General features: G+C 48.6%; 41 protein-coding genes and 4 tRNA genes. 27 read left to right on the top strand and 18 right to left on the bottom strand.

The annotated features are described in order from the left end of the window. Positions 1-146 precede the first annotated feature (146 nt). Genes EDC45_RS09655 through EDC45_RS09665 form a run of 3 tightly spaced genes read right to left on the bottom strand, consistent with a single transcriptional unit; the run spans position 147 to position 1424 of the window. Positions 147-476 (bottom strand): MaoP family protein, encoded by a 330-nt coding sequence (locus EDC45_RS09655; protein WP_133545853.1) that lies wholly within the window; start codon positions 474-476, stop codon positions 147-149. Between the two features lie 52 nt (positions 477-528). Further along, positions 529-1140, bottom strand: a complete 612-nt coding sequence (gene dsbA / locus EDC45_RS09660) for a thiol:disulfide interchange protein DsbA (protein WP_133545855.1) — start codon at positions 1138-1140, stop codon at positions 529-531. Positions 1141-1157: 17 nt separating this feature from the next. Next, complete coding sequence (locus EDC45_RS09665; RefSeq protein WP_133545857.1) at positions 1158-1424, bottom strand: YihD family protein; 267 nt, start codon at positions 1422-1424, stop codon at positions 1158-1160. A gap of 63 nt (positions 1425-1487) precedes the next feature. Between EDC45_RS09665 and mobA the strand changes: the two genes are divergently transcribed. From mobA to EDC45_RS09685, 4 genes are all read left to right on the top strand, one after another. Then, positions 1488-2057 (top strand): molybdenum cofactor guanylyltransferase MobA, encoded by a 570-nt coding sequence (gene mobA / locus EDC45_RS09670; RefSeq protein ID WP_133545859.1) that lies wholly within the window; start codon positions 1488-1490, stop codon positions 2055-2057. Positions 2058-2131: 74 nt separating this feature from the next. Continuing rightward, entirely contained in the window at positions 2132-2632 is a 501-nt protein-coding gene (gene mobB, locus EDC45_RS09675; protein ID WP_133545861.1) for a molybdopterin-guanine dinucleotide biosynthesis protein B, read from the top strand. A gap of 79 nt (positions 2633-2711) precedes the next feature. Then, the gene (locus EDC45_RS09680) at positions 2712-4118 is read left to right on the top strand and encodes a DHA2 family efflux MFS transporter permease subunit (RefSeq protein ID WP_133545863.1); all 1407 of its coding nucleotides are present in this window, start codon (positions 2712-2714) and stop codon (positions 4116-4118) included. A 343-nt stretch (positions 4119-4461) separates the two neighbouring features. Continuing rightward, complete coding sequence (locus EDC45_RS09685; protein WP_243728785.1) at positions 4462-4743, top strand: ricin-type beta-trefoil lectin domain protein; 282 nt, start codon at positions 4462-4464, stop codon at positions 4741-4743. 99 nt (positions 4744-4842) lie between these two features. Here EDC45_RS09685 and EDC45_RS09690 read toward each other — a convergent pair whose 3' ends face one another. Beyond that, positions 4843-5514 (bottom strand): MOSC domain-containing protein, encoded by a 672-nt coding sequence (locus EDC45_RS09690; protein WP_133545867.1) that lies wholly within the window; start codon positions 5512-5514, stop codon positions 4843-4845. Positions 5515-5568: 54 nt separating this feature from the next. After that, positions 5569-7275 (bottom strand): proline--tRNA ligase, encoded by a 1707-nt coding sequence (gene proS, locus EDC45_RS09695; RefSeq protein ID WP_133545869.1) that lies wholly within the window; start codon positions 7273-7275, stop codon positions 5569-5571. A 351-nt stretch (positions 7276-7626) separates the two neighbouring features. Here proS and EDC45_RS09700 point away from each other — a divergent pair, with 351 nt between their 5' ends. Next, positions 7627-8037, top strand: a complete 411-nt coding sequence (locus EDC45_RS09700) for a DoxX family protein (protein ID WP_133545871.1) — start codon at positions 7627-7629, stop codon at positions 8035-8037. Positions 8038-8100: 63 nt separating this feature from the next. Here EDC45_RS09700 and EDC45_RS09705 read toward each other — a convergent pair whose 3' ends face one another. Genes EDC45_RS09705 through lptM form a run of 3 tightly spaced genes read right to left on the bottom strand, consistent with a single transcriptional unit; the run spans position 8101 to position 10128 of the window. Next, complete coding sequence (locus EDC45_RS09705; protein WP_133545873.1) at positions 8101-8718, bottom strand: glutathione S-transferase family protein; 618 nt, start codon at positions 8716-8718, stop codon at positions 8101-8103. A gap of 12 nt (positions 8719-8730) precedes the next feature. Further along, complete coding sequence (gene lysA / locus EDC45_RS09710) at positions 8731-9990, bottom strand: diaminopimelate decarboxylase (protein ID WP_133545875.1); 1260 nt, start codon at positions 9988-9990, stop codon at positions 8731-8733. Positions 9991-9999: 9 nt separating this feature from the next. Next, on the bottom strand, positions 10000-10128 hold the full coding sequence (gene lptM / locus EDC45_RS09715) for an LPS translocon maturation chaperone LptM (RefSeq protein WP_133545877.1): 129 nt from the start codon (positions 10126-10128) through the stop codon (positions 10000-10002). A gap of 117 nt (positions 10129-10245) precedes the next feature. Here lptM and cyaY point away from each other — a divergent pair, with 117 nt between their 5' ends. The 5 genes from cyaY to mioC all read left to right on the top strand — a co-directional run bounded on the left by cyaY (position 10246) and on the right by mioC (position 16510). Further along, positions 10246-10554 carry an iron donor protein CyaY gene (gene cyaY / locus EDC45_RS09720; protein WP_133545879.1) on the top strand — a complete coding sequence of 103 codons (309 nt, stop codon included), beginning with the start codon at positions 10246-10248 and terminating at the stop codon, positions 10552-10554. A gap of 5 nt (positions 10555-10559) precedes the next feature. Next, positions 10560-12455: a DNA helicase RecQ gene (gene recQ / locus EDC45_RS09725; RefSeq protein WP_243728784.1), complete on the top strand. Its 1896-nt coding sequence runs from the start codon at positions 10560-10562 to the stop codon at positions 12453-12455. Between the two features lie 47 nt (positions 12456-12502). Continuing rightward, positions 12503-13405, top strand: coding sequence for an aldo/keto reductase (locus EDC45_RS09730; protein ID WP_133545883.1), 903 nt, complete (start codon positions 12503-12505; stop codon positions 13403-13405). 209 nt (positions 13406-13614) lie between these two features. Beyond that, positions 13615-16035 (top strand): DNA topoisomerase (ATP-hydrolyzing) subunit B, encoded by a 2421-nt coding sequence (gene gyrB / locus EDC45_RS09735; RefSeq protein ID WP_133545885.1) that lies wholly within the window; start codon positions 13615-13617, stop codon positions 16033-16035. 34 nt (positions 16036-16069) lie between these two features. Further along, complete coding sequence (gene mioC, locus EDC45_RS09740) at positions 16070-16510, top strand: FMN-binding protein MioC (protein WP_133545887.1); 441 nt, start codon at positions 16070-16072, stop codon at positions 16508-16510. A gap of 123 nt (positions 16511-16633) precedes the next feature. Here mioC and EDC45_RS09745 read toward each other — a convergent pair whose 3' ends face one another. Beyond that, positions 16634-18100, bottom strand: coding sequence for an aminoacyl-histidine dipeptidase (locus tag EDC45_RS09745; protein ID WP_133545889.1), 1467 nt, complete (start codon positions 18098-18100; stop codon positions 16634-16636). Between the two features lie 173 nt (positions 18101-18273). Between EDC45_RS09745 and gpt the strand changes: the two genes are divergently transcribed. Continuing rightward, positions 18274-18732 (top strand): xanthine phosphoribosyltransferase, encoded by a 459-nt coding sequence (gene gpt / locus EDC45_RS09750; RefSeq protein ID WP_133545891.1) that lies wholly within the window; start codon positions 18274-18276, stop codon positions 18730-18732. A 357-nt stretch (positions 18733-19089) separates the two neighbouring features. Then, complete coding sequence (gene adhE, locus EDC45_RS09755; RefSeq protein ID WP_133545893.1) at positions 19090-21714, top strand: bifunctional acetaldehyde-CoA/alcohol dehydrogenase; 2625 nt, start codon at positions 19090-19092, stop codon at positions 21712-21714. Between the two features lie 155 nt (positions 21715-21869). Here the strand turns inward: adhE and hslO are convergent, their stop codons facing one another. Both hslO and hslR read right to left on the bottom strand, forming a co-directional pair. Further along, complete coding sequence (gene hslO / locus EDC45_RS09760) at positions 21870-22739, bottom strand: Hsp33 family molecular chaperone HslO (RefSeq protein WP_133545895.1); 870 nt, start codon at positions 22737-22739, stop codon at positions 21870-21872. A 109-nt stretch (positions 22740-22848) separates the two neighbouring features. Continuing rightward, on the bottom strand, positions 22849-23262 hold the full coding sequence (hslR, locus tag EDC45_RS09765) for a ribosome-associated heat shock protein Hsp15 (RefSeq protein ID WP_133545898.1): 414 nt from the start codon (positions 23260-23262) through the stop codon (positions 22849-22851). Between the two features lie 71 nt (positions 23263-23333). On the opposite strand from hslR, the gene nudE reads away from it, so the two are divergent. The 8 genes from nudE (at position 23334) to gnd (ending at position 32218) form a co-directional block, all read left to right on the top strand. Beyond that, a complete protein-coding gene (nudE, locus tag EDC45_RS09770) occupies positions 23334-23882 on the top strand; it encodes an ADP compounds hydrolase NudE (protein WP_133545900.1) in 549 nt (182 codons plus the stop codon). 84 nt (positions 23883-23966) lie between these two features. Then, positions 23967-25979: an OPT family oligopeptide transporter gene (locus EDC45_RS09775; RefSeq protein WP_133545902.1), complete on the top strand. Its 2013-nt coding sequence runs from the start codon at positions 23967-23969 to the stop codon at positions 25977-25979. 253 nt (positions 25980-26232) lie between these two features. Further along, complete coding sequence (gene cysQ / locus EDC45_RS09780; protein ID WP_133545904.1) at positions 26233-27039, top strand: 3'(2'),5'-bisphosphate nucleotidase CysQ; 807 nt, start codon at positions 26233-26235, stop codon at positions 27037-27039. A 102-nt stretch (positions 27040-27141) separates the two neighbouring features. Continuing rightward, on the top strand, positions 27142-28626 hold the full coding sequence (gene zwf / locus EDC45_RS09785) for a glucose-6-phosphate dehydrogenase (protein ID WP_133545906.1): 1485 nt from the start codon (positions 27142-27144) through the stop codon (positions 28624-28626). Positions 28627-28724: 98 nt separating this feature from the next. Next, a complete protein-coding gene (gene pgl, locus EDC45_RS09790; protein ID WP_133545908.1) occupies positions 28725-29426 on the top strand; it encodes a 6-phosphogluconolactonase in 702 nt (233 codons plus the stop codon). 91 nt (positions 29427-29517) lie between these two features. After that, positions 29518-30210 (top strand): aspartate/glutamate racemase family protein, encoded by a 693-nt coding sequence (locus EDC45_RS09795; protein ID WP_133545910.1) that lies wholly within the window; start codon positions 29518-29520, stop codon positions 30208-30210. A 19-nt stretch (positions 30211-30229) separates the two neighbouring features. Continuing rightward, on the top strand, positions 30230-30490 hold the full coding sequence (locus EDC45_RS09800; protein ID WP_133545912.1) for a hypothetical protein: 261 nt from the start codon (positions 30230-30232) through the stop codon (positions 30488-30490). A 273-nt stretch (positions 30491-30763) separates the two neighbouring features. Further along, positions 30764-32218: a decarboxylating NADP(+)-dependent phosphogluconate dehydrogenase gene (gene gnd, locus EDC45_RS09805; protein ID WP_133545914.1), complete on the top strand. Its 1455-nt coding sequence runs from the start codon at positions 30764-30766 to the stop codon at positions 32216-32218. Between the two features lie 113 nt (positions 32219-32331). On the opposite strand, the gene EDC45_RS09810 is transcribed toward gnd, so the two are convergent. From EDC45_RS09810 to EDC45_RS09820, 3 genes are all read right to left on the bottom strand, one after another. Beyond that, positions 32332-33375 carry an ABC transporter ATP-binding protein gene (locus EDC45_RS09810; RefSeq protein WP_133545916.1) on the bottom strand — a complete coding sequence of 348 codons (1044 nt, stop codon included), beginning with the start codon at positions 33373-33375 and terminating at the stop codon, positions 32332-32334. A gap of 1 nt (position 33376) precedes the next feature. Then, positions 33377-35032: an ABC transporter permease gene (locus EDC45_RS09815; protein ID WP_133545918.1), complete on the bottom strand. Its 1656-nt coding sequence runs from the start codon at positions 35030-35032 to the stop codon at positions 33377-33379. 92 nt (positions 35033-35124) lie between these two features. Beyond that, positions 35125-36141 carry a Fe(3+) ABC transporter substrate-binding protein gene (locus tag EDC45_RS09820; protein ID WP_133545920.1) on the bottom strand — a complete coding sequence of 339 codons (1017 nt, stop codon included), beginning with the start codon at positions 36139-36141 and terminating at the stop codon, positions 35125-35127. 318 nt (positions 36142-36459) lie between these two features. On the opposite strand from EDC45_RS09820, the gene nagB reads away from it, so the two are divergent. Both nagB and nagA read left to right on the top strand, forming a co-directional pair. Beyond that, the gene (nagB, locus tag EDC45_RS09825; RefSeq protein WP_133545922.1) at positions 36460-37263 is read left to right on the top strand and encodes a glucosamine-6-phosphate deaminase; all 804 of its coding nucleotides are present in this window, start codon (positions 36460-36462) and stop codon (positions 37261-37263) included. Positions 37264-37282: 19 nt separating this feature from the next. Then, a complete protein-coding gene (nagA, locus tag EDC45_RS09830; RefSeq protein ID WP_133545924.1) occupies positions 37283-38431 on the top strand; it encodes an N-acetylglucosamine-6-phosphate deacetylase in 1149 nt (382 codons plus the stop codon). Between the two features lie 92 nt (positions 38432-38523). On the opposite strand, the gene rsmB is transcribed toward nagA, so the two are convergent. From rsmB to coaA, 4 genes are all read right to left on the bottom strand, one after another. Further along, positions 38524-39870: a 16S rRNA (cytosine(967)-C(5))-methyltransferase RsmB gene (rsmB, locus tag EDC45_RS09835; protein ID WP_133545926.1), complete on the bottom strand. Its 1347-nt coding sequence runs from the start codon at positions 39868-39870 to the stop codon at positions 38524-38526. Further along, positions 39870-40826 (bottom strand): methionyl-tRNA formyltransferase, encoded by a 957-nt coding sequence (fmt, locus tag EDC45_RS09840; protein ID WP_133545928.1) that lies wholly within the window; start codon positions 40824-40826, stop codon positions 39870-39872. Before fmt ends, rsmB begins: the two co-directional genes overlap by 1 nt. Before the next feature lie 77 nt (positions 40827-40903). Further along, positions 40904-41416 carry a peptide deformylase gene (def, locus tag EDC45_RS09845; protein WP_133545930.1) on the bottom strand — a complete coding sequence of 171 codons (513 nt, stop codon included), beginning with the start codon at positions 41414-41416 and terminating at the stop codon, positions 40904-40906. An 88-nt stretch (positions 41417-41504) separates the two neighbouring features. After that, complete coding sequence (coaA, locus tag EDC45_RS09850; protein WP_133545932.1) at positions 41505-42455, bottom strand: type I pantothenate kinase; 951 nt, start codon at positions 42453-42455, stop codon at positions 41505-41507. A gap of 211 nt (positions 42456-42666) precedes the next feature. On the opposite strand from coaA, the gene EDC45_RS09855 reads away from it, so the two are divergent. The 5 genes from EDC45_RS09855 to EDC45_RS09875 form a co-directional block, all read left to right on the top strand. After that, positions 42667-42742: transfer RNA gene (locus EDC45_RS09855), tRNA-Thr, on the top strand. A gap of 30 nt (positions 42743-42772) precedes the next feature. Continuing rightward, positions 42773-42857, top strand: a tRNA-Tyr gene (locus tag EDC45_RS09860). A 36-nt stretch (positions 42858-42893) separates the two neighbouring features. Further along, positions 42894-42968 (top strand) — tRNA-Gly (locus EDC45_RS09865). Positions 42969-42971: 3 nt separating this feature from the next. After that, positions 42972-43047: transfer RNA gene (locus EDC45_RS09870), tRNA-Thr, on the top strand. 115 nt (positions 43048-43162) lie between these two features. Beyond that, positions 43163-43258, top strand: a 96-nt coding sequence (locus EDC45_RS09875) for a GTP-binding protein (RefSeq protein WP_001967706.1), incomplete at its 3' end; no start/stop codon positions are given.

A 43258-nucleotide genomic window follows, 5' to 3' on the forward strand; every position in this document is an offset into this window, starting at 1 on the left:
GACAGAAAATACATTTTTTACGTTCATAAGTCAAAAAAGAGGGTTAAAGCCTTTTACTATATGGCTTTAACCCTCTTTTTACCAACACTTTTGTCTATTATGCCAAAAAAAACGGCTTGAAGATTCAAGCCGTTTTTTGTATCGAATTAATCGTTGGAACTGAATTCGTCCAGATTATCGCTGACTACGCCGGAAAGAGTATAGACGCGTTTTGCATTTGAAATGCGGGAGCGGTATTTATCCCAAGTTTTTTCAAAAAAAGTACTGGCAGGATGTTCGCCGCGACAAAAAGCAACGAATTGCTTTTCTTCCTGAGTTACCGGTTTACGCTCGCCCGAATCCAAGGCTTTAAAGGCCTGACCGTATTGCTCAAGCGCCTGGGATTCCTTAATGGTGTAATCGCCATGACGAGAGAAACCGCGCGGATAATTTTTATCATCGAAAAAACGACGTTCTACACTAAAACTTTCAGCCATAATATCCTCTTGCTTTATCAATTCTGAAGCCGGCAGGCATTAAACCAATTTTTTACGGTTTTTGCAATAAACCTTTTACCGTATCTGCGTAGTCCTGAACAAAATTATCGCGGGATAAGCCTCCGGCATTCACATGGTATTTACCGTTCACATAAAAATCCGGTACCGAAACCACATTAAACTTTTGCGCCATATTATTTTGTTTATTGACCAAGGCGGTAACGGCGAAGCTGTTAATACCGCCGTCGAACTCTTCGGCGCTGATACCGTTGTCGATAAAGATACGACGGATATCTTCCATCGATTTGATACTATCCTTATGAGCGGCTTCAAATAACGGCCCCTTCACTTTCTGTTCCGCGCCTATGGCCATGGCCAATGCCCAGGCTCGGGTCAGGCTTTCCGAGGCTCTGCCGAGGAAATTAACATGATATTGATGAAATTCGGTACCTTCCGGCAGTTCGGCACGGATTTTATGCGGGATTTTGTATTCCATTTCAAAAGAATAGCAATGAGGGCAGTAGAATGAGAAAAACTCGACCACTTCCGGCCGGGCCGAAGCTTCCTGACCGCTCAGAGTATATTGTTTGCCTTCGCTCAAATCCTGAGCCTGAACGCTGAATGCGGCCAGTGCCGCCAAGCAGGTAAAGAGTAATTTTTTCATAAGTTCCGAAACTCCTGTTATTTAAGAATACCGCGCGCTTTTAACAGTGCGGTTTTAAAATCTTCTTCATAATCTTTTTTAATGCCGGGAATCGGCTCGAATTTATCTTTTCCCGCCATTTTCAGATGGTAAATGATCACTTCGTCGGACAATTCGGCAAGGGGTTTATCAAAGCCGGCTTCATCGGCGATTTTCTGTAAAATCTGGAGCAGGTGCAGATCAGGATCTTTAGACCAGTAAGGCTGTAAAAGTTCCAACACTTCATTCAGACGATGACATTTCATAATGTTTTCCTTATGATTGCTGCAAAATGTTGGCATCATACTTTAATTAAAGGCGGTTGACAAATGGCGATAAGGGTGAGTGCGGTAATTTTAGCGGGCGGTCAAGCACGCCGTATGGGGGGAGCGGATAAGGGGCTGCAACTATGGCGGGGACAGCCGCTGTTTATGCAGGTTTATCGGCGCTTGCAGCCGCAGTTGCAGGATATTGCGATTAACGCCAATCGTAACCCGGCGCAGTATGCCGCAAGCGGCTTGAGAGTTTTTGCCGATCGACTGGCGGGATTCCAGGGGCCGCTGAGCGGTATGCTGACCGCACTGGAACAGGCGGACAGCGATTTTGTCCTCTTTGTTCCCTGTGATTCCCCATGCCTGCCGCTGAATTTGCTGGATAAACTGAAAAGTGCGGTGGAAAAACAAAAAGTTTTGGCCGCCTATGCTTGGGATGGCGAACGGGAGCATCCGGTTTTCTGTTTGCTCTCGGTGCAATTGAAGAAGGCTCTGGCCGATTATCTGGCTCGCGGCGAACGCCGAATATTACATTTTATGCGGGAACAGAATGCCCTGGCGGTGGATTTTTCCCAAGAAAAAGAAGGCTTTGTCAATATAAATAGCTTGCAGGATTTGCTCGAATAGGTGCCGTTGCTTACCTAAACCCCTACAGAGGTGTATAATTCCCAGTATTTTATGGCGCAATATAGGAGCAAAAGATGATTGCAATGCTCGGTATTACCGGCTATAGCGGAAGCGGTAAAACCACCCTATTGGAAAAACTGTTGCCCGCCCTGAAAGAATACGGATTACGGGTCGCCGTGATTAAACACAGCCACCATAACGCCCAGGTGGACAAAGCCGGTAAGGACAGCTGGCGTATGAAAGAAGCCGGCGCCAGTCAAGTGATAATGGCCTGCGATCAGCGCTGGGCGCTGATGACGGAAACAGAGCGTCCGGCGGATTTAGCCTACCTGAGCCAACAGTTCGATCCGGCGCTGACCGATCTTATCTTAGTGGAAGGTTTTAAGCAGGAAAGCCTGCCCAAGATTTTGCTGCATCGCCGAGCGATGAGTAAGCCGCTACCGGAGATAGACGATTATGTGGTAGCGGTGGCGGCGGATTATCTGCCTGAAACGGATAAACCCGTATTGGATATTAATCGTAGCGATCAAATCGCCGCTTTTATTTACCGCTGGCAGTCGCAAAAGAGCGGTTGAAAAAACAAAAGCTTTTAATCCTGATTTCCACTCACCGCCGCAAGCTAAAAGCAGTTGTGGCGATGCTTAGTATGATGTTATGACTCAGCCTAAAAATACAGTCGCGTTGGCATGGATGGCGTCTATGGCGTTTTTTATGCAGGCGCTGGACGCCACCATTTTGAATACGGCCTTACCGGTTATCGCCGGGGATTTGCGTCAATCTGCGCTGGAAATGCAGATGGCGGTTATTAGCTACGCTTTGACCTTGGCTCTGTTTATTCCGCTTAGCGGTTGGCTGGCGGATAGGTACGGCACCCTGCGCGTATTCCGTTTTTCTTTGGCATTATTTGTAATGGGCTCGGTTGCCTGCGCCTTTTCTCAGTCTTTAACCCAGTTGGTCGCGGCTCGGGTATTACAAGGGCTAGGCGGCTCGCTGATGATGCCGGTGTCGCGTTTGGCGATTATTCGTACCGTACCCAAGCAACAGCTGCTGCCGGTTTGGAATCTAATGGCAATGGCGGGGTTGACCGGGCCGGTACTCGGACCGGTGTTGGGCGGTTGGCTGGTAACCTATGCTTCCTGGCACTGGATATTTCTGATTAATATTCCCATCGGTTTAGCCGGTATTCTGCTGGCGAGGCGCCATATGCCCGATGTGTTCGGTCAGTGTCGCAAACTGGATATTCCCGGTTTTATCCTGTTCGGTTGCGGTCTGGTGGGGCTGACTTTGGGGTTGGATTTACTTGCCGAAGGTTTTGTGGCTAAAGCTATGGCCATGCTGATCTTGAGCTGTGGCCTGTTGTTTTTATATTTATATTATCGCCATGCTAAAGGTTCGGATAACGCCCTGGTGCCGCTTTCCTTATTTCATATCCGCACCTTTCGTCTGGGTACCGCGGCAAATTTGATTTTCCGTATCAGTGCCTCCGGTATTCCGTTTTTATTACCGCTTATGTTGCAGGTGGGATTCGGTTACAGTGCCGCGGCGGCCGGTTGGATGATTGCGCCTATTGCGGTGAGTTCGCTGCTGACCAAACCTTTAATCGCCAGAGTATTGGATCGCTTCGGTTACAAAGGTACCTTAATTGCCGCTTCCATAATTATGATTGCCAGCGTTTCCTCGATGGCGCTGTTGCGTGCGGATACGCCCCTATGGCTGAATATTCTGGTGGTAGCCTGTTACGGCGCCTGTATTTCGGTAATGTTTACCGCAGTAAATACGCTGACGGTTTCCGATTTGGACGAACAGCACGCCAGCGCCGGTTCCACTATGCTGAGCGTTGCGCAACAGGTGGGCATCGGGTTGGGCATTGCCGTGGCGGCGGTGATTTTGAATCTTTACCGCACATTGTTGGCCGATGGCGCAGAGGGATTAACCCGGGCCTTCAGCTATACCTTTATCACTGCCGCAGGCTTAGGCTTATTGCTGATTTTCGTATTGGCTAAGTTGCGCCGCACCGACGGGCGCAGTTTACAAAATCGACAACCTAAATTAAAAAGCTGAGTAAAAAGTTAACGGCCGGGCGCACTTTCCGGCCTTGTAAGGGTCTTAACCGATGCGGGCGTAACGTCCGTATTTTATTGATCAATAAAGGAGCTATTGATGCGCTATTCGGTATATTTCCCCTTTCTCCGTTTATATTTTCTCTTCTCCGCTTTGTTTCTCTCAGGCTGTGCCTACCCGGATACTTTCCTCGAACCTCCTTCTTTAAGGCAGCCAAGAGGTAGCAAAACAGCGGAACATTCCTATTTATCCCCCCAGTGAAGCTGAAGCCCCAATTGAACGGCTGATCCGTAGTGCGGACGGTCGTTGCCTGGATAATAGCAAATCAAATTATCGCGGAATTATCGCCTATCCTTGTCATGCACGAGCCAATCAACGCTTTCGCTTGCAAGGGCAACGGATTTTAGTCGAAGGTTTATGCCTGGATGCGGCGGGAGAGGGACGAACGGAGGGAACCAAAGTTATCGCTTATCCCTGTCATCAGGGGGCTAATCAGCGTTGGTTTGCCGACGGAACGAGCTTACGCAGCGAGCTGAACGGGAAATGCCTGGATATAGGTAAAAATGGGAACAAACTGGAATTGCATAGTTGCGACGGCAGTTTGGGGCAGCGGTTTTATTATTAGCCGGTTTATTAACGCCGAGAAGATTGGGGCGGAGTAAAGAGCGGTGGTTTTTCGGCGACTTTTTAGGTCGCCGCTATTTATTGCTTAATTATTGCTTAATCAGACTTTACCGCTGTGCCCTTCGAGTTTTTTGTGCAACGCCCGTTTAAAGGCGGCGGCGAGTTTATCGCATTGTAGCGCCTGTTCGATTAAGGTTCGGTCGAGGGGTCCGGAAAGCAAGAGATTCAGGCGTTGTATCGTCCACTGCGGGTAAGGGCGGCGACAAAGTTCCAACAGCTGGTTGCGACGGATTTCTCCGCCTTCTAATACGCGTACATACCAACCGGTTAGCCCGGAATCAAAGATAATATCCTGCATATCAGGATTGGCGCTGCTCAGGGATAAACGCTCACAGGGCCGGCGCGGCTGTGATATTTCGATTAAAGCTTCGCCGATGCGGTAAATATCCCCGATACAAACATTGCTTTCATTACAGCCGGACAGGATAAAGTTTTCACCATAGACAGCGCTGTCCTTATAATCAAAATCGCAACCGCTAAGCTGGTTCAGGCGCTCAAAACTATCGGCAGCCATAAAAAACAATGCCTTATCAACGCCGCCATGATGCGCGCTTAAGCCCACTTCATTGCCTTCCGCACCCTGTGCATTAACGAATACCCCTTCCACCGGTATTTTACGGATGGCGCTCCAGAGGCTGCTGCCGTCGGCAAACTGCTGTTGGCAGGCCTTACCTATTTTGATTTGCAGAATTTTTATCTGTAATTTCGACATCGTTTTTCCTTATCCGGGCGGCAATTTTCTGCCGCCCTAGGACTTTTACGGCGTTTAAAGGGAGGCGATAAATGCCGCCAACTGATCTTTGGCGATCATCTGTTTTTCCCCGTTCCGGCGGTTTTTATATTCTATTTCGCCGTTGGCCAGATTTTTCTCGCCGATGATCAACATATGAGGCACGCCGATAAGCTCCATATCCGCAAACATAACCCCCGGACGTTCTTTACGATCGTCCAGAATAACTTCTATTCCCCGGGCCTGTAAATCCACGTACAGTTGCTCGGCAAATTCGCGTACGCTTTCGGATTTATGCATATTCATCGGTACGATGGCAAGTTTAAACGGCGCAATTTCATCGCATGGCCAGATAATACCGCGTTCGTCGTGATGCTGTTCGATAGCCGCGGCGACTACGCGGGTAACGCCGATACCGTAGCAGCCCATAATCATGGTTTGCGGACGGCTGTCTTCACCCTGTACGGTGGCATTCATCGCCTGTGAATATTTGGTACCGAGCTGAAAAATATGCCCCACTTCGATACCGCGTTTAATCATCAGGCTGCCTTTGCCGTCCGGACTAGGATCGCCGGCAACCACATTGCGCAGATCAGCTATTTTCGGCAGCGCTAGGTCGCGTTCCCAGTTAATATTGAAATAATGTTTACCGTCGATATTGGCGCCGGCGCAGAAATCGCTCATTAGTGCCACGGAGCGATCGATAATCGCCGGAATATTTAAATTCACCGGTCCTAAGGAACCGACCCCCGCCCCGATTTTAGCTTTGATTTCTGCTTCCTCGGCAAATTCCAGAGGAGAGGCCACTTCGGCTAATTTTTCCGCTTTCAGTTCGTTCAGTTCATGATCGCCGCGAATAATCAACGCAATCAGCGGATATTCCGGGTTGGCTCCTTTTACAATCAGGGTTTTTACACTGTTTTCAATCGGCAGAGAGAACTGTTCCACTAATGAAGCGATGGTTTTTGCATTCGGCGTGTCTACCAGTTCCAATGCTTTTTGCGGTGCTGCCCGTTGGCCGACGGCCACCGCTTCCGCCAGTTCGATATTGGCGGCGAAATCCGATTCGGTGGAGAACACCACGTCATCCTCACCGCTTTGCGCCAGTACCTGGAATTCGTGGGAGGCACTACCGCCGATAGCGCCGGTATCCGCCTGCACCGCACGGAAATCCAGCCCCAGGCGGGTAAAAATATTGCTGTAGGTCTGATACATCAGATCATAGGTTTCCTGCAGGCTTGCATGATCCGTATGGAAAGAATAACTGTCTTTCATAATAAATTCGCGCGAACGCATCATTCCGAAACGGGGACGGACTTCATCGCGGAACTTAATCTGAATCTGATACAGATTTAACGGCAGCTGCTTATAGGAACTGATTTCCCGTCGTACTAAATCCGTAATGACTTCTTCGTTGGTGGGGCCGAGCACAAAATCGCGCTCGCCGCGATCCTTAAAGCGCAGCAGTTCCGGCCCGTACTGCTCCCAACGCCCCGATTCCTGCCATAATTCCGCCGGTTGAGTAACGGGCATTCTGACTTCAATGGCACCGCTTTTATTCATTTCTTCACGGATAATTTTTTCCACTTTATTCAAGACGCGGATACCGGTAGGCATCCAGTCGTATAATCCCGATGCCAGCGGGCGAATCATGCCGGCGCGCAACATCAGTTGATGGCTGACTACCTGAGCGTCGTTCGGCGTTTCTTTAAGGGTTGAGAAAAGATATTTACTTGTACGCATTATTTGTTTATTCCTGCTTGGTTTTGAACTGAAAAAATTGCCGATAGTGTATCATTGAGTGAGATTGAGGCAAAGTTTTATCATCGTTACAGACCGGTTGAATATGGGCCTTTGAATAGGTGCGGAAATAGGTGTGTAAAAGGGGTAAATTTCCCTTTTGAGGGGCAAGAGAATTTTTATTTGTGCGCTTGTTAATCTGTGCCTGAGCCGTTAGGATAGAAGAGCCTTGTCTTGATTCTCCGGCGACGGGCGCTTTTCCCGCCGCCTAATCCGGAGTTTTTTAAGACGGCGTTTTGCCCCTAACATGAGGGTAAAATTTAAAATGGATTTTAAACAACAAGGAAGTCAAATATGAATAGATTAAATGGATTTCGTCCCTATATGCTGGATATCCTGCGTATCCTCGCCGCTTATATGTTTATGCTGCACGGTACTGCGAAAATATGGGAATTTCCCCTTTCCATGACGCAGGGCAAGGGAGCGGTGGAGTTTCTTTCGTTGTACTGGGTCGGCGGTGTGATTGAAATTATCGGCGGCTCCTTACTGATTCTGGGCCTGTTTGTCAGAGCCGCGGCCTTTATTTTGTCCGGTCAGATGGCCTATGCTTATTTCTTTATATTTATTAGTGCCGACAATGTGCTTTTCCCGCTTAAGAACGGCGGAGAACTGGCAGCGCTGTACTCTCTGCTGTTTCTCTATTTCGTATTTGCCGGCGCGGGCAAATTTTCATTGGATTATAAACTGTTTAAGCATAGGAGATAGGTGCGTTCGGCCGATATAGCACAATCCTACTAAGGCAGGGATAAACCCTGCCTTTTTAATCCCTTATGCACTTAATCCTTGCTGGCCCAGTACCGCTTTAACGCCTTCATTTTCGGCTACGCGCTGATAGAAGGATTCCAGATGGCGCAGCGCCGAATAATCCAGACCGAGCAGCTTACACCAACGCAGTTCCGTATAGAGGTAAATATCGGCGACGCAAAGGGTTTCACCGAAATAAATATGTCGGCTGAGGTGATCGTCGGCAATGGCCAAATAACGCAGAATCTGTTCGGCGGCACTGCGGCGGATGTTGTCCGCCAGGGGCTGATTGTCTTCCGCATAGGCGGGCAGACGGAACAGCGGGCCGAATGCCTTGTGCAGATCGGAATTGAAGAAGGCCAGCCACTTCATCGCTTTGGCCTTATCCTGCACGGTTATACTGCCGAACAGTTTGGCTTGGGGGGCCAGTGCGTCCAGATAGGTTAAAATAGCGATATTCTGCGACAGCACCAAATCTCCGTCAATTAACAGCGGTACCGCACCGAGCGGGTTCATTGCCAGATAGCCCGGTTTTTTTATTTCTTCCCGGCCGGCGGCAACCGCTTCATAGGGATTACCGATCCATTCCAGTGCTACATGAGGCACCAGCGAGCATGCGCCCGGTAAATAGTAAAGTTTCATTTTGCCTTCTCCTTAATCTGATTCGGGTAATAAGGATTCCAGTTGCCATAGCTGGCTGAGTGGTGCGCGGCGACGAATAAGATTGGCCGTTTCACCGCTAACCATCACCTCCGCCGTTAACGGGCGGGAGTTATAGGTGGAGGACATACTGGCACCATAAGCGCCGGCGGAACGCTGAGCAAGATAATCGCCCGCTGCGATGGCAAGCTTACGCCCTTTACCGAGAAAGTCGGAGGTTTCGCAAATAGGGCCGACCACATCGTATATTCGGGTTTCGCGGTCTAAATCACGCGCTACTTCGATAATCTCCATATGGGCTTGATAAAGGGCCGGGCGAATCATATCGTTCATTCCCGCATCGACAATGGCGAAGTGGCGGTTTTCGTTACTTTTCAGATATTCGACTTTGGTTACCAGGATACCGGCATTGGCACTGATCGCCCTGCCCGGTTCGAGGATAATTTCCAGTTCGCGGTAGCCTTTTAGTTTATCTAATAAGGCGGCGGCATATTCCGCAGGATGGGGCGGCGTTTCCCGGTCATAGGTTACGCCCAGACCACCGCCCAGATCCAGATGCTCAAGTTCGATTCCGTCTGCTTTCAGCTGTTCCAGCAGTAGAATCAGGCGATCGGCGGTATCCAGAAACGGTTGTAATTCCGTGAGCTGAGAACCTATATGACAATCCATTCCGGTAATTTTTATATGTTTTAATCCCGCGGCATAGCGGTATACCCGCCGGGCTTCCTGTACCGCAATACCGAATTTATTTTCCTTCAGTCCGGTGGAAATATAAGGGTGGGTATGGGCGTCCACATCGGGATTAACCCGTAGGGAGACAGGCGCACGCAGATTCATTGTAGCAGCGACCTGATTGATGCGTTCCAGTTCGGCGCTGCTTTCTACGTTAAAGCAACGGATACCGACGCTCAACGCTCGCTCGATTTCCGCGGCCGTTTTGGCGACGCCGGAAAATACGATTTTACCGGCATCGCCTCCGGCGGCCAGAACCCGTTCCAGTTCGCCTTGCGAAACAATATCGAAGCCCGCTCCCAGTTTGGCCATAGTCTGCAATACGGCGATATTCGGATTGGATTTTACTGCATAGCAAATTAAATGCGGATGTGTACCGAGTGCCGTGTCGAAAGCCCGCCAGTGGCGTTCCAGGGTGGCGCGCGAATAAATATACAGGGGGGTGCCGAAGCGGCGGACGAGCTCGGAAACCGCTATATCTTCCGCATATAACCTATTGTTTTTGTACTGGAAAAAATCCATGCTTTTATCCTATTCCGAGGCCGTGGTCTGTTGCTGTGTTGTGTCCTGCTGCGGGAAATAAAGGGGGCCTTTTACACCGCATGCACTGAGCAGAAAACAAAAGCCAGCGCATAAAAAGAGGGAAAATATTTTTTTCATTTGCCTGTTCCTTGTGATGGTTGCAGTTATTTTTACCATTTATTCCCCCTTTGTGCTATCACAAAATAGCTAAAAACTCTATAATTTTAGCTTTAACTTGATAGGCGGGAGATTTTTATGAATATCAGCGAATTCCATCAGAATATAGAACAGATTTGGGATCATATCGAAGCCAGCCTGGAAGAGCAGGATTGCGATGTGGACTGCGAACGCCAGGGGTCGGTATTCAGCATTACTTTTTCCGATCGCAGCCAGATTGTGATCAATAAGCAGGAACCCTTGTTGGAACTTTGGCTTGCCAGTCGTTTGGGCGGTTTCCATTTTGCTTGTAAAGAGCGGGATTGGGTCAATGCCGAGGGTAAGAGATTTTGGGATTGTCTGATCGAGGCCTGTGCCGCCCACGGCGAAAAGGTGGTATTTGCCTGATGCCGATGGCGGACAGCATAAGCTCGGAAGAACGCTGCGGCGCAGAGGAGCAAAAAATTCCGGTGATTTCGACCGCACTTAGCCGCTTGCAGCAGGTGTTCGGTTACCAGAACTTTCGTCAGGGACAGGAAGAGGTGATCCGTTCCGCATTGGAAGGGCGGGACAGTCTGGTGGTGATGGCCACCGGCAGCGGTAAATCCCTCTGCTATCAGATTCCCGCTCTTTGTTTCCCCGGTCTGACGCTGGTGATCTCACCGCTGATTTCGCTGATGAAGGATCAGGTGGATCAACTTTGTGCCAACGGGGTCGCGGCCGATTACCTAAACTCCGCGCAAAGCTTCGAACAACAGCAACAGGTGCAAAATAAAGCGATTTCGGGACAGCTGAAATTACTTTATCTTTCACCTGAAAAAGTGATGACGAATGGTTTCTTCCATTTTATTTCTCAGTGTCGGGTGGATTTTATCGCCATTGACGAGGCTCATTGCATTTCCCAGTGGGGGCATGATTTTCGCCCGGAATATACCCGGCTGGGCGGTTTAAAAGCCTGTTTCGCCAATGCGCCGGTTATGGCGTTGACCGCCACGGCGGACAGTTCCACCCGTCAGGATATTCTCCGCCACCTGAACCTGCAGCGGCCTTATATTTATGTGGGCAGTTTTGACCGACCGAATATTCGCTATACGTTAGTGGAAAAATTTAAGCCGATGGAACAGCTGTGCCGTTTTGTGGCCGCTCAGAAAGGAAAAAGCGGAATCGTTTATTGCAACAGCCGTAGTAAGGCGGAACGTATTGCAGAAACCCTACGTAAACAGGGGATTGCGGCGGCAGCCTATCATGCCGGATTGGAAAACGGGCTGCGCGAACGGGTACAGCAGGATTTTCAGCGCGATAACCTGCAGGTGGTGGTAGCGACCATTGCCTTCGGTATGGGGATTAATAAATCCAATGTGCGTTTTGTCGCTCATTTCGATTTATCGCGCAGCATCGAAGCCTATTATCAGGAAAGCGGCAGGGCCGGGCGCGATGATTTAGCGGCAGAGGCGGTTCTGTTCTACGATCCGGCGGACTATGCCTGGTTGCAGCGAATGATTGCGGAAAAAGAGGAAAGTCCGCAACGGCGTATCGAACAATATAAATTGGAAGCGATTGGCGAATTTGCCGAAAGCCAGACCTGTCGACGCTTGGTATTATTGAATTATTTCGGTGAAAATCGCCAAACGCCCTGCAATAATTGCGATATTTGTTTGGATCCGCCGAAAAAATACGACGGTCTGTTGGATGCGCAGAAAATCCTGTCCGCCATTTATCGTTTAGGCCAGCGCTATGGGATCCAGTATGTGATTGCCGTGCTGCGCGGGTTGCAGAATCAGAAAATTCGGGAAAACCGACATGATAGTTTGAGTGTGTATGGCATAGGGCGGGATAAAAGCAAGGAATATTGGCAGTCGGTCATTCGCCAGCTGATCCATTTGGGCTTTATTCGTCAGGTTTTCGGCGATGTGGGGGCGGTGTTACAGCTGACCGAAAGCGCCCGTCCGGTACTGCGCGGAGAAGTGGCGCTTTCCTTGGCGACGCCGCGTTTATCCTCTTTACCTGTGCTGCATAGAGCGCAGAAATATGATTACGATAAGGATTTATTTGCCCGCCTGCGTTTCCTGCGTAAACAGATTGCGGATAAAGAAAATATTCCGCCTTATATCGTATTCAGCGACGCCACTTTACAGGAAATGTCCCTGCATCAACCTACCAGCAAAAGTGAAATGTTACAAATTAACGGGGTGGGGGCGATTAAATGGGAACGTTTCGCCCAGCCTTTTATGTCTCTTATCCGCCAACATAAATCGGCGCGTACGGAAGCAAAGCAGCCTTTACGCTTGGAGGCGCCCGAAGGTTCGTAGAATCCGAACCTTAATATTATTCCATGCCACTAACGGGGGAAGCCAAAATGCAATATATAGATTTAGCACCGACCTTAAGTTTCAGCCGTTTTATTCAGGGTTATTGGCGCTTGAAAGCCTGGGGTAAAAGCACTCAGGAATTATTAACCCTGGTTAAGCAGGGACTGGACGCGGGTATTAACACATTGGATCATGCGGCTTGTTACGGCGCCTTTACCTCGGAGGGTGAATTCGGCAAAGTGCTAGCGGCAGATAAAGGCTTGCGGCAACAACTGAATATCGTAACCAAGTGCGGTATTTTATATCCGAACGCCGAATTGCCCGAGGTTAAAAGTCATCATTATGATAATAGCTACCGGCATATTATCTGGTCGGCGGAACGTTCCATCAGGCAGCTAAGATGTGAATATCTGGATTTATTGTTGATCCACCGTTTATCCCCTTGTGCCGATCCGGCTCAGATTGCACGGGCTTTCGAACAATTGCGGCTTGAAGGTAAGGTTCGCCATTTCGGGGTATCCAATTGTACGCCGGCAAAATTTTCCATGTTGCAATCCTATGTAGCGCAACCTCTGGTTACCAATCAGATTGAAATTTCGCCTTTGCATTTGGCTCCTTTTGAGGACGGCTCGCTGGATTTTCTGTTGGAAAAACGGATAAAACCTATGGCATGGTCGGCCTTGGGCGGCGGGCGTTTGTTTTCAGCGCAGGATCAATGCAGCCGGCGCGTAGTGCAAACCTTAGCTCAAATCGGGGAGGAAAAGGGCGAGTCGCGGCTGGATACCCTGGCCTATGCTTGGTTGTTGGCGCATCCGGCGCAGATTATGCCGATTATCGGCTCGGGTAAGACGGAGAGAATAAAAAATGCCGTGGACGCCCTGAATATATCCTTTAGCGAGGAAGAATGGATCAAGGTGTATGTTGCCGCGCGCGGACAGGATATTCCTTAGTCGGAATCCTATATCCCAATCCTACCGGCTTTTTTTATTACCGCTGAAATTTATTTAAAGGCTCTGTTCGGCCAATCTCGAAAAACTTGTGAAATTCCGACCGCACTTTATCGTTACCGCCCGCCGCCGGCAACGGAATAAGGTGCGGTTCGGCTAAAAATCTGCTATAATCCGCCAATCATTTATTAAGGAAAATGCAGAGAAAAACTATGTCAGAAAATACCCAAGAGAATTACGGTGCGAGCAGCATTAAAGTCCTGAAAGGTTTAGATGCGGTACGTAAACGTCCCGGTATGTATATCGGCGATACGGACGACGGCACGGGCTTGCATCATATGGTGTTCGAAGTTGTGGATAACGCGATTGATGAAGCGCTGGCAGGTTATTGTAAGGATATTATCGTTACCATTCATGAAGACAACTCCGTTTCCGTGCGCGATGACGGACGCGGCATACCGGTAGATATTCACCCGGAGGAGGGGGTTTCCGCCGCCGAAGTGATTATGACCGTACTGCATGCCGGCGGTAAATTCGACGATAATTCCTATAAGGTATCCGGCGGTCTGCACGGGGTAGGGGTATCCGTAGTTAATGCACTTTCCGATAAATTACAATTACTGATCCGACGCCAAGGTCATGTACATGAACAGTTCTACCATCTGGGCGAACCTCAGGCCCCTTTGGCGGTAATCGGAGAAACCGATAAAACCGGTACTACCGTGCGTTTCTGGCCGAGTCCGAATATTTTCAGTCAAACGGTTTTTGAGTACGAAATTCTGAAAAAACGTTTGCGTGAGCTGTCTTTCCTGAACTCCGGCGTATCTATCAAGCTGGTGGACGAGCGCGACGGCAAGCAGGATCACTTCCATTATGAAGGCGGGATCCAGGCTTTCGTCGAATATTTAAATCAGAATAAAACGCCGATTCATCAGAAGCCTTTTTATTTTTCCGCCGAAAAAGACGGCATCGGGGTGGAAGTAGCATTGCAGTGGAACGACGGTTTCCAGGAAAATCTATACTGCTTTACCAATAATATTCCGCAGCGGGACGGCGGGACCCATTTGGCCGGTTTCCGTGCCGCGCTGACCCGCAGCCTGAATAACTATATGGAAAAGGAAGGCTTCTTTAAGAAAACCAAAGTGGAAACTTCCGGTGATGATGCCCGTGAAGGCTTGGTGGCCGTTGTTTCGGTGAAGGTGCCGGATCCTAAGTTTTCCTCGCAGACCAAAGACAAACTGGTTTCTTCCGAAGTGAAGGGGGCGGTGGAATCCGCCATGAACGAATACCTGCAGGAATATCTGCTGGAAAATCCGAACGACGCTAAAATTATTGTCAGCAAGATTATCGATGCCGCCCGCGCCCGTGAAGCGGCACGCAAAGCGCGGGAAATGACTCGGCGTAAAGGCGCGCTGGATATTGCCGGCCTACCGGGTAAATTGGCGGACTGTCAGGAACGGGATCCCGCCTTGTCCGAACTCTATTTAGTGGAGGGGGATTCCGCCGGCGGTTCGGCCAAGCAGGGGCGTAACCGTAAAAATCAGGCGATTTTGCCCTTAAAGGGAAAAATTCTGAACGTGGAAAAAGCACGTTTCGATAAAATGCTTTCCTCCCAAGAAGTGGGTACCCTGATTACCGCCCTCGGTTGTGGTATAGGTCGTGATGAATATAATCCGGACAAATTGCGTTATCACAGTATCATTATTATGACCGATGCGGATGTGGACGGCTCCCATATTCGTACCCTGCTGCTGACCTTCTTCTATCGTCAAATGCCGGAATTAATCGAGCGCGGCTATGTGTATATCGCCCAGCCGCCGCTGTATAAAGTGAAAAAAGGTAAACAGGAACAATATATTAAAGATGACGAGGCGATGACCCAGTATGAGTTGGCTATCGCCTTGGAAGATGCTGCTCTGTATGTGAATGAAAATGCGCCGGCTATGAACGGCCTACCTTTGGAAAATCTGGTATCCGAATATAATAACGTGCATAAGATGATCGCACGCCTGAGCCGTCGCTATCCGGAAGCATTGCTGAAGGAATTGATTTATTTCGCCGATCTGAATACGGAACTGATGAAGGACGAAGGGGCCCTGAACGAATGGGCGCAATCCCTGACCGAGTTGCTGAACGCCAAAGACGGCCATGCCAATCAGTATGCGTACGATATTCTGTATAATAAAGAGCGTCATTTGTACGAGGTAACTTTACAGGTGCGCACCCATGGGATAGATACGGATTATGCCTTGGATTTCCATTTTGTCAGCGGTAATGAATATGCCCGTCTACGTAAACTGGGCGCTCAATTAAAAGATTTGCTGGAGGAAGGCGCCTATGTTACCCGTGGCGAGCGCAAACTGGCAGTGAGTTCTTTTGAACAGGCGATTGAATGGTTGGTGAAAGAATCCCGTCGCGGCCTAACCGTGCAGCGTTATAAAGGGCTGGGGGAAATGAATCCGGAGCAGTTGTGGGAAACCACCATGGATCCGAATGCGCGTCATATGTTAAAAGTAACCATTAAGGACGCCGTGGCCGCCGATCAGTTGTTTACCACCCTAATGGGTGATGAAGTCGAGCCGCGCCGGGACTTTATCGAAAGTAATGCGCTGCGGGCGAATTTAGATATTTAATCACACCGGCTCTAGGGCCGGAACGGGAAAAACAATGACGAAAATTTGCATAATTACCGGCAGTACCCTTGGTGCGGCGGAATATGTGGCGGATCATGTGGCCGAGGTTTTACAGCAGCAAGGTTTCGATAATCATATTCGACGGGCAGTGGTGCTGGATGAAGTAATTGAAGATAAACTCTGGTTAGTGGTTACCTCTACCCATGGTGCCGGCGAAGTGCCGGATAATTTAAAGCCCTTAATCAATCAGATTAAACAAGATAAACCGGATTTATCCCATTTGCGCTTTGCGGTGATCGGTTTGGGGAATTCCGATTATGATACTTTCTGCTATGCGGTGAACGAAGTGGAATCGGTGCTTGGCGGGTGCGGGGCGCAGCAGCTTTGTCCCTCATTAAAAATAGACGTACTGAGCGTGGAGGATCATGATCAATGCGCGCAGGATTGGTTGCCGAATTTTACCGCTTGTTTGTAATGTTTTCCGCTACAGTCGAAAGAGAATAACGGCGGAAGCGAAGCGGTAAAAGGGCGAGTCAAATTAAACAAAATAAAGGCGGGCATAAAGCCCGCCTTTCGTATTGTAAGGACTCATCCGTGCTTATGCCGTTTTTGCCGGCATACGCGCCAGAATACCGGTTAACAGCCGCCAATAGGTTTGAACCGCCGGAATATGTACTTTTTCATCCGGCGAATGGGCGTTTACAATGGTCGGCCCGATGGAAACAATATCCATCTGCGGATAGATTTTTTTCAGCAATCCGCATTCCAGGCCGGCATGAATCACTTTAATTTTCGGTTCTTGGCCCAAAATTTCCGCATATACTTCACGGGTCAGATTCAGAATCCGGGTATCCTGATGGGGTTCCCAGCCCGGATATTTGCCGGAGAAACTAACCTTGGCACCGGCGAGGGTCGCAATAGAAGATAACAGGGTTTCCGTATATTCGGTACCGCTGGACAGCAGCGAACGCAGCAGAATTGTGGCACGCACTTGTTCCGCTTCGGTTTTTAGTACACCCACGCTTAGGGAGGTTTCCACTACGCCCGGTACCGTATCGCTGTTGCGGATCACACCGTTGGGCAGCGCATTAAACAAATGAATAATGCCCATTGCCTTTTCCCCTGTAAAAACTTTTTCCGGTTTGCTTACGGGCTGTAAACTAATGGATAAATTCGGTTCGGCATGGGCCAGTTCATGGGCCACGGAATGTCGGAAGTTTTCCACCGCAGTTTGCAGAATAAGGGGATCGGCGTTAAAGCAAAATGTCGCAAAGGCTTCACGCGGGATAGCATTGCGTACCGAGCCGCCGCGGATTTCCGCCAGACTGAATTCGAACTGCGGATGCTTTTGCTGAAAATCCGCCGCAAAACGTGCCAGCAGTTTAATCGCATTGGCGCGTCCGGTATGGATATCCACCCCGGAATGACCGCCGCGCAATCCTTTCAGAATCAGCTGAAAGCTATGTTGAAATGAATTCGGTTGCCATTGCAATGCAATACTCAAATCGGCGTTTTCGCCGCCGGCACAGCCGATATAAATCTCGCCGTTCTCTTCCGTGTCGGTATTGATCATAATTTCCGACTGTAACCAGTTCGGACGTAGGCCTATAGCACCTTCCATACCCGCTTCTTCGGTCATGGTAAGCAATACCTCCAAAGGCGGATGAGCAAGATCTTCGCTATCCAGCACCGCCAGTGCCGAAGCCAAGCCGATACCGTTATCCGCACCTAGCGTCGTACCTTCGGCACTGACCCATTCGCCGTCGATATAAGGACGGATAGGATCGGTTTTGAAATCGTGGCGGGTATCTTCATTGGCTTGAGGTACCATATCCAGATGAGCCTGCAAAGCGACACCGGGACGGTTTTCCATGCCTTTGCTCGCCGCTTTGCGGATTAGCAGGTTGCCCGCTTCGTCGCGTTCGGCATAAAAGCCTTTCGTTTTTGCCCAATGGGCAATAAAATCGGCCAGTTTATCTTCATAGTAAGAGGGGTGAGGAATGGAACAGACCTGATCGAACCATTTCCACAATAAGCGGGGCGCTAAGGATTGAATTTCAGACATGATTTTTCCTTTGTTAAAAAATCTTGAGAAAAATAGACCGCTCTTTGGCGGTTTTTTTCTAAAATGGTGCGCCAAATAATAGCATAAAACCGATTTTCAGGTTATCCTTACGCAATTTTATTTATCGGGCAACCCTGTTGCCGATAGGAATGCTTTAACAAAGGGTGAAGATTATGAGCGAAAAATATGTTGTTACCTGGGATATGTTCCATATGCATGCCCGTAAATTATCAGAGCGCTTACTGCCGGCCTCGCAATGGAAAGGTATTATTGCGGTCAGCCGCGGCGGTTTGTTTCCGGCGGCGGTAATGGCGCGCGAATTGGGGCTGCGCCATATCGAAACCGTTTGTATCGCCAGTTATGATCATGATAAGCAGGGAGAACTGAACGTATTGCACAGAGCGCAGGGCGACGGGGAAGGATTTATTGTGGTGGACGATTTGGTGGATACCGGCAATACGGCGCGCGCTATCCGTGAAATGTATCCGAAAGCCCGTTTTGTTACGGTTTTTGCGAAACCGGCAGGTGCATCGTTGGTGGATGATTATGTGGTGGATATTCCGCAGAATACCTGGATTGAACAGCCTTGGGATATGGGCATCTGTTTTGTACCGCCGCTGGCCAGAAAATAGTCCTCATTGGTTGAATAAGAGAAACCGGTTTTGTTTAAAAAACCGGTTTTTTGTTTTTCCAGCCGGTCTGTTTTTGCCACAGAGATTCAGGTTTCGTTTCATCCTTTTTTTCCTGTTTTTAGATCCATATAAAAGCATTTTGCTTTCGCTTTGCCATAAGTGAAAACTTACCCTTTTCATTCAATAAAAATAACCACTTAGCCAATAAAATCACGAACAAAAACGTACAAAAAATGAACGCTTAAAAGTTTGATCCAGATCACACATTGTTCGTATTCTTATGGTTGCCTACCTCCTACAGGGTATAATCTGCGCCAGCTATATTTTAATTTTTTAACAACTTTAGGAGAAACTATTATGAGTAATGCCATTGACAATGCGCTCAGCCCGGCTCAGACCGAAGTTAATGCACTTGTTGAAAAAGGCTTGGCCGCCCTGGAGGAGTTCAGAAAACTGAATCAGGAGCAGGTTGACTATATCGTGGCGAAAGCCTCGGTGGCCGCTCTGGATCAGCACGGCGTACTGGCGATGCACGCTTACGAAGAAACCGGGCGCGGGGTATTCGAAGATAAGGCGACCAAAAATTTGTTTGCCTGCGAATATGTGGTGAACAATATGCGTAACCTGAAAACCGTCGGGATCATTAGTGAGGACGATGTAACCGGAATAACCGAGATTGCCGATCCGGTGGGCGTTATCTGCGGTATCACGCCCACCACCAATCCCACTTCCACCGCCATTTTCAAATCGCTTATTTCCTTAAAAACCCGTAATCCAATAATCTTTGCTTTCCACCCTTCCGCCCAGCAGTCTTCGGCCCATGCCGCACGCATCGTGTATGAAGCCGCTGTTGCCGCTGGTGCCCCGAAAGACTGCATTCAGTGGATCGAGCATCCTTCCATGGAAGGCACTTCCGCATTAATGAAACACCCGGGCATTGCGACTATTTTGGCGACCGGCGGTAATGCTATGGTCGAAGCCGCCTATTCCTGCGGTAAACCGGCGCTGGGCGTGGGGGCGGGTAATGTACCGGCCTATGTGGAGAAAAGCGCCGATATTAAACAGGCGACCCATGATATAGTTATGTCCAAATCCTTTGATAACGGCATGATTTGCGCCTCCGAGCAGGCGGCTATCGTAGATAAGGAAGTGTATAACGACTTTGTGGCGGAAATGAAATCCTACGGGGTTTATCTTGTGAATAAAAAAGAGAAAACCCTGCTGGAAGAATTTTTATTCGGGGTTAAGGCCAACAGCGCCAACTGCGGCGGTGCAAAACTGAATGCCGATGTGGTGGGGAAACCGGCGGCCTGGATTGCCGAACGGGCGGGATTTAAAGTTCCTGCCAATACCAATATTTTGCTGGCGGAGTGCAAAGAAGTGGGGCCTCAAGAGCCTTTGACCCGGGAAAAATTATCACCGGTACTGGCACTGTTAAAATCCAATTCCCGCGAGGAGGGGATTGCCCTGTCCGAGGCTATGGTTAATTTTAACGGCCTGGGCCACTCCGCTGCAATTCATACCAAGGATGCGGCACTGGCCAAAGCTTTCGGCGAGCGAGTAAAAGCCATTCGCGTTATTTGGAATTCGCCTTCCACCTTTGGCGGTATCGGTGATGTTTATAACGCCTTCCTGCCTTCATTAACCTTAGGTTGCGGCTCCTACGGTAAAAACTCCGTGGGCAATAATGTCAGCGCCATGAACTTAGTGAACATCAAACGGGTGGGAAGACGGAGAAATAATATGCAATGGTTCAAAGTACCTTCAAAAATTTATTTTGAACGGGATTCTATTCAGTACTTACAATCGATGAAAGGAATGGAGCGTGTGGTTATCGTAACCGACCGCACCATGGTGGATTTGGGCTTTGTGGAAAAAATCGCCAAACAGATTATGGCGCGCGGTAATCATGTTACCTACCAGCTATTCGCCGATGTGGAACCGGATCCGTCCATTGAAACCGTACGCCGCGGTACGCAATTGCTACGGAATTACCAACCGGATACTATTATCGCCTTGGGCGGCGGTTCGGCGATGGATGCCGCCAAAGTGATGTGGCTGTTTTACGAACAGCCGGAAGTGGATTTCCGCGATTTGGTGCAGAAATTTATGGATATCCGCAAACGGGCGTTTAAATTCCCGCAACTGGGACGTAAAGCCAGATTTATCGGCATTCCGACCACTTCCGGTACCGGTTCCGAGGTTACGCCTTTTGCGGTTATCAGCGAAGGGGATAAGAAATACCCTATTGCAGATTATTCTTTAACCCCGACCGTGGCGATTGTGGATCCGGCTTTGGTGATGACTGTTCCGGCCCATGTGGCGGCGGATACCGGTCTGGACGTATTGACGCACGCCACCGAAGCCTATGTTTCGGTATTGGCCAATGATTTTACCGACGGCCTGGCGCTGCAGGCGATTAAACTGGTGTTCGAAAATCTCGAACGTTCCGTGCAAGAAAAAGATCCGCAGGCGCGTGAAAAAATGCACAATGCCTCCACTATGGCGGGTATGGCCTTTGCCAATGCTTTCCTCGGCATGAATCATTCCCTGGCACATAAAATCGGCGGTCGTTTCCATACCCCGCACGGTCGTACCAATGCGATTTTAATGCCGCACGTCATTCGTTATAACGGTACTCGTCCGCAGAAAACTGCAACCTGGCCGAAATATAACTATTATAAAGCCGATGTGAAATATCAGGATATCGCCCGTATTTTAGGCCTGCCGTGCGCAACGCCGGAAGAGGGCGTGAAGTCCTATGCCAAGGCTTGTTATGAACTGGCGCTTAAATGCGGAGTGAAAATGTCCTTTAAAGAACAGGGGGTGGATGAAAAAAACTGGATGGACGCTCGTCGCGAAGTCGCTCTGCTGGCTTATGAAGATCAATGTTCCCCGGCCAATCCGCGTCTGCCGCTGGTAGCGGATATGGAAGAAATCCTGACCCGCGCTTATTTCGGTTATAACGAAAGCGATTATTAAAGACCGCGAGGAGGCATAATATTAATTCCCATGGAGGAAACCGGACATAGCCCGGTTTCCTCCATGTTTAAACGGGAATGAAATTATGTGTAGACGCTGAGAATAGACAGATAACCGCACCGTATAAAAAGTGCGGTTATTTTTTATGCGTTTTTTTAAGAGGCCTGTTTCAGTTTGGCAATGGCTTCTTTATTGAAGAAATAATGGGTACCGCAGCATTCGCATTGCATATCTATGCTGCCGTTATGTTCCGCCAAAATTTCATCGATTTCATTATCCTCAAGCAGTAATAGCGCTGCACCGGAACGTTGCGGCGAACAGCCGCAGTGAAATGCTACCTGTTGAGGAGAAAACAATTCCACGCTTTCTTCATGATAAAGACGATAGAGTAATTCTTCTGCGCTCAGACCGAAGATTTCCTCGTCTTTTACCGTTGCGGTGAGGGTGGCGAGATGTTCGAAATCCTGCGGAGAACCCGAACCGTCCGGCATAATTTGCAGCAGCATACCTGCGGCCACCGGTTTCCCTTCGAACTTACCGCAGCGGATCAGCAACTGGGTCTGTAGTTGTTCGGAGCGCTGGAAATACTGTTCCAGACATTCGCCCAGCGTCGGTTTATCCAGTGCGATAATGCCTTGATAGCGTTCGCCCTGTTGCGGTGTAATAGTGATTACCAACACGCCGTTACCGATCATCTGATGCAATGTCATCTCATCGTTGATGTCGCCCTGTAATCTGGCTAAAGCGCGGATTTGCTGGCTGTCCGTCCCATTGACCAAAGCCAGTTTTAACGGGCCGTCGCCCTGTAGCTGCACGGTAATATGTCCCTCGAATTTTAAGGTGGCGGTGAGCAGACTGGTGGCGACCATCATTTCGCCGAGCAGGTTGCGTACCGCCGCCGGGTATTCATGGGTATTCAGCGTATCATTAAAAGCTTGATTTAAACGGACCCATTCACCGCGTACGGCGCGATCCTGAAACAGATAACGATACAGTTTATCGTTATCTCGGCTGTAATCTGTCATAATGATTCCTATTGTAATGGGGGATAATGGGTTATTCCCCCGGAGCTCAAAGTAGGGTTATAACCCTAGTGTTTTACGAATGGTTGTAATGTGGGGTTGATTGCTGAAATTACAAGCCGTTATCCTGTTGTTTGAATTTGATCAAGTCGCGTCGCTCTTTTTTATTCGGCCGCCGATCCGGATGAGGCATCATATTGTTTTTACGCGCCAGCGCCATTTGCGCTCGTTTTTCCGCGCTTTGTTCGGTTTCACGGTATAACAGCTGCGCTTCGGGCGCGCCGCGGCGCTGGCCGGAAAGTGCGGTAACCACAACTTCTTTTTCTTCATTGCCTTGGCGCAATTTCAGGACCGCACCGACTTCCACACTCTTATTCGGCTTGGTTCGCTGCCCGTTATAATGGACTTTACCGCCGTCGATCATCTCTTTGGCGATGGAACGGGTTTTATAAAAACGAGCGGCCCACAGCCATTTGTCCAAGCGGACGGCCTCATTGTCATCAGTGCGGGAAGAAGCTTTGTGCATGATTTTTCCTTAGAATAAATGATTGGTTAATGGTATCGTTATTCGTAGGGTTTGTAAAATAAGAGGCGAATATGAATACATTGGTAAAACCGCAAATTTTAGATATTTCCGTCGCCGCGAAATCTCGGATTTTCGAGATTCAGGCGGTAGAATTAAAATTTTCCAACGGCGAGCGACGTACCTATGAGCGGCTAAAACCCGGCAGTCGTGCGGCGGTGATGGTGTTGCCGATAGAAAACGGGGATTTATTCATGGTGCGCGAATATGCAGTAGGTACGGAGCGCTATGAACTTGGGTTTTGTAAGGGGTTGATGGAAGCGGGCGAAACCCCGGAACAGAGCGCTAACCGTGAAATGCAGGAAGAAATCGGTTTTGGAGCGAAAGAATTTACTCGGCTGAGAACGGTAAATTCATCACCGAGTTTTATGAATAATCCCATGCATATACTTATTGCCCGAGATCTGTATGCCGCCCGCTTGCAGGGCGATGAACCGGAGCCATTACAACTGGTGCGCTTTCCTTTGAATAAAATTGATGATTTATTAAAGGACGAAGATTTTTATGAAGCCCGTAATTTGACCGCACTTTATTGTTTACGGGATTTTTTAAATAAAATTTAATTTTTTTGAATTTATTTCTTATATGGTTTGGATTCATGTAAGATAAGTCAATTTTGATTATAACTGATTAAAAGGGCTTTTTTTATGATTAATCCTCACCAACAATTGCGCGAGCTGACCTTTCGGGGAATGTTTCTCGGCGCTTTAATCACAGTGGTGTTTACCGCATCAAATGTTTATTTGGGGCTGAAAGTCGGGCTTACCTTTGCATCTTCTATTCCCGCCGCAGTTATTTCCATGGCGGTGCTTAAATTATTCAAGGGATCGAATATTCTGGAGAATAATATGGTGCAAACCCAGGCTTCTTCCGCGGGTACGCTGTCTTCGGTTATTTTTGTGCTGCCGGCCATGCTGATGATGGGATATTGGCAGGGCTTTCCGTTCTGGCAGACCATGCTGGTATGTACCGCCGGCGGTATTTTAGGGGTAATCTTTACCATTCCGTTACGTAATGTGATGGTGGTAAAAAGCGAGTTACCTTATCCCGAAGGCGTAGCCGCGGCGGAAATTCTAAAAGCCGGTAACGCCGATGAAAAGAGCGAAAGCGGAATTAAAGAAATTGCCATGGGCGGAATGGTTGCCGCCTGCGCCGGTTTTCTGACCAACGGATTACGACTGATTGCTGACGGCGCCAGTTTGTGGTTTAAGGGCGGGAATGCGGTATTCCAGCTGCCAATGGGCTTTTCTCTTGCCCTGGTCGGTGCCGGTTATCTGGTGGGACTGATTGGCGGTTTGGCAATTTTATTGGGTATTGCGCTGACCTGGTTTGTATTGGTTCCTTATTTTACCGCCCATAATCCAATGCCGGCGGACGCCGATATGATCGGCTATGCAATGACGATTTGGAAAGAAAAAGTGCGTTTTATCGGGGTGGGAACCATAGGTATCGCCGCTATCTGGACCTTATTGGTATTGTTGAAGCCTATGTTGGAAGGTATGCGTCAGTCATTCCGTACCCTACGAGGTGTCGGTGCGAATGAGGAAGAGCATCGGACGAGCCAGGATCTATCGGCTAAGGCAATGATTTATATTACATTAGCCAGCGTCGGATTGATTGCCATCGTATTCTACAGCTTTATCCAACCGGTTTCCATTTCGGCGGAAATTTCCTTACTGCTGATTGTGGTCTGTACCGCCTTGGCTGCGGTTATCGGCTTCTTTGTGGCGGCCGCCTGCGGTTATATGGCGGGGTTGGTGGGTTCTTCTTCCAGCCCGATTTCCGGTATCGGAATTATTTCCGTAGTTATTACCGCCCTGGTGTTAATGGCTCTCGGACATTCCTTCGGTCTGCTGGAAACTGCGGAAGGACAACGTTTTCTTACCGCACTGACTATTTTTACCGGTGCTATTGTTATCACCATCGCCGCTATTTCCAATGATAACCTGCAGGATTTAAAAACCGGCTTATTGGTACAGGCGACGCCTTGGCGCCAGCAATTCGCTCTTATTATCGGTTGTATTGTGGGGGCGCTGGTAATTGCGCCGGTTCTGGAAATTTTATATAACGCCTACGGTTTTTCCGGCGCCATGCCGCGAGAGGGAATGGATACAAGTCAGGCACTGTCTGCACCGCAGGCAACCCTGATGATGGCCATTGCCAAGGGTATTTTCTCCAGTAATCTGGAATGGACTTATATTTTCGCCGGTATAGGTTTGGGTGTGGTATTGATTATTCTGGATTTAGTCTTTAAGCGGGCGAGCGGTAATCGTTTTGCCTTGCCGGCGTTGGCCGTAGGTATGGGGATCTATCTGCCGCCGGTGGTTAACGCACCTATTGTTGTGGGGGCGTTTCTGGCTTGGTTGATTAACCGCCATTTAGATCGCTATGCGAGTGCAAAGGGTAAGGATAAGAACGCATTGCAGAAACAGGCAGAGCGCAACGGTACCTTGTTCGCCGCCGGTCTGATTGTGGGCGAAAGTTTAATCGGCGTATTGCTTGCCTTTATTATCGCCGCTTCCGTTAGCTCGGGCGGTTCCGATGCGCCTTTGGCGATCGGGCTGCAAAATTGGGAAACCGCAGCGCAGTTCCTTGGTCTGGCGGTATTTATTTTCGGTATCCTGATTTTCAGCTTACGCATACTACGCGCCAAGAAATAGGAAACAGGCATTTTAGTTTTATTTTTTCCGGCATTAACAGGCAACTGTTAATGCCGGATTGTTTGGAATGCCCTTATATAGTCAATCGGCGAATCTTTTGTTAAAATCAGACCCGGTTCAAAATTAAAACGAAGGGCCGGCATGGGCGGATAGATTTTAGCGCTGTAAAGGCGATGATCTCGTCCTCCGCAGATTTAATTCCGTATGTAGTTTGCGGTCGGATTTCGTTTTCCCTTTAAGTTTAGACGATAACATGGAAATAGCCTCACAACTTCTGCCGTCGGTGCTTGAGATTGCCGCTCGGGCCGGCGAACATTTGAAAGAGTTTTACAGGTGCGAGGTTAAGGTTCGGACCAAAGCGGATAATACGCCGGTAACCGAGGCGGATTTATTTTTAAGCCGGTTTCTGATTGAACAACTAAGCACACTTAGCCCGCATTTACCGGTATTATCCGAAGAAAACTGTGATATTCCCCTCGAACGGCGCAGACATTGGCCGTCTTACTGGCTAATAGATCCTATTGACGGTACCCGGCAGTTTATTAATCGTACCGATCAGTTCTCCGTTATGATTTCTCTGGTTTGCGCCCATCAGCCGCTACTGGGGGTTATTCATGCGCCGATACTGGGTAAAACCTATTATGCGGTGCAGGGTAAAGGCGCTTTCTTGCAGACGGACAGCGGGTTGCGCAGCTTAACGCCCGCCCGTTCCGCCCCCGGTCATCTTATTCGTATTGCCGTTGGCAGCTCCGACGAGAATAAAATTCAACAATCCCTGCGTTCGCCTTATAACCCAGATTTTATCCGCTACGGTTCAAGCGGTCTGAAAGCCGGTTTGGTGGCGGAAGGCTGCGCGGATTGCTATGTCCGCTTGGGAAATACCGGCGAATGGGATACGGCGGCGGCCGAAGTGATTCTGAAGGAAACGGGCGGCGACATTTTTGACCTGCACTTTCAGCCGCTGAGTTATAACCTGCGCGAAAGCTTGGTTAATCCTTATTTTGTTATGGGGAGTGCGGGTTTTAACTGGAAGAATGTCTTTCAATTCGATTCGTTGTAGCTATTGGTAATTTAAACGGCAATATTGCATATTAGATAAGAGAAAAACCTACGGCAATGTCTAATGTCGGCATAACCTCATAAATATATTTAGGAAGTAAACATGAATGCAGAAAATAATTGTATTGTCATCTTCGGCGCTTCGGGAGATCTGACCCACCGTAAACTGATTCCCGCCTTATATAACCTGTATAAAATCGGCCGGCTGGCGGAAAATTTCTCCGTATTGGGGGTGGCCCGTACCTCATTAACGGATCAGGATTTCCGTACTAAAATGCGCGACGCCCTGATTCAGCACGAAGGTGCCAATGGCGAAACCCTGGAGCAATTTTGCTCCCATCTTTATTATCAGGCCTTAAATACCTCCGATGCGGATGAATACGGCAAACTGCTTCCCCGCTTGGACGAATTGCACGATAAATATAAAACCTGCGGCAATACCCTCTATTATTTATCCACTCCGCCGAGTTTGTACGGCGTGATTCCCGAATGCCTGGCAGCTCATGGTTTGAATACGGAAGAATACGGTTGGAAACGGATTATCGTGGAAAAACCCTTCGGTTACGATATGAAAACCGCCAAGGCGCTGGATATTCAGATTCACCGTTTCTTTGAAGAGCATCAGATCTACCGTATCGACCATTATCTGGGCAAGGAAACCGTGCAGAATTTATTGGTATTGCGTTTTTCCAACGGTTTGTTTGAACCGCTGTGGAACCGCAACTTCATCGATTATATCGAAATTACCGGCGCCGAAGCGCTGGGCGTGGAAGAGCGCGGCGGATATTATGACGGTTCGGGTGCGGTACGCGATATGTTCCAAAACCATTTATTACAGGTGCTAGCCATGGTCGCTATGGAACCGCCGGCGATTATCAATGCGGATTCCATGCGTGATGAAGTCGCCAAGGTATTACATTGTCTGCACCCCTTAACGGCGGAAGACGTAAAACATAACCTGGTATTAGGACAATATAGCGCGGCAGATATTGACGGCGTGAACCTAAAGGGATACCTGCAGGAAAAAGGCGTACCGCCGGATTCCAATACCGAAACCTATATGGCGTTGCGCTGCGAAATTGATAATTGGCGCTGGGCGGGGGTACCTTTTTACGTGCGTACCGGTAAGCGTTTACCGACTCGGGTAACGGAAGTGGTGATTCATTTTAAAACCACCCCGCATCCTGTTTTCAGCCAGAGTGCGCCGGAAAATAAACTGATTATCCGTATTCAGCCGGACGAAGGCATTTCCATGCGCTTCGGTTTGAAAAAGCCGGGGGCAGGTTTTGAGGCGAAAGAGGTTTCTATGGATTTCCGTTATGCGGATCTGGCTTCGCCGACATTATTGACCGCCTACGAACGTCTACTGTTGGACGCCATGAAAGGGGACGCCACCTTATTTGCGCGTACCGATGCGGTACATGCCTGTTGGAAATTCGTGCAGCCGATTCTGGATTACAAAGCCGCTCAGGGGCGAGTATATGAATACGAAGCCGGCAGCTGGGGGCCGACCGAAGCGGATAAATTGATGGCGAAACACGGTAAAGTGTGGCGTAAACCTTCCGGCGCAATGAAGAAAAAAGTATAAACCTTATTCCTTCCCCTGTAGGCCGGGGGAGGGAAATCCTCCGAGTCAAGCGAAAAAACTCGGCAAAAATGACCGCTCTTTTAGCACAAGGACAGCCCATGAATAAAATCGTTTTTGCTACTGCACAGCAGGCAGTGGAAAAAATCGCCGAACAATTTAAAGCCTATAGTTTTGAAGGGCGCCCGGTACATATTTCCCTTTCCGGCGGTTCCACGCCGAAACTATTATTTAAAACCCTGGCCCAACCGCCTTTTAATAGGCAGATTGAATGGCGCAATTTACACTTTTGGTGGGGGGACGAACGTATGGTGCCGCCCGCCGATCCGGAAAGCAATTACGGTGAAGTCCAAAAATTATTGTTCGATCACATTCAAATTCCGGCGGAAAATATTCATCGTATTCGCGGCGAACAGCCGGTAGAACAAGAATTGAAACGTTTTGAAGCGGAATTAAATGCGCTCGTTCCCAAGGGCGTTTTTGATTGGATTATTTTAGGTATGGGTAACGACGGGCATACCGCTTCCTTATTTCCGCAGCAAACGGATTTCCATAACCCGCATTTAGCGGTTATCGCCAGCCATCCGCAAAGCGGGCAACTTCGCATTTCCAAAACGGCAAAACTGCTCGAAAGGGCCAAACGCATCACTTATCTGGTTATCGGCGCGGCAAAAGCGGAAATCCTAAAACAGATTCAGGATACGCCGGCAGAGTTGCTCCCTTACCCGGCTGCCCGCATTCAGGCTAAAAACGGTATTACCGAATGGTATCTGGATGGAGAAGCGGCTCAATTCTTGGAATAACTCCGCGTACTGCCGGTTGTCGAGCTGGATTGTGCGGATAAAAAAACTATGGAATTGAAGAAAAGTGCGGTTAAAAATTAAGGAGTTTTAGATGAAAACACTCGGTATTTTGGGCGGAATGAGCCCGGAGAGTACAGCTTCCTATTATTTGAATATTAATCGTGCGGTTAACCGTAGGTTGGGCGTCAATCATAGTGCAAAAATTCTGCTCTCCAGCTTGGAGTTTGAAGAGATAGTGGAATGCCAGAAATCCGCTAATTGGCAGAGAGCCGGTGAAATACTCGGCATACAGGCAAAATTACTGGAACAGGCCGGTGCGGAGGGCATTTTGCTTGCCACCAATACGATGCATAAGGTAGCGGCGCAGATTATTGCAAATATCTCCGTTCCTTTTTTACATATTTTAGATGTGGTGGCGCAGCGCATTAAAGCGAACGGGTTACAAAATGTGGCCTTATTAGGCACCTCATTTACCATGAGCGATAGTTTCTATCTTGAGGGATTAAAGGCAAGGGGCGTTACCCCGCTGGTTCCCGATGAAAAAGCGCGAGGGGAAATTCATCGAATTATTTTTGATGAGCTCTGCTTGGGGCTGATTAAAACCGAATCTAAAGCTTTTTACCTCGAAACTATCGAAAAACTGAGGGCGCTTGGTGCGCAAGGGGTTATTTTGGGTTGTACCGAGATCGGTTTATTGATTAACCAAAAGGATTCCGCGCTGCCGTTTTTTGATACTGCCGCATTGCATAGCGAAATGGCGGTGGATTTTATTTTAGACAGATAATTCGGAGAGGAGAAGAATAATGAAACCTACGCTTTATTTTGCCCCCTGGTGCCCCGACACCGAACCTTTTGTCAGCGAGCTTAAGGCATTGGGCGTAATCTATGAGCCCGTGGATATGACCGCCGGGGGTGCAAACTTAAAAGCCTTTTTAAAATTACGCGACAGCCATTCGGCCTTTGTCAATACCAAACAAAAGGGCAATATCGGTATTCCTGCGCTGCTTTTGGAAAACGGCGAAGTCGTACTGGACAAGGACAAATTGAAAGAAATTTTTGCTTAGCTTCGGCTTGCCCCTTGCAATAAAGCAGGTTCCTCCGTTAGTTTGAGAAATAATAAGGGGATTTACGGCCGGGCCTTTTCCGGTGCAGAGAACAAACGGATAAAACCCGGAGGGTATCCGATTGATCATAAATTATAGATAAAATCAGAAGCTGATTTTTATTATTTTTATCTTTGTTAATCCGTTGGAAGTATAGCTTTTTAAAGACGGATTAATCTAAACAATTGAGGGTGTGTAACCTTCAGACTAATTTTTTGGTAACAGGAGCAAAAAATGTCAAAAAAAGGTGATATCGGCGTTATCGGTTTAGCGGTAATGGGTCAGAACTTAATTTTAAATATGAACGACAAGGGGTTCAAGGTCGTGGCCTATAACCGCACTACTTCGAAAGTAGATGAGTTCTTAGCCGGTGCGGCCAAAGGCACCAATATTATCGGCGCCTATTCATTGGAGGATTTGGCGGCGAAGCTGGAAAAACCACGTAAAGTGATGTTAATGGTACGCGCCGGCGAGGTGGTGGATCAGTTTATTGAAGCCTTATTACCTCATTTGGAAGCCGGAGATATTATTATCGACGGGGGTAATTCCAATTATCCGGATACCAATCGCCGCGTAAAAGCTTTAACCGAAAAAGGTATCCGCTTTATCGGTACCGGGGTTTCCGGCGGCGAGGAGGGAGCAAGACACGGACCTTCCATTATGCCGGGCGGTAATGAAGAGGGCTGGCCTTATGTGAAACCTATTTTGCAGGCGATTTCGGCCAAAACCGATAAAGGCGAGCCTTGCTGCGACTGGGTGGGTAAAGAAGGTGCCGGTCATTTTGTAAAAATGGTACATAACGGTATCGAATACGGCGATATGCAGCTTATTTGCGAGGCTTATCAGTTCCTGAAAGAGGGGTTGGGCCTGAGTTATGAGGAAATGCAGGAGATTTTCGCCGAATGGAAGAAAACCGAACTGGACAGCTATCTGATCGACATTACAACGGATATTCTGGGTTATAAAGATAGCGACGGCGAACCTCTGGTGGAAAAAATTCTGGATACCGCCGGACAGAAGGGTACCGGAAAATGGACCGGTATCAACGCCCTGGATTTCGGTATTCCGCTGACGCTGATTACCGAGTCGGTATTTGCTCGCTGTGTTTCATCCTTTAAAGAACAGCGTGTGGCCGCTGAAAAATTATTCGGTAAAACCATTGCTAAAGTGGAAGGCGATAAAGCCCTTTGGGTGGAAGCGGTACGCAAAGCCTTGCTTGCCTCCAAGATTATTTCCTATGCCCAAGGTTTTATGTTGATTCGCGAAGCTTCCGAGAATTTCGGCTGGAATATTAACTATGGGGCAACCGCACTGTTATGGCGCGAAGGCTGTATTATCCGCAGCCGTTTCTTGGGAAATATCCGCGATGCTTATGAAAACAACCCGGATCTGGTGTTCCTCGGCTCCGATCCTTATTTTAAAAATATTCTGGAAAATGCGCTGGCGGACTGGCGTAAAGTAGTGGCCAAATCCATTGAATCAGGTATTCCGATGCCTTGTATGGCTTCTGCGATTACCTTCTTAGACGGTTATACTTCCGCCCGTTTACCGGCTAACTTACTGCAGGCGCAGCGTGATTATTTCGGTGCTCATACCTATGAACGTACCGATAAAGCGCGCGGCGAGTTCTTCCATACCAATTGGACGGGACGCGGCGGTAATACGGCTTCCACAACTTATGACGTATAATCGATACTGACGGAATATTCGTATCGAAGCTAAAAAGTGCGGTGATTTTTCGGTGACTTTTGCATTGGCAACCTGGCCTTTCGGCATAAAGCGCTGTAAAAATACCGCACTTTTTATTCCGTCGACGCAAATAACAGCGCTTCGCGATGCTGATATTCAACCCGCACGGCGGTACCCACCGGCAAGGGTTGTACCGATTGTACGCTGATATAATATTCGCCCGTTTGCAATTCGTATTGGTAATAGGCGCCGGCGAAGTATTTCGCTTTGATTCTGGTGGCGGATTGTATATCCGGGTGCAGAACCAGATGTTGGGGGCGAATCAGCCATTCCAGGTTTTGATTTTGCATTGCGGGTCTGCCGTCGGCCAGTTGTAACGCGCGGTTAAAATGGTATTCGCCCAGCGGGCTGCTCAGGCTCTGCGGTGAGGTTAAACGACAAGGCAGATAATTGACCACTCCGAGGAATTCCGCCACGAATTTACTATTGGGGCGGTGATACAGGTTTTCTGCGCTTCCCGTTTGTAAAATATTGCCTTGGGCCATAATCGCCAATCGATCCGCAAACACAAAGGCTTCTTCTTTGCTGTGGGTTACGAAAACGGCGGACATTTTCTGCTGCTTCAGAATTTGGCGGATTTTTTCCAACATTTGACGGCGTACCTGAGTATCTATATTGGAAAAAGGTTCGTCCAGCAACAGCAGCTTCGGTTGACAGGCCAGAGAGCGGGCGATGGCCACTCGTTGTTGCTGACCGCCGGAAAGCTCGTGCGGGTAGCGTTGCAGCAATCCTTCCAATTGCACCAGGGCGGTGATTTTCTCCAGTATTTCCTGCTGTTCCCCTTTGTCTTTTTCGCTTAGACCGAACAGGATATTCTGGGCCGCATTGAGATGCGGGAAGAGCGCATAATCCTGAAAAATAAAACCGGTGCGACGCTGTTCTGCGGGGCGATTGGAAATATCTTCGCCGGCGAGCAAGATTTGTCCTGACTGAATCGGCTGCAAACCGGCGATGGCTTTCAGTAAGGTGGTTTTTCCGCAGCCGCTGGAACCGAGCAAGCATAGGATTTCATTTTCGTTTAGCTGTAAATCCAGGTTCTGAATAATTGGTTGCTTGCGATAGCCGCAGTTCAGGGATTTAATCTGTAGGGTTTTCATATCAACGTTCCTGTTGAGCCTGTAGCAATAGGGAGCGGGTCAGCCAGATTACCGGAATCAGGCCGACACAGATCAGCCACAAGGCGGGCAGTGCGGCCTGTTCCAGCTGTTCGTCCGAAGTAAAGGCGAAAACATAGGTGGCCAGCGTATCAAAATTAAAGGGGCGCAGTAATAGGGAAGCGTTCAGTTCTTTCATACTCTCGATAAATACCAGTAAAAAAGCGGTCAGAATCCCTTTACCGAGCAGCGGTAACTGAATGCGACGGAAGATAGCGTAATCATTGCAGCCTAAACTGCGACCCGCCATATCCAGTGCGGGCGGAATTTTATTCAGCGCAGTTTGTATGCTGCCCAGCGCCATGGCGGAAAAGCGAATTACATAGGCGGATATCAGAGCCAGTACGGAGCCGGAAAGCAGCAGCCCCAAGCTCGGCAGGCCGATGCTTTGTAATATCGCGTTCAGCACATGATCGGCCCGGGTGTAAACAATAAGGATACCTATAGCGAGCACGGTGCCGGGAAGGGCGTAACCCAATCCGGAAAGTTGTAGGGACAGGCGGCCGAAGTGGTAAGGTAAGCCTTGTTGCTGTCCTGCGCTACGATGAATAAAGTGCAGCAATAAGGCGAGCAGCACACAGATGGTTGCCGCACCGATTGAACTAAGCAGGCTGTGGTAGGCGTATTGCAGAAAGGATTGCAGTTGCTCCGCTTCAAAGTAGTGGATGGCCCAATACAGGAGTTTTGCCACCGGAATAAAAAAGGCCGCCGTGATCAGCCCCCAGCAGTATAGGCGCGCGAACCAGAGTCCGCTTCCGCGCAGACGCCTTATATGGGTTTTCTGTTCGTAGCCGCGCTGATAAATTTTTTGGCGGCGGCGACTATAGGCTTCTGCCAGAATGAATATCAGAATAAATAATAGCATTAACAGGGAGATCCGGCTGGCACTGCCGAGATCACCGTAACCAAGCCAGGTATCGTAAATAGCAGTGGTCAGCGTTGGCAGTGCAAAGTAGGCGACCGTACCGAAGTCGCCCAGGGTTTCCATTGCCACCAGCGAGGCGCCTACTGCAATAGCGGGGCGGGTAAAGGGCAATACCAGTTTTAGCAGACGTTGACGCAGGTTAAGGCCGAATAATCTGGCGCTGTCATGCAGGTTTTGCGGCAGTTCCAGTAAGGCGATACGGGCGAGCAGAAAAATATAGGGATAAAGTGCCAATGCCAGTACGCAGCAGGCGCCGCCCAGACTGCGGACAGTGGGAAACCAGTAATCCTGTGTTGTTTTCCAGCCGAATATATCGCGCAGTAGGGATTGAACCGGACCGCTGTAATCAAGCAGATCCGTGTATAAATAACCGATTAAATAGGCGGGCATCGCCAGCGGTAAACATAGCAGCCATTGTAAAATTTTCTGCTCTCTGAATGTAAAGTTGGAAACAATCCAGGCGCAGGGCAGAGCGAATATCAGGCTCAATATTACCGTTCCGCATACCAGCAACAGGGAATTCAGACTGTAATCCAATAGCAGAGTGCGCCACAGGTGGGCCAAACTTTCGTTTTCCGCCTGTAGGGATTGGAACAGCAGTGCTGCTAGGGGCAGAGTAAAGAAGATAACAATAAAAAGTGCGGTTAAAATCCGACGGATTTTTTTTCGTTTCAAAAATACATTCTCTGGGTCGGGAAAGGCGGAGTTATCCGCCTTTTTTATCAACAATTTTTTATTAACAAAGGGGTTAAGTTTCGGTTAGCGGACTACAAATCGAATTTCACTTCGTCGATCAGCTTCAGTGCCTTATCGTAGTTTTGTGCGATTTTTTCCAACGGCACTTTATCCGCTTTAAATTCGCCCCAAGAGCGTACTAATTCGGAAGGTGCGACCCCTGTTTTTACCGGATATTCATGGTTAAGTTCGGCATACTGATGTTGCGCTTTATCCGCACTGAGGTATTCCGCCAGCTTAATTGCGTTCTGTTTATTTGGCGCATATTTGGCAATTGCAATACCGCTGATATTAACATGGGTTCCCTGCAGGTTTTGGTTCGGGAAATTAATATGTACCGCCTGCGCCCAGCTGTGTTGTTTATCATCTTCCAGCATTTTGCCGAGATAATAGCTATTGCCCAGGGCATAATCGCATACCCCTTCTTTCACCGCTTTGACCTGATCCCGATCGCCGCCCTGAGGTTTTTGTGCCAGATTAGCTTTCAGCCCTTGTAAAAACTCTTTGGCTTTGGCTTCGCCGTCATGGGCGATCATAGAGGCTATCAGCGAAACATTGTAGGCGTTTTTACCCGAACGTACGCAAACTTTACCTTTCAGTTCCGGTTTGGCCAGATCATAATAGGTGAAATCGGCCGGCAATTTGCCTACCCGCTCTTTCGAAGTATAAATCGCTCTTGCTCTTGTGGTTAAGGCGAACCATTGATTTTGAGAATCTCGGTATTGGGAAGGGATATTTTCGCGCAGTACGGCGCTGTCTATAGGCTGTGCCAAACCTGCGTTAACGATTTCCATTACGCGCTTAATATCTACGGTCAGCAATACGTCGGCCGGGCTTAATTCGCCTTCGCGTTTTACCCTTTCCACCAAACCTTTGTCGGCGAAGATGACATTAACTTTAATACCCGTTTCTTTCTCGAAATTTTTCAGCATAGGTTCGATTAAGTAAGGCTGGCGGTAGGAATAAACATTGACGCTTTCGGCGGCGAGCGCCTGGCCGCCGATTAAGGCGGATAAGGTGGTTGCCAGAGCGGTGATCTTAAGATTCATAAAATTCTCCTGAAAAAGTAAATGAAACAATCCGTCGAAATTTATGCGAACAAGTTCAATTAAGTCAATGAGAATTGTTTTTATTTGTGATCCAGGTTGGATTATTACAAAAAAATCCTGATAATATGCACCTTTTACTGGAGAGGATAGGAAGAAAATAATAAAGGGCTTGTCAATGGCCTCGGGCTTGATTATGCTTTTCTCCCGGCAAAGTAATGCGACGTCGCTCCTTGAGAATAAGCTTTTAGTTCAATGTAAAGCATGCGGCGGCGTAAAGGCGAAAAATCGGTAATAAGCTCAATATTAAAGGAGAAGACTATGCGTTTAATTCCGTTACAGAATGAAGAACAGGTCAGTAAATGGGCGGCCCGCCATATTGCGGATCGAATTAATCATTTTAACCCGACTCGGGAACGCCCTTTCGTGTTGGGATTACCGACCGGCGGAACACCGTTAAAAACTTATCACGAGCTGATTAAATTGTATCGTGCGGGCGAAGTCAGCTTTAAAAATGTGGTTACCTTTAATATGGACGAATACGTCGGTTTGCCGAAAGAGCATCCGGAAAGCTACCATTCCTTTATGTATAACAATTTCTTCAATCATATTGATATTGCGCCGGAAAACATCAATATTCTGGACGGTAACAGCTCGGATCACGACGCCGAATGCCGCCGTTACGAAGAAAAAATCAAGTCCTACGGTAAAATTCATTTATTTATGGGCGGGGTCGGTGTGGACGGGCATATCGCTTTCAATGAACCCGGTTCTTCATTAAGCTCGCGAACCCGAATTAAAACCCTGAATGAAAATACCCTGATCGCCAATTCGCGCTTTTTTGATAATGATGTGAATAAGGTGCCGAAATACGCCTTAACCATCGGGGTAGCGACATTGCTGGAAGCGGAAGAAGTGATGCTGCTGATTACCGGCCATAATAAGGCGCAGGCATTACAGGCCTGCGTGGAAGGATGCGTGAACCATCTGTGGACGGTCAGCGCTTTACAGTTACACCGCCATGCTCTGATCGTTTGCGATGAACCCGCTACTCAGGAATTGAAAGTGAAAACGGTAAAATATTTTACTCAATTGGAAGCGTGCGCTATTCACAGCGTATTATAAAAGCAGGGAGTGAAATAATATGCGATACGCGTTTACCAACGGGGTGATTTATACGGCGGAGCAGGTTCTGTACGGCTATGCGGTAGTGATTAACGGCAAGCGGATTGAAGCGGTAGTGCCGGAGGGGGAGCTGGCACCGGATATGAAAAGGCTCGATCTTGAGGGACATAATCTAACCGCCGGTTTTATTGATTTACAGCTGAACGGCTGCGGCGGCGTTATGTTTAATGACGACACTTCGGTACGGACACTGGAAATTATGCAGCGTACTAACCGCAAGTCGGGTACCACCAGTTTTTTGCCTACCTTTATTACCGCCACCGATGAGGAAATGAAAACCGCCGTGGCGGTAATGGGCGAATATCTGAAGACCCATCGCAATCAGGCGCTCGGTTTGCACTTGGAAGGTCCCTATTTGAGCGTAGCGAAAAAAGGCGTACACCGAGCGGAATATATCCGTACCATCAGCCCCGAAATGAAAGCCTTTTTACTGGATAATGCCCGTCTGATCCGCAAAATTACCATGGCGGCGGAAAATCCGAGTATGGACTGTTGCGAAGACTTCGTTCGGCACGGAATTATTGTTTCCGTCGGCCATTCCAATGCCGACTATGCCACGGCAAAAGGTGCCTTTGCCAAAGGAGCGAGCTTTGCCACTCATTTACATAATGCTATGTCGCCGATCAGTTCGGGACGGGCTATGGGGGTTGTAGGCGCGGTTCTGGATACTGAGAATATTTATACCGGCATAATCGCCGATGGTCTGCATGTAGACTTTGCCAATATTCGCATCGCTAAACGGCTCAAAGGCGATAAACTTTGTTTGGTAACCGATGCGACGGCGGCGGCAGGTGCGGATATCGATTCCTTCAGTTTTGTGGGTAAAACCGTATATGTGCGCGAGGGTAAATGTCTTGATGCGGACGGGACCTTGGGCGGCTCGGCACTGACGATGATCGAGGCGGTTAAAAATGCGGTGCAACAGGTTCGGATTCCGTTGGAAGAAGCTTTGCGTATGAGTAACTATTATCCGGCCAAGGCCATTGGCGAGGAACAACGCTTAGGTTCTATCGGTGCAGGTAAAATCGCTAATATTACCGTGTTCAGTAATAAATTTGAAATTATCGGTACGGCGGTTAACGGCGAATGGCAACGGGCGGGGGATTAAGGATTCGTCCGGGCGTTTGCGTTAAGCGGAACAAGAAAGATACGGAATAAGGGGCTTAAGCCCCTTTTTTGATGGAAGGGATTATGCTCAACCTAGGAGGCTAATTTAGTGAGTTTGGCGTAATAAAAACCGTCGCCGCCCAGTGTCGTCGGTAAAAACTGAATACCCACCGCATCTTCCGTTTGCTTAAAAGGCAAAGGCAGCAGACGGGCATTGGAATGGCGTTGTAAAAAAGATTTAATCTGCTGGCTGTTTTCTTCCGCCAACAGGGAACAGGTGGCATACAACAGAACACCCTTCGGTTTTAACTTTTCCCATAAGGCGTCCAAAATTCGGGACTGTAATTGAACCAACGGGGCTATATCCTTTTCCTGACGCAACCATTTTATATCGGGATGACGACGGATTACACCGGTAGCCGAGCAGGGCGCATCTAATAAAATTCGGTCGAAAAGCACCGCACTTTGCTGATTTTGCAGCTGGCGCCGTACTTCCGGCAACCACTGGTCCGGGGTTGCGGCGTCGGCACAAATCATAATTGCTTGTTGCCGCATACGTTGTAAGTTTTCCGCTACCCGTTTTAAGCGCCCTGCTTCAATATCCAAAGCGACAACTTTCGCCTGCGGCGCCAGCTCCAGAATATGGGTCGTTTTACCGCCCGGTGCGGCACAGGCGTCCAGAATTAATTCGTCGTTCTGTGCTTCCAACAAAATCGCCGACCATTGAGCATGTAAATCCTGCACGCTGAGCCAACCCTGCTCGAAGTTGGGCAGATTATGCACGGCGGTAGGCTGCAGCAGGCGCAGCGCCTGCGGATTTTCCGCCGTACAGGCCTCAATTTGTTTCTCCGTCGCTAACAGGCGGCGATAATCCTGCGCCGAAGCGTAGCAAGGGTTGATTCTAATCCACATCGGCGGCTTTTGGTTATTGGCTTCGATTATATCGCGCCAGTTAGGATAGGTTTTTTTCAATCGATTCACCAGCCATTCGGGGTGCAATGTTTGCCAATGCTTGTCCGTTTCGGCCAGAATATTTTCCTGCTCGCGCAGAAAACGGCGCAGTACGGCATTAATCAGGGCGCGGAAGTTTTCCGCTTTCAGTTCGCGAGCCGCATTTACCGCTTCGTCTACGGCGGCATGGGGCGGGACGCGGGTATATAGGAGTTGGTACAGGCCAATCAGTAACAGGCAATGGATAATACGGGTTTTGCCCTTTAAGGGTTTATCCAACAAGCGGGCGATAATTCGTTCCAGACGGGGCAGAACACGGCAGACGCCGAAACTGATTTCCTGCAGCAGCGGCAGATCCTGGGCTTTGACTTGATGTTGTACTTCCGGAATCAGGGCGGACAGGGATTTTCCCTGATCCAAAACCTGTAGGATAAGAGTTGCGCTCAGCGCGCGGGTGGAAAGTGCGCCGATTTTTGTTTTAGTTTTCATCAGTTGAGTACCTTGCCCGGGGTAAACCAGTGGCTACGACCGTTTAACAGCTCTTGCGCACTCATCGGTTTTTTCCCTGCCGGTTGTAGGCGGAGCAGATTTAGTGCGCCTCGGACGGTGGCGATGCAGATTCCGTTTTTATCCGCACTCAGAATAGTTCCGGGTGCTTTGTCCGTATGGGCGCATAGCTGTGCCTGATATACTTTTAAGATCTGCTCGTTACCTTGTTCGTCTTGGGTGGAAAAATAGCAGATAGGCCAAGGATTGAAGGCTCGAATGTTACGTTCCAATTGTTCTGCCGGCAACTGCCAGTCGAGGCGCGCTTCCTGTTTATTCAGTTTGTCCGCATAATTGCTGAGGCGCTCTTCTTGTTTTGTGGCGGTAAGGGTATCGCTTTCCAATTGATCCAGTACTTGAATCAGTGCATCGGGGCCGATTTGCGCCAGTTTTTCGTAAAGGGAGGCGGAAGTTTCGTCGGTGCTGATTTCGCAATAGACCTTATGCAGCATATCGCCGGTATCCAACCCCTGATCCATTTGCATAATGGTGATGCCGGTTTGTTGATCGCCCGCCCAGATGGCACGTTGAATAGGGGCCGCACCGCGCCAACGCGGTAACAATGAGCCATGTACGTTTAAGCAGCCTAAAGGCGGCGCCTTCAGCACCGCTAATGGCAGAATCAGCCCGTAAGCCACCACCACCATAACATCCGCCTGCAGGGCGCACAGTTCCGCTTGTGCTACGGGATCACGCAGGGATTTCGGCTGATAAACCGGAATATTATGCTGTTGCGCCAGTTGTTTTACCGGACTGGTTTGTAGCTTTTTACCGCGCCCGGCGGGTTTATCGGGCTGAGTATAAACGGCGATAATATTATGAGATGAATCGAGCAGCGCCTGTAAATGGCGGGCGGCGAAGTCCGGCGTACCGGCGAAAATAATGTTGAGCTTTTTCATAGATAATGTTCTGCGGTATGGAGATAAAAAAGAGTGCGGTAAAATTACCGCACTTTTATTCGTTTGTTCCTGAATTATCAGGCCTGGCGCGTTAGCTGCTTCTGCAGCTTGGTTAATTTTTCTTTCATACGCTGGCGTTTCAGCGGCGAGAGGTAATCGGCAAATACGACCCCGTTCAGATGATCGATTTCATGCTGAATGCAAATGGCGAGCAGGCCCTCGGCTTCAAGCTCGAAACTTTCTCCGTTACGATCCAGGGCGCGAACCTTTACCTTTTCTTTTCGCGCTACGAAACCGCGCATACCCGGTAGAGACAAACAGCCTTCTTCAATGCCGGTTTCTCCGCAGCCCTCCAGAATTTCCGGATTAATCAGTACCAGCTGATTTTCTTTCGTGCCTTCGATATCAATGGTAATAATACGCTGATGAACGTTCACCTGGGTTGCGGCTAAACCTATACCTTCCTCCGCATACATGGTTTCGAACATATCCTCAATCAGATTGCGGATTTTATCATCGACGTTTTCAACCGGCGCCGCGACGGTTTTCAGGCGCGGGTCCGGGTAAATAAGAATATTTAATCTTGCCATAATTTCCTTTTACTATAGCGTTAAAGTAGCCGCTATATTTTACGCGATTTGTGCAGAAATGCACGAAAAACCGCCGTTGGGTCGGGGATTATTTGCGTAATTTAATGCGCTCCACCGCATGATCCGGCCCTTTACATAGAATCAGGTTGGCGCGTTCGCGGGTCGGCAGAATATTTTGTTTCAGATTAAGGCCGTTGATACTATCCCAAATATTGCCGGCGGTCTCCACCGCTTCCCGTTCCGACAGTTTGGCATAATGCTTAAAGTAGGAATCCGGATCATTAAAGGCGCTTTGCCTAAATTTCAGGAAACGGCGGATATACCATTCTTTTAACAATTCTTCCTGCGCATCCACATAAATGGAAAAATCCACAAAATCGGAAACAAAGGTACGGCTGTTTTTGCGGTTTCCCGTTTGCAGAACGTTCAGCCCTTCCAGAATCAAAATATCCGGTTGCGAAACGATATTAAAGCTGTCCGCGACGATATCATAGGTCAAATGAGAATAAATCGGTGCAGCCACCTCGGGTTTCCCCGATTTTATATCCGCCAGAAAGGCGATCAGTTTAGCGGTATCGTAAGATTCGGGAAAGCCTTTACGTTGCAACAGATTATCCCGTTGTAATTTTTGCAGCGGATATAAAAAGCCGTCGGTAGTAATGAGGGCAACTTTGCGCGGGTGAGGCCAGTTAGCTAAGAGTGATTGCAGAATTCTGGCCGAGGTACTTTTTCCCACCGATACGCTCCCGGCTATACCTATAATATAGGGTACCTTATGGACGGTACGGCCAAGGAAACGGTTAAGTACCGTCTGACGGCGCAAATTCTCTTCAATATAATAGTTAATTAAACGAGTCAGCGGTAAATAAATGGTACTTACCTCATCTAAAGAAAGATCTTCGTTAAATCCGAGCAGCGGCTTTAAGTCCTGTTCGGTCAGTTTTAAAGGAACCGATTTACGCAATTCCGCCCATTGCCGGCGGTTAAAGGTTAAAAACGGACTGAACTGATCGGGGAACGTAGGGTTTCTGTCTTGCATGACAACGCTTCTTTCTGAATGAATACTGACAAGAAATATACATGATAACCGCGACTTTCGCAGGAAAATCTTATGAAAACAGCTGATTTTATTACCCTCTTTACGGAATTTGCTTGATTATTAGACGAACGAAGAAAAAAAACATTTTTTTTAGAAAAAAGACTTGTCAGCAGTAAATTTTTCCCTATAATACGCCTCACTTGCTTACGACGCCGACTTAGCTCAGTAGGTAGAGCAACTGACTTGTAATCAGTAGGTCATCAGTTCGATTCCGATAGTCGGCACCATTTCTCTCGTAATCAAGCTAAATGTAAGCTGGAGGGATTCCCGAGCGGCCAAAGGGAGCAGACTGTAAATCTGCCGGCTCAGCCTTCGAAGGTTCGAATCCTTCTCCCTCCACCATTAAGTCAATTTGATGGGTCAGACGAATTTAGAACAGCGGGCATCGTATAATGGCTATTACCTTAGCCTTCCAAGCTAATGATGCGGGTTCGATTCCCGCTGCCCGCTCCAAGCGCTGATATAGCTCAGTTGGTAGAGCGCACCCTTGGTAAGGGTGAGGTCGGCGGTTCAAATCCGCCTATCAGCACCATTCTCAAAAATTCAGCTTTCTCCTCAAATCAAACTAATAAATAACTGATTTTCTACATTTGGTTAATGTGGTATATTGAACCATCCATAACCGTGTTTGTTTAGAGGGACTCCCAATGTCTAAAGAAAAATTTGAACGTACAAAACCGCACGTAAACGTGGGAACAATCGGCCACGTTGACCATGGTAAAACAACTTTAACCGCAGCAATC

This window comes from Mesocricetibacter intestinalis (assembly GCF_004363295.1).
GTDB classification, from domain to species: Bacteria; Pseudomonadota; Gammaproteobacteria; order Enterobacterales; family Pasteurellaceae; genus Mesocricetibacter; species Mesocricetibacter intestinalis.

What these genes read in the sequence shown, in the direction of transcription:
- EDC45_RS09655 (WP_133545853.1), bottom strand. Translation starts at nt 476, where the DNA reads ATGGCTGAAAGTTTTAGTGTAGAACGTCGTTTTTTCGATGATAAAAAT.
- dsbA (WP_133545855.1), bottom strand. Translation starts at nt 1,140, where the DNA reads ATGAAAAAATTACTCTTTACCTGCTTGGCGGCACTGGCCGCATTCAGC.
- EDC45_RS09665 (WP_133545857.1), bottom strand. Translation starts at nt 1,424, where the DNA reads ATGAAATGTCATCGTCTGAATGAAGTGTTGGAACTTTTACAGCCTTAC.
- mobA (WP_133545859.1), top strand. Translation starts at nt 1,488, where the DNA reads ATGGCGATAAGGGTGAGTGCGGTAATTTTAGCGGGCGGTCAAGCACGC.
- mobB (WP_133545861.1), top strand. Translation starts at nt 2,132, where the DNA reads ATGATTGCAATGCTCGGTATTACCGGCTATAGCGGAAGCGGTAAAACC.
- EDC45_RS09680 (WP_133545863.1), top strand. Translation starts at nt 2,712, where the DNA reads ATGACTCAGCCTAAAAATACAGTCGCGTTGGCATGGATGGCGTCTATG.
- EDC45_RS09690 (WP_133545867.1), bottom strand. Translation starts at nt 5,514, where the DNA reads ATGTCGAAATTACAGATAAAAATTCTGCAAATCAAAATAGGTAAGGCC.
- proS (WP_133545869.1), bottom strand. Translation starts at nt 7,275, where the DNA reads ATGCGTACAAGTAAATATCTTTTCTCAACCCTTAAAGAAACGCCGAAC.
- EDC45_RS09700 (WP_133545871.1), top strand. Translation starts at nt 7,627, where the DNA reads ATGAATAGATTAAATGGATTTCGTCCCTATATGCTGGATATCCTGCGT.
- EDC45_RS09705 (WP_133545873.1), bottom strand. Translation starts at nt 8,718, where the DNA reads ATGAAACTTTACTATTTACCGGGCGCATGCTCGCTGGTGCCTCATGTA.
- lysA (WP_133545875.1), bottom strand. Translation starts at nt 9,990, where the DNA reads ATGGATTTTTTCCAGTACAAAAACAATAGGTTATATGCGGAAGATATA.
- lptM (WP_133545877.1), bottom strand. Translation starts at nt 10,128, where the DNA reads ATGAAAAAAATATTTTCCCTCTTTTTATGCGCTGGCTTTTGTTTTCTG.
- cyaY (WP_133545879.1), top strand. Translation starts at nt 10,246, where the DNA reads ATGAATATCAGCGAATTCCATCAGAATATAGAACAGATTTGGGATCAT.
- recQ (WP_243728784.1), top strand. Translation starts at nt 10,560, where the DNA reads ATGGCGGACAGCATAAGCTCGGAAGAACGCTGCGGCGCAGAGGAGCAA.
- EDC45_RS09730 (WP_133545883.1), top strand. Translation starts at nt 12,503, where the DNA reads ATGCAATATATAGATTTAGCACCGACCTTAAGTTTCAGCCGTTTTATT.
- gyrB (WP_133545885.1), top strand. Translation starts at nt 13,615, where the DNA reads ATGTCAGAAAATACCCAAGAGAATTACGGTGCGAGCAGCATTAAAGTC.
- mioC (WP_133545887.1), top strand. Translation starts at nt 16,070, where the DNA reads ATGACGAAAATTTGCATAATTACCGGCAGTACCCTTGGTGCGGCGGAA.
- EDC45_RS09745 (WP_133545889.1), bottom strand. Translation starts at nt 18,100, where the DNA reads ATGTCTGAAATTCAATCCTTAGCGCCCCGCTTATTGTGGAAATGGTTC.
- gpt (WP_133545891.1), top strand. Translation starts at nt 18,274, where the DNA reads ATGAGCGAAAAATATGTTGTTACCTGGGATATGTTCCATATGCATGCC.
- adhE (WP_133545893.1), top strand. Translation starts at nt 19,090, where the DNA reads ATGAGTAATGCCATTGACAATGCGCTCAGCCCGGCTCAGACCGAAGTT.
- hslO (WP_133545895.1), bottom strand. Translation starts at nt 22,739, where the DNA reads ATGACAGATTACAGCCGAGATAACGATAAACTGTATCGTTATCTGTTT.
- hslR (WP_133545898.1), bottom strand. Translation starts at nt 23,262, where the DNA reads ATGCACAAAGCTTCTTCCCGCACTGATGACAATGAGGCCGTCCGCTTG.
- nudE (WP_133545900.1), top strand. Translation starts at nt 23,334, where the DNA reads ATGAATACATTGGTAAAACCGCAAATTTTAGATATTTCCGTCGCCGCG.
- EDC45_RS09775 (WP_133545902.1), top strand. Translation starts at nt 23,967, where the DNA reads ATGATTAATCCTCACCAACAATTGCGCGAGCTGACCTTTCGGGGAATG.
- cysQ (WP_133545904.1), top strand. Translation starts at nt 26,233, where the DNA reads ATGGAAATAGCCTCACAACTTCTGCCGTCGGTGCTTGAGATTGCCGCT.
- zwf (WP_133545906.1), top strand. Translation starts at nt 27,142, where the DNA reads ATGAATGCAGAAAATAATTGTATTGTCATCTTCGGCGCTTCGGGAGAT.
- pgl (WP_133545908.1), top strand. Translation starts at nt 28,725, where the DNA reads ATGAATAAAATCGTTTTTGCTACTGCACAGCAGGCAGTGGAAAAAATC.
- EDC45_RS09795 (WP_133545910.1), top strand. Translation starts at nt 29,518, where the DNA reads ATGAAAACACTCGGTATTTTGGGCGGAATGAGCCCGGAGAGTACAGCT.
- EDC45_RS09800 (WP_133545912.1), top strand. Translation starts at nt 30,230, where the DNA reads ATGAAACCTACGCTTTATTTTGCCCCCTGGTGCCCCGACACCGAACCT.
- gnd (WP_133545914.1), top strand. Translation starts at nt 30,764, where the DNA reads ATGTCAAAAAAAGGTGATATCGGCGTTATCGGTTTAGCGGTAATGGGT.
- EDC45_RS09810 (WP_133545916.1), bottom strand. Translation starts at nt 33,375, where the DNA reads ATGAAAACCCTACAGATTAAATCCCTGAACTGCGGCTATCGCAAGCAA.
- EDC45_RS09820 (WP_133545920.1), bottom strand. Translation starts at nt 36,141, where the DNA reads ATGAATCTTAAGATCACCGCTCTGGCAACCACCTTATCCGCCTTAATC.
- nagB (WP_133545922.1), top strand. Translation starts at nt 36,460, where the DNA reads ATGCGTTTAATTCCGTTACAGAATGAAGAACAGGTCAGTAAATGGGCG.
- nagA (WP_133545924.1), top strand. Translation starts at nt 37,283, where the DNA reads ATGCGATACGCGTTTACCAACGGGGTGATTTATACGGCGGAGCAGGTT.
- rsmB (WP_133545926.1), bottom strand. Translation starts at nt 39,870, where the DNA reads ATGAAAACTAAAACAAAAATCGGCGCACTTTCCACCCGCGCGCTGAGC.
- fmt (WP_133545928.1), bottom strand. Translation starts at nt 40,826, where the DNA reads ATGAAAAAGCTCAACATTATTTTCGCCGGTACGCCGGACTTCGCCGCC.
- def (WP_133545930.1), bottom strand. Translation starts at nt 41,416, where the DNA reads ATGGCAAGATTAAATATTCTTATTTACCCGGACCCGCGCCTGAAAACC.
- coaA (WP_133545932.1), bottom strand. Translation starts at nt 42,455, where the DNA reads ATGCAAGACAGAAACCCTACGTTCCCCGATCAGTTCAGTCCGTTTTTA.